General features: G+C 64.9%; 57 protein-coding genes (1 of these 57 running past the window's edge). 42 read left to right on the top strand and 15 right to left on the bottom strand.

What is annotated here, in order from left to right; genetic code table 11:
• The first annotated feature begins 113 nt into the window (after positions 1-113).
• From BLR94_RS14585 to BLR94_RS14565, 5 genes are all read left to right on the top strand, one after another.
• A complete protein-coding gene (locus BLR94_RS14585) occupies positions 114-596 on the top strand; it encodes a BRO-N domain-containing protein (protein ID WP_084306732.1) in 483 nt (160 codons plus the stop codon).
• A gap of 333 nt (positions 597-929) precedes the next feature.
• Positions 930-1,706 (top strand): AraC family transcriptional regulator, encoded by a 777-nt coding sequence (locus tag BLR94_RS14580; protein WP_084306730.1) that lies wholly within the window; start codon positions 930-932, stop codon positions 1,704-1,706.
• Between the two features lie 103 nt (positions 1,707-1,809).
• Positions 1,810-2,715 (top strand): aromatic amino acid exporter YddG, encoded by a 906-nt coding sequence (yddG, locus tag BLR94_RS14575; protein WP_084306728.1) that lies wholly within the window; start codon positions 1,810-1,812, stop codon positions 2,713-2,715.
• A 25-nt stretch (positions 2,716-2,740) separates the two neighbouring features.
• Positions 2,741-4,543, top strand: coding sequence for a B12-binding domain-containing radical SAM protein (locus BLR94_RS14570; RefSeq protein WP_084306726.1), 1,803 nt, complete (start codon positions 2,741-2,743; stop codon positions 4,541-4,543).
• Positions 4,544-5,031: 488 nt separating this feature from the next.
• Complete coding sequence (locus BLR94_RS14565; RefSeq protein ID WP_084306724.1) at positions 5,032-5,565, top strand: REP-associated tyrosine transposase; 534 nt, start codon at positions 5,032-5,034, stop codon at positions 5,563-5,565.
• A gap of 166 nt (positions 5,566-5,731) precedes the next feature.
• On the opposite strand, the gene BLR94_RS14560 is transcribed toward BLR94_RS14565, so the two are convergent.
• The 3 genes from BLR94_RS14560 to aptA all read right to left on the bottom strand — a co-directional run bounded on the left by BLR94_RS14560 (position 5,732) and on the right by aptA (position 8,962).
• Complete coding sequence (locus BLR94_RS14560) at positions 5,732-7,231, bottom strand: CoA-acylating methylmalonate-semialdehyde dehydrogenase (RefSeq protein ID WP_084306722.1); 1,500 nt, start codon at positions 7,229-7,231, stop codon at positions 5,732-5,734.
• Between the two features lie 91 nt (positions 7,232-7,322).
• Positions 7,323-7,616, bottom strand: coding sequence for a cupin domain-containing protein (locus tag BLR94_RS14555; RefSeq protein WP_084306720.1), 294 nt, complete (start codon positions 7,614-7,616; stop codon positions 7,323-7,325).
• On the bottom strand, positions 7,616-8,962 hold the full coding sequence (gene aptA, locus BLR94_RS14550; protein WP_084306718.1) for an omega-aminotransferase AptA: 1,347 nt from the start codon (positions 8,960-8,962) through the stop codon (positions 7,616-7,618). The genes BLR94_RS14555 and aptA overlap by 1 nt, the downstream gene beginning before the upstream one ends.
• Positions 8,963-9,090: 128 nt before the next feature.
• Here aptA and BLR94_RS14545 point away from each other — a divergent pair, with 128 nt between their 5' ends.
• Positions 9,091-10,011, top strand: coding sequence for a LysR family transcriptional regulator (locus tag BLR94_RS14545; RefSeq protein WP_084306717.1), 921 nt, complete (start codon positions 9,091-9,093; stop codon positions 10,009-10,011).
• 6 nt (positions 10,012-10,017) lie between these two features.
• On the opposite strand, the gene BLR94_RS14540 is transcribed toward BLR94_RS14545, so the two are convergent.
• Complete coding sequence (locus BLR94_RS14540) at positions 10,018-10,377, bottom strand: hypothetical protein (protein WP_084306715.1); 360 nt, start codon at positions 10,375-10,377, stop codon at positions 10,018-10,020.
• A gap of 208 nt (positions 10,378-10,585) precedes the next feature.
• Between BLR94_RS14540 and BLR94_RS14535 the strand changes: the two genes are divergently transcribed.
• The 10 genes from BLR94_RS14535 (at position 10,586) to BLR94_RS14490 (ending at position 18,802) form a co-directional block, all read left to right on the top strand.
• Positions 10,586-11,509: an aldo/keto reductase gene (locus BLR94_RS14535; RefSeq protein ID WP_084306713.1), complete on the top strand. Its 924-nt coding sequence runs from the start codon at positions 10,586-10,588 to the stop codon at positions 11,507-11,509.
• A 583-nt stretch (positions 11,510-12,092) separates the two neighbouring features.
• Entirely contained in the window at positions 12,093-12,881 is a 789-nt protein-coding gene (locus BLR94_RS14530; protein ID WP_084306711.1) for an outer membrane protein OmpK, read from the top strand.
• 43 nt (positions 12,882-12,924) lie between these two features.
• Positions 12,925-13,971 carry an ABC transporter substrate-binding protein gene (locus tag BLR94_RS14525; protein ID WP_084306865.1) on the top strand — a complete coding sequence of 349 codons (1,047 nt, stop codon included), beginning with the start codon at positions 12,925-12,927 and terminating at the stop codon, positions 13,969-13,971.
• A 56-nt stretch (positions 13,972-14,027) separates the two neighbouring features.
• The gene (locus tag BLR94_RS14520; RefSeq protein ID WP_084306709.1) at positions 14,028-14,807 is read left to right on the top strand and encodes an ABC transporter ATP-binding protein; all 780 of its coding nucleotides are present in this window, start codon (positions 14,028-14,030) and stop codon (positions 14,805-14,807) included.
• Between the two features lie 21 nt (positions 14,808-14,828).
• Positions 14,829-15,602 (top strand): ABC transporter permease, encoded by a 774-nt coding sequence (locus BLR94_RS14515; RefSeq protein ID WP_084306707.1) that lies wholly within the window; start codon positions 14,829-14,831, stop codon positions 15,600-15,602.
• 118 nt (positions 15,603-15,720) lie between these two features.
• Positions 15,721-15,957, top strand: coding sequence for a hypothetical protein (locus BLR94_RS27185; RefSeq protein WP_139207454.1), 237 nt, complete (start codon positions 15,721-15,723; stop codon positions 15,955-15,957).
• Between the two features lie 98 nt (positions 15,958-16,055).
• Positions 16,056-16,715 carry a TetR/AcrR family transcriptional regulator gene (locus tag BLR94_RS14505; protein ID WP_084306703.1) on the top strand — a complete coding sequence of 220 codons (660 nt, stop codon included), beginning with the start codon at positions 16,056-16,058 and terminating at the stop codon, positions 16,713-16,715.
• A complete protein-coding gene (locus BLR94_RS14500; RefSeq protein ID WP_084306701.1) occupies positions 16,715-17,302 on the top strand; it encodes an IMPACT family protein in 588 nt (195 codons plus the stop codon). The genes BLR94_RS14505 and BLR94_RS14500 overlap by 1 nt, the downstream gene beginning before the upstream one ends.
• A 59-nt stretch (positions 17,303-17,361) precedes the next feature.
• A complete protein-coding gene (locus tag BLR94_RS14495; RefSeq protein ID WP_084306699.1) occupies positions 17,362-17,856 on the top strand; it encodes a YbaK/EbsC family protein in 495 nt (164 codons plus the stop codon).
• A 13-nt stretch (positions 17,857-17,869) separates the two neighbouring features.
• Positions 17,870-18,802, top strand: coding sequence for a 2-hydroxyacid dehydrogenase (locus BLR94_RS14490; protein ID WP_084306697.1), 933 nt, complete (start codon positions 17,870-17,872; stop codon positions 18,800-18,802).
• Positions 18,803-19,119: 317 nt separating this feature from the next.
• Here the strand turns inward: BLR94_RS14490 and BLR94_RS14485 are convergent, their stop codons facing one another.
• The 3 genes from BLR94_RS14485 to mpl are packed head-to-tail and all read right to left on the bottom strand — an operon-like array spanning position 19,120 to position 21,393.
• Positions 19,120-19,413 (bottom strand): YceK/YidQ family lipoprotein, encoded by a 294-nt coding sequence (locus BLR94_RS14485; protein ID WP_084306695.1) that lies wholly within the window; start codon positions 19,411-19,413, stop codon positions 19,120-19,122.
• Positions 19,406-20,038: a flavin prenyltransferase UbiX gene (gene ubiX / locus BLR94_RS14480; protein ID WP_167359761.1), complete on the bottom strand. Its 633-nt coding sequence runs from the start codon at positions 20,036-20,038 to the stop codon at positions 19,406-19,408. The genes BLR94_RS14485 and ubiX overlap by 8 nt, the downstream gene beginning before the upstream one ends.
• A gap of 2 nt (positions 20,039-20,040) precedes the next feature.
• Positions 20,041-21,393 (bottom strand): UDP-N-acetylmuramate:L-alanyl-gamma-D-glutamyl-meso-diaminopimelate ligase, encoded by a 1,353-nt coding sequence (mpl, locus tag BLR94_RS14475; RefSeq protein WP_084306691.1) that lies wholly within the window; start codon positions 21,391-21,393, stop codon positions 20,041-20,043.
• Positions 21,394-21,644: 251 nt separating this feature from the next.
• Between mpl and BLR94_RS14470 the strand changes: the two genes are divergently transcribed.
• The 14 genes from BLR94_RS14470 (at position 21,645) to BLR94_RS14405 (ending at position 35,874) form a co-directional block, all read left to right on the top strand.
• Positions 21,645-22,514, top strand: a complete 870-nt coding sequence (locus tag BLR94_RS14470; protein ID WP_084306689.1) for a M90 family metallopeptidase — start codon at positions 21,645-21,647, stop codon at positions 22,512-22,514.
• 207 nt (positions 22,515-22,721) lie between these two features.
• Positions 22,722-23,774, top strand: a complete 1,053-nt coding sequence (locus BLR94_RS14465; protein WP_084306687.1) for an ABC transporter substrate-binding protein — start codon at positions 22,722-22,724, stop codon at positions 23,772-23,774.
• Positions 23,775-24,113: 339 nt separating this feature from the next.
• Complete coding sequence (locus tag BLR94_RS14460; protein WP_084306685.1) at positions 24,114-25,037, top strand: ABC transporter permease; 924 nt, start codon at positions 24,114-24,116, stop codon at positions 25,035-25,037.
• Positions 25,037-25,834, top strand: coding sequence for an ABC transporter permease (locus tag BLR94_RS14455; RefSeq protein WP_090423715.1), 798 nt, complete (start codon positions 25,037-25,039; stop codon positions 25,832-25,834). The genes BLR94_RS14460 and BLR94_RS14455 overlap by 1 nt, the downstream gene beginning before the upstream one ends.
• 146 nt (positions 25,835-25,980) lie before the next feature.
• Positions 25,981-27,441 carry an NAD-dependent succinate-semialdehyde dehydrogenase gene (locus tag BLR94_RS14450; RefSeq protein ID WP_084306683.1) on the top strand — a complete coding sequence of 487 codons (1,461 nt, stop codon included), beginning with the start codon at positions 25,981-25,983 and terminating at the stop codon, positions 27,439-27,441.
• 119 nt (positions 27,442-27,560) lie between these two features.
• A complete protein-coding gene (locus BLR94_RS14445) occupies positions 27,561-28,649 on the top strand; it encodes an ABC transporter ATP-binding protein (protein WP_084306681.1) in 1,089 nt (362 codons plus the stop codon).
• A gap of 167 nt (positions 28,650-28,816) precedes the next feature.
• Positions 28,817-30,106, top strand: coding sequence for a 4-aminobutyrate--2-oxoglutarate transaminase (gene gabT / locus BLR94_RS14440; protein WP_084306679.1), 1,290 nt, complete (start codon positions 28,817-28,819; stop codon positions 30,104-30,106).
• A 52-nt stretch (positions 30,107-30,158) separates the two neighbouring features.
• Positions 30,159-30,845, top strand: a complete 687-nt coding sequence (locus BLR94_RS14435; RefSeq protein ID WP_084306677.1) for an HAD family hydrolase — start codon at positions 30,159-30,161, stop codon at positions 30,843-30,845.
• A 39-nt stretch (positions 30,846-30,884) separates the two neighbouring features.
• Positions 30,885-31,376 carry an Lrp/AsnC family transcriptional regulator gene (locus tag BLR94_RS14430; RefSeq protein ID WP_084306675.1) on the top strand — a complete coding sequence of 164 codons (492 nt, stop codon included), beginning with the start codon at positions 30,885-30,887 and terminating at the stop codon, positions 31,374-31,376.
• A gap of 331 nt (positions 31,377-31,707) precedes the next feature.
• Positions 31,708-32,334, top strand: coding sequence for a helix-turn-helix domain-containing protein (locus tag BLR94_RS14425; RefSeq protein ID WP_084306673.1), 627 nt, complete (start codon positions 31,708-31,710; stop codon positions 32,332-32,334).
• A 34-nt stretch (positions 32,335-32,368) separates the two neighbouring features.
• Positions 32,369-33,115, top strand: coding sequence for an ABC transporter substrate-binding protein (locus tag BLR94_RS14420; protein ID WP_084306671.1), 747 nt, complete (start codon positions 32,369-32,371; stop codon positions 33,113-33,115).
• A gap of 74 nt (positions 33,116-33,189) precedes the next feature.
• Positions 33,190-33,840, top strand: coding sequence for an amino acid ABC transporter permease (locus BLR94_RS14415; protein ID WP_084306669.1), 651 nt, complete (start codon positions 33,190-33,192; stop codon positions 33,838-33,840).
• Positions 33,837-34,568: an amino acid ABC transporter ATP-binding protein gene (locus BLR94_RS14410; protein ID WP_084306667.1), complete on the top strand. Its 732-nt coding sequence runs from the start codon at positions 33,837-33,839 to the stop codon at positions 34,566-34,568. The genes BLR94_RS14415 and BLR94_RS14410 overlap by 4 nt, the downstream gene beginning before the upstream one ends.
• A gap of 10 nt (positions 34,569-34,578) precedes the next feature.
• Positions 34,579-35,874 (top strand): NAD(P)/FAD-dependent oxidoreductase, encoded by a 1,296-nt coding sequence (locus BLR94_RS14405; protein WP_084306665.1) that lies wholly within the window; start codon positions 34,579-34,581, stop codon positions 35,872-35,874.
• 37 nt (positions 35,875-35,911) lie between these two features.
• Here BLR94_RS14405 and BLR94_RS14400 read toward each other — a convergent pair whose 3' ends face one another.
• The 5 genes from BLR94_RS14400 to BLR94_RS14380 all read right to left on the bottom strand — a co-directional run bounded on the left by BLR94_RS14400 (position 35,912) and on the right by BLR94_RS14380 (position 39,989).
• Positions 35,912-36,628, bottom strand: a complete 717-nt coding sequence (locus BLR94_RS14400; RefSeq protein ID WP_084306663.1) for a cupin domain-containing protein — start codon at positions 36,626-36,628, stop codon at positions 35,912-35,914.
• A 111-nt stretch (positions 36,629-36,739) separates the two neighbouring features.
• Positions 36,740-38,023 (bottom strand): NAD(P)/FAD-dependent oxidoreductase, encoded by a 1,284-nt coding sequence (locus BLR94_RS14395; RefSeq protein WP_084306661.1) that lies wholly within the window; start codon positions 38,021-38,023, stop codon positions 36,740-36,742.
• A gap of 59 nt (positions 38,024-38,082) precedes the next feature.
• Positions 38,083-38,787: an HAD-IA family hydrolase gene (locus BLR94_RS14390; protein WP_084306659.1), complete on the bottom strand. Its 705-nt coding sequence runs from the start codon at positions 38,785-38,787 to the stop codon at positions 38,083-38,085.
• A gap of 49 nt (positions 38,788-38,836) precedes the next feature.
• Positions 38,837-39,052, bottom strand: a complete 216-nt coding sequence (locus BLR94_RS28185) for a GMC family oxidoreductase N-terminal domain-containing protein (RefSeq protein ID WP_279615860.1) — start codon at positions 39,050-39,052, stop codon at positions 38,837-38,839.
• Between the two features lie 19 nt (positions 39,053-39,071).
• Entirely contained in the window at positions 39,072-39,989 is a 918-nt protein-coding gene (locus tag BLR94_RS14380) for a LysR substrate-binding domain-containing protein (RefSeq protein ID WP_084306655.1), read from the bottom strand.
• Between the two features lie 108 nt (positions 39,990-40,097).
• On the opposite strand from BLR94_RS14380, the gene BLR94_RS14375 reads away from it, so the two are divergent.
• From BLR94_RS14375 to ppa, 3 genes are all read left to right on the top strand, one after another.
• Positions 40,098-41,177, top strand: a complete 1,080-nt coding sequence (locus BLR94_RS14375) for a tartrate dehydrogenase (RefSeq protein WP_084306653.1) — start codon at positions 40,098-40,100, stop codon at positions 41,175-41,177.
• A 107-nt stretch (positions 41,178-41,284) separates the two neighbouring features.
• Positions 41,285-42,211: a 2-hydroxyacid dehydrogenase gene (locus tag BLR94_RS14370; RefSeq protein ID WP_084306651.1), complete on the top strand. Its 927-nt coding sequence runs from the start codon at positions 41,285-41,287 to the stop codon at positions 42,209-42,211.
• A 221-nt stretch (positions 42,212-42,432) separates the two neighbouring features.
• Positions 42,433-42,960 (top strand): inorganic diphosphatase, encoded by a 528-nt coding sequence (gene ppa / locus BLR94_RS14365; RefSeq protein ID WP_084306649.1) that lies wholly within the window; start codon positions 42,433-42,435, stop codon positions 42,958-42,960.
• A gap of 59 nt (positions 42,961-43,019) precedes the next feature.
• Here ppa and BLR94_RS14360 read toward each other — a convergent pair whose 3' ends face one another.
• The 3 genes from BLR94_RS14360 to paaY all read right to left on the bottom strand — a co-directional run bounded on the left by BLR94_RS14360 (position 43,020) and on the right by paaY (position 46,088).
• On the bottom strand, positions 43,020-44,165 hold the full coding sequence (locus BLR94_RS14360) for an HPP family protein (RefSeq protein WP_084306647.1): 1,146 nt from the start codon (positions 44,163-44,165) through the stop codon (positions 43,020-43,022).
• A 337-nt stretch (positions 44,166-44,502) separates the two neighbouring features.
• Positions 44,503-45,426 (bottom strand): phenylacetic acid degradation operon negative regulatory protein PaaX, encoded by a 924-nt coding sequence (gene paaX / locus BLR94_RS14355; protein ID WP_084306645.1) that lies wholly within the window; start codon positions 45,424-45,426, stop codon positions 44,503-44,505.
• A gap of 65 nt (positions 45,427-45,491) precedes the next feature.
• Positions 45,492-46,088, bottom strand: a complete 597-nt coding sequence (gene paaY, locus BLR94_RS14350) for a phenylacetic acid degradation protein PaaY (RefSeq protein WP_084306643.1) — start codon at positions 46,086-46,088, stop codon at positions 45,492-45,494.
• Positions 46,089-46,459: 371 nt separating this feature from the next.
• Between paaY and paaF the strand changes: the two genes are divergently transcribed.
• From paaF to paaC, 9 genes are all read left to right on the top strand, one after another.
• Positions 46,460-47,233 carry a 2,3-dehydroadipyl-CoA hydratase PaaF gene (gene paaF / locus BLR94_RS14345; protein ID WP_084306641.1) on the top strand — a complete coding sequence of 258 codons (774 nt, stop codon included), beginning with the start codon at positions 46,460-46,462 and terminating at the stop codon, positions 47,231-47,233.
• 33 nt (positions 47,234-47,266) lie between these two features.
• Positions 47,267-48,058 (top strand): 2-(1,2-epoxy-1,2-dihydrophenyl)acetyl-CoA isomerase PaaG, encoded by a 792-nt coding sequence (paaG, locus tag BLR94_RS14340; protein ID WP_084306639.1) that lies wholly within the window; start codon positions 47,267-47,269, stop codon positions 48,056-48,058.
• Between the two features lie 4 nt (positions 48,059-48,062).
• On the top strand, positions 48,063-49,580 hold the full coding sequence (gene paaH, locus BLR94_RS14335; RefSeq protein ID WP_084306637.1) for a 3-hydroxyacyl-CoA dehydrogenase PaaH: 1,518 nt from the start codon (positions 48,063-48,065) through the stop codon (positions 49,578-49,580).
• Complete coding sequence (gene paaI / locus BLR94_RS14330; protein WP_084306635.1) at positions 49,573-50,022, top strand: hydroxyphenylacetyl-CoA thioesterase PaaI; 450 nt, start codon at positions 49,573-49,575, stop codon at positions 50,020-50,022. The genes paaH and paaI overlap by 8 nt, the downstream gene beginning before the upstream one ends.
• Positions 50,015-51,220 carry a 3-oxoadipyl-CoA thiolase gene (pcaF, locus tag BLR94_RS14325; RefSeq protein WP_084306633.1) on the top strand — a complete coding sequence of 402 codons (1,206 nt, stop codon included), beginning with the start codon at positions 50,015-50,017 and terminating at the stop codon, positions 51,218-51,220. Before paaI ends, pcaF begins: the two co-directional genes overlap by 8 nt.
• A 95-nt stretch (positions 51,221-51,315) precedes the next feature.
• Positions 51,316-52,623, top strand: coding sequence for a phenylacetate--CoA ligase PaaK (gene paaK / locus BLR94_RS14320; RefSeq protein WP_084306631.1), 1,308 nt, complete (start codon positions 51,316-51,318; stop codon positions 52,621-52,623).
• A gap of 577 nt (positions 52,624-53,200) precedes the next feature.
• The gene (gene paaA, locus BLR94_RS14315; RefSeq protein ID WP_084306629.1) at positions 53,201-54,193 is read left to right on the top strand and encodes a 1,2-phenylacetyl-CoA epoxidase subunit PaaA; all 993 of its coding nucleotides are present in this window, start codon (positions 53,201-53,203) and stop codon (positions 54,191-54,193) included.
• A 34-nt stretch (positions 54,194-54,227) separates the two neighbouring features.
• Positions 54,228-54,509 (top strand): 1,2-phenylacetyl-CoA epoxidase subunit PaaB, encoded by a 282-nt coding sequence (paaB, locus tag BLR94_RS14310; protein WP_084306628.1) that lies wholly within the window; start codon positions 54,228-54,230, stop codon positions 54,507-54,509.
• Positions 54,510-54,516: 7 nt separating this feature from the next.
• Positions 54,517-55,114, top strand: the 5' portion of a protein-coding gene (gene paaC / locus BLR94_RS14305; RefSeq protein WP_084306627.1) for a 1,2-phenylacetyl-CoA epoxidase subunit PaaC. 164 nt of this gene lie beyond the right edge of the window; the window shows 598 of its 762 coding nt (coding positions 1-598); it begins with the start codon at positions 54,517-54,519; the stop codon falls past the right edge of the window.

The following is a 55,114-nucleotide window of genomic DNA, read 5'->3' as shown; positions in this document are numbered from 1 at the left end:
GATCCTCGTGGTCTGCCGGCTTCCGAGTCCGGTCTGTCAACCCTGCGCGGTCTGCCTCCATTCGGTTGACAGCGATCGAGGCAGCTCCTGATCCCCCACTCGGAGCCTTCCCGATGCCTGACGCATTCACCCCTACAGTGTTCATACGCCACAACAAGCCGCTACGTGCCGTTCTGATCGACCGCCAACCCTGGTTCGTCGCCAGCGATGTCGGCCGCCTGCTCGGCCAGCGCCATGCCGAACGCCTGTGCCGGCGCATGGATCCCGAGCAGATCCGCTCCATCCACCTGCGCCACGCCAGCGGCGGTGAAGAGCCCGTGCAGGTCATCGACCAAGCCGGCCTGTACAAGGCCCTGTACCGCTTCATGCACCCCGAGAACCGCAACCTAAGCCGCTGGTTGGGCCAGGAAGTCATCCCGCACCTGCATGACCTGGCACAGGTGCAGAACGCGGCGCCAAGGCGCGTGCAAATGAACTGGCAAGGCGCGCACATCGGCATGCTCGACTGGCAAGGTGAACTCTGGGTGCGCCTCCAGCAGTTGCCCACCCTTGCAAATTGGCAAGAAGCGCCAGTACGGCGGCGTTGGTTCGGCTAAGTACCTGTTCAGGATATAGGCACTAGATTTCTTGTGGCAGCCAAGGTCGAGACCTACCCTCGGCATATTCCTGTGGGAGCAGAGCAGGCACTTAAAGAGGAGGCCGCAAAAAGTTGCGCGAAGTCCCTCTCAAGCGCCTGATGCTACGGCGTTTCTTTGAGTGAAATTCGAACTGAATACTGGCCGGGTCGATAGGTTCTTCGGCGGTATTGATCGACAACCGCGAATTTGAGTTCAATGATCGGTAACCTATGGCAATTACCGTAGGGGACGCACTTGCCCTGAGTGGACCGGAATCGAAAGATAAATGCCTCGACACGAGGAGAATCATGGATGAGCACTACTGACCCCCAATCGTTTTTTCTGGCGTTGCGCTCTTATTCAGGTGAGGTTGAACTTCACGAACATGACTTTCATCAGATAGTCCTTTCTCAGTCCGGCACAATGGAGATTGAGATCGACGGACGATGTGGCAAGGTCGACGCGAGCCAGGGTTTGGTGATTTCCGCTGGTTCCCGGCACACGTTTCTGGCCAACAGCCATAACAGTTTTCTGGTGTTGGATGTATTGACCGACCGTGACGAAGCACATGAAAGCACTGTTGCATCACTTGACCCACTCAACGACAAGCGCTTTTTTGCGATCAGGCCCGATATACGGCATTTACTCGATTACGCCAGTACCAACAGCTCACGGTTGATTGGCTCACTCACGATGGCCGAGTCCTGGAGCCGGTTGTTGCTGTGTTCGTTATTGCAGCCCGAGGTTGCGCGGAGCGACCCCGGCCAGTTCATTCTCGCTCGCGCGCTGGCCTATATCGAGCAGCACCTGGGCACCGCCCTGACGGCTCATGATATTGCGCGTTATGCGGGCACCAGTGAGCGGCGGTTATATGTGCTATTTGGGCAGCACCTGAACACAACGCCGTTCTCGCATATCGCGAACTTGCGTCTGAATCTGGCCATTGACCTGCTGCGCCAAACGTCTTTGTCGATCATTGATATTGCGCATCGCGCCGGGTACGCCGACCAGAGTGCGTTAACCCATGCGCTGAAGAAAGCCCGCCATCTGACGCCGGCCGTTGTGCGTAAACAAGGGCGAGACCACTAAAAAGACAGCAGTCCCGAACAATTCTTTGGCGGGCCTGATCAATACGCGCTCCCTCGACCTTTCTATTGTTCCCGCTTGAGGATCATCCGCAGACGGGGCTTGCATGAGCACTTCCAACCCATCCATCACCCTTGCCAAAGGCGCCGCCAGTGCGACGCTGATCGGGGTGATTGCCGTATTTTTGTGGGCGTGCCTGGCGCTTCTGACCACCTTGACCGCCGGGATCCCGGCCTTTCAGTTGCTGGCTTCGAGCTTCGCGGTCGCGTTCGTGGCCAGCCTGTGCATGCTGGGGCTGCATGGCGCTGCCGGATTCAGCAGTTGGCGCCAGCCCTGGTACGTGTGGGCAACGGGGTTTGCCGGGATCTTCGTCTATCACGCATTGTATTTCTTTTCCCTTAAGGCCGCGCCTGCGGCTGAAGCCAGCCTGATTGCCTACCTGTGGCCGCTGCTGATCGTGCTGCTGTCGAGCCTCGCCACCGGCGAGTCGCTGCGCAAGCGCCAACTGCTGGGCGCCTTGCTCGGCCTGGCGGGCACGGCCTTCATCATGCAACTGCGGGCCAGGAGTGACAGTGCGTCGATGCCGGTTATCGGTTACGCCGCCGCCTTTGCGTGTGCCTGGGTCTGGGCCATCTATTCAGTGTTCAACCGGCGGTTCAGCCACGTTCCGAGCAGCATCATCGGGGGTATTTGCGGGCTGGTCGCAGTGGCGGGAGGGCTCTGCCACCTGGCTTTCGAAACCACGGTTCGGCCTGAGCCCAGCCAGTGGGCGGCAATCATTGCCCTGGGGCTGGGCCCGGTAGGCCTGGCTTTTTTCGCCTGGGACCACGCGACCAAGCACGGAAACCTATCGATGCTTGGCGCCCTGTCTTACCTGGCGCCGTTGTTCTCCACGCTGTTGCTGATTGCCGTGGGGCAAAGCGATGCCAAGCCGATCCTGATGATTCCCGCTGTGTTGATCATTACCGGGGCGGTCATCGCTACTTCACGCTCACGCACGACCTCACGGTGATCTCGACGGGTAAGGAGACAGGGAAATGAACTTGATAGCGTCGCAGGGAACCATGAGGATCGAGAGCAACGGGCCGAGTTTTTCGGTCGCGCCCACGCGGCCCTTACTCAGTTATCTTGGCAAGCCATCGTTGCTGAACAGCCCAACCGGCATCCGTCGTCGCGCCAATGGCGAGGCGCCTCGTGTGTTGCTGGTTGTGCCGCCCTACACACGCCTGATCGAGCCCACGTCACACGACAGCGCATTTGCCCGCATCGGCATTGATACGTTCGAAGTGATGAAGCGTGCCGGTACGCCTATCGGCCTGTTGCGCATCGCCACGGTGGCCCGGCGTGCCGGTTATGACGTGCAGATTGTCGATTCGCCCTTTGCCGGCTGGTCCCAGGAGCACAGACTGGTCAAGGTCGACCAAGGGCATCTGATCCGCTACGGCCTGACCGATACGCAGATACGCGAGATCATCGAAACCGCACAGCCCGATATTGTCGGGATCCAGTGCAACTACACCGTGCAATGGGGCAATGCCCGGGCGTTGGCCGAACTGGTGAAAACCCTCGACCCCAACTTGGTGCTGGTCACCGGCGGCGCTCACTCCAGTGGTGACTGGAAGAACGCACTGCTGGATTCGGCCTTCGACTTCGCGCTGATCAATGAAGCTGACCGCGCCTTTACCCTGCTGCTGGATGCCTTGACTCACGAAGGTACAGACATCAATGCCGTACCTGGAGTGGCGTACCGCGACAGCCGGGCAAAACTGATCCGGCCCACCCAGAAGTCCAGCTACCTGAGCATCATCCCCAAGCGGCAGGACCTCGAGGAGAGGCTGGGAGTCATGCCCTTGCCGGACTTCAGCCTTCTGGACATGAACCATTACCTGCAGCCTTATCACTCCTCAGGTGCGCGAGTACGCAAGCACGGCGCCTGGGCGCAGATATTCTCCACGATTGGCTGCAACGTGAACTGTAACTTCTGCTACATCCCGAAAATCAACGGCCCTTGGCGTGCACTTGGCCTGGACTGGTTTGACTTGCACCTGGCCGATCTGGTGAAACAGGGCGTCACCGAAGTCCTGATCGAGGACGATCACCTGATGCACGACCCGTTGTATGCGATGGAGGTTGGCAAACTCCTGAAAAAACATGACTTGCCCTGGGCCGAAGAGGGCGGGTTGAGCCTTTTTAACCTGATCCTGCTGCATTTGGGCGAACGCTTCATAGACCAGATGGATGAGAAGGAGCGCAAGAACCCGCAATATCGCAATGTGATCGAGGCGGTAAAAGGCGGACTTACGGCAAGGGAGTTCATTCGGTCGATTGCCGAAAATGGCTGTTACAACATCTACCTCGCGGTGGAAAGCGCGAACGAAGACAGCCTGGTCAATTCCAACAAATCCCGACTTAACGCGATCCAGCACTCAACGTTCGAGCTCATAGAAATGTTTACCGAGCACGGCATTCAGGTCACCGGCGGGTTCATGCTGGGGTTCGTCAATCCCCCCGGCGGTCCTGGGCAAAAGCCTTTTGTAGAGAGCCTGGAGCTGATCGAGCGCACTATCGATTACGCGGTCAACCTCATGGGCGCAGGAATGGCGTATGCCAACCCGTTTATCGTCACGCCGATTCCCGGGACGTCGATGTGGGAATACCAGCAGCAGTACGTGGTGCGCCACTACGACAACGGTTGGTCCCACGAAAAAGCCACGATGGCTACCGACCAATGGAATGCCGAGGACATCGAGAAAGCACGCATGGAGTTGCTGGTTCGGGCCAACGGGGCTGATCGTGTCAGAGAGATGGTACGTCGCGGCACTTGGCCAGTGGACGCTTGATTGGCTCGTATGAAGCAGCAATGGTGGGCAATGCAAAGCTTGTCCACCATTGGTCTCCACCAATACATCAGGCATGCACTACCCACCCCTTCAGCAGGCCGAACGGAATCGTTGCGTAGAGGGCCGGGCGGGCAGCCTTGAGCGGCATGGATGCCGCGAGAGGCTAGGCACCCTCGGAGCGATGATGGAGTGAGGGAAGTCGAACGCAGCGAGAGGGGGAACGCCTAGTTGCGGATGCAGGGGCATAGCGTTTTTGCTTACTTTTTTGCGGGGCCGGCCATCCGGCGCTTGAAAAAAGTGAGTCGCCGTAAGGGCAAAACCAAATAATCAGGCTACGAAAAAGCGGCCCCGGAGTGCAACTCAGCGGCTCGTGCAATACGTAGCCTGCGGTTGAGCGAAGCGATACCCAGGAGGCCGATTCCCGGGTATCGCTTCGCTCGATCCGGGCTACAGTTGAACGGTGTTTTTTCTGCAAGGGACTGCAGGCAATGGTGCTGTATCGCCGCGACAAAACGCCGGGCGCCACTTGGTTCTTCACACTCAACCTGGCAGATCGCCGCCGCGACTTGCTGACTGCACCTATCGATTTGCTGCGTGCCAGCTTCCGCCATGTGATGAGGCTTCATCCGTGGCGCATCGACGCTATCGTCATCCTTCCCGATCACCTCCACGCCCTGTGTACCCTGCCACCTGGCGATGCGGATTTCGCCTTACGCTGGCGGCTTATCAAGAGTGGTTTTTCCAGAGCCCTGCCGATAGGAGAACGGATATCCGCCAGCCGGCAGCGTAAGGGCGAGCGAGGCATCTGGCAGCAGCGTTTCTGGGAGCATCGGATTCGTGACGACGAGGACGTTGCCCGGCATGTCGATTACATCCACCACAACCCGCGCAAGCATGGGCATGTGGAGCGTGTAATGGATTGGCCATGGTCGTCGTTTCATCGTTATGTGGCGGCGGGGTTGCTGCCGGAGGATTGGGCAGGAGGTGGGAGCGATGAGGTGTTTACGGGGGAGAGATTGTAGGGAGCCATGAAAATCATTCCCGGGTGTCGCTACGCTCGACGCCGGGCTACGGGGTCGCGCGTAGCCTGCGGTTGAGCACAGCGATACCCAGGAATTGCCGACGCAATTATCGCCACTAATGAAAAGGCCGATCTCCCGACCGGCCTTTCATCTACCTCATCCCACCTCAGCTATTGCTGGGAAACGCGAACTGCGCCGCCTCGTGGCTCTTGCGCTGCGGCCAGCGCTGGGTGATGGATTTGCGCCGGGTGTAGAAGCGCACGCCGTCGGGGCCGTAGGCGTGGAGGTCGCCGAACAGGGAGCGTTTCCAGCCACCGAAGCTGTGGTAGGCCACCGGCACGGGCAGGGGCACGTTGACGCCGACCATGCCGACTTCGATCTCGTCGCAGAACAGCCGCGCCGCTTCGCCGTCTCGGGTAAAGATGCAGGTGCCGTTGCCGTACTCGTGATCGTTGATCAGTTGCATGGCCGCCTCCAGGCTGTCGACGCGGACGATGCACAGCACCGGGCCGAAAATCTCGTCGGTGTAGATGGTCATGTCCGCCGTCACCCGGTCGAACAGGGTGCCGCCGAGGAAGAAGCCGTTTTCATTGCCGGACACGCTCAGGCCACGGCCATCCACCACCAGCTCGGCACCCGCCTGCACGCCCGCGTCGATGTAGCCGGTGACCTTTTCCTTCGCCGCAGCGGTGACCAGCGGGCCCATGTCGAGGCCGCACTGGGTGCCGGCGCCGATCTTCAGGGCCTTGATCTGCGGAACGATCTTGTCGACCAGCGCATCGGCGATCTGCTCGCCCACGCACACGGCCACGGAAATGGCCATGCAACGCTCGCCGCAGGAACCGTAGGCGGCACCCATCAGTGCGCTGACGGCGTTGTCCAGGTCGGCATCGGGCATCAGCACCGCGTGGTTCTTGGCGCCACCCAGGGCCTGCACGCGTTTGCCGCGCTTGCTGCCTTCGGCGTAGATGTATTCGGCGATGGGCGTGGAGCCGACGAAGCTCAGGGCCTTGACCTCGGGCGCCTGGATCAACGCATCCACCGCGGTCTTGTCGCCGTGCACGACGTTGAGCACGCCCTTGGGCAGACCGGCTTCCTGCAGCAACTGGGCGATGTACAGGGTGGAGCTGGGGTCGCGCTCGGAGGGTTTGAGGATGAAGCAGTTGCCGCAGACGATGGCCAGCGGATACATCCACAGCGGCACCATGGCCGGGAAGTTGAACGGGGTGATGCCAGCGACCACGCCCACCGGCTGGAAGTCGCTCCAGGCGTCGATGTTGGGGCCGACGTTGCGGGTGTACTCACCCTTGAGGATTTCCGGCGCGGAGCAGGCGTACTCGACGTTCTCGATACCGCGCTTGAGTTCGCCGGCAGCGTCTTCGACGGTCTTGCCGTGCTCTTCGCTGATCAGTTTGGCGATGGCGTCCTCGTGCTGCTCGAGCAATTGCTTGAAACGGAACATGACCTGGGCGCGCTTGGCCGGCGGCGTGTTGCGCCAGGCCGGGAACGCCTGCTTGGCGGAGTCGATGGCCTGCTGCACGGTGGAAACATCGGCCAGGGCGACGCGGCGTACCGCTTCACCGGTGGCCGGATTGAACACGTCGGCGCTGCGGCCGCCCTGGCCGTCCGTGAGTTCGCCGTGGATCAGGTGCTGGATGGTGGTCATGAAAATTCCTCGCTATGCATGTCTGTGCAGGAGCGCCGTGACGCCTGGCTTCGCCGGCGATGCCTGCCGGCCAGCTCCTGTCTGAATGGTTTCATTGCGCTTTGATTTCGGTTTCGACGAAGACCACTTCATGGTCGCTGGCATTGATCACGTTGTGTTCCACCCCCGCCTTGCGGAAGTAGCTCTGCCCGGCCACCAGCGGGGCGTGCCTGTCGCCCTCCGGGGTTTCCAGCAGCAGCGTGCCGTTGGTCATGGGCACCACCACGTAATCGTAACCATGCCGGTGGCGACCGGTTTCGGTACCCGGCGCGAACCGCCACTCGGTGACGATCACTTCGTCGTTATCCACCTGCACGGTGGCTACCGCCTGCTGCCGGACAGCCATCAGTCGATCCTTTGCAGCACATCGCCCACGGCGCTGAACACCCGGTCGAGGTCTTCGATCCGGGCGTTGAACATCGGCCCGAACTGCAGGCCGTCGCCGCCAAAGCGCACGTAGAAGCCTGCCTTCCACAGTGCCACACCGGCCTCGAAGGGACGGATCGACGGGTCGCCATCACGGGGCGCCAGCTGGATCGCCCCAGCCAGGCCGCAGTTGCGGATGTCGACGACGTGCCTGGCGCCCTTGAGGCCGTGGATGGCGTTCTCGAACTTCGGTGCCAGCTCGGCAGCCTGCTGCACCAGGTTCTCGCGCTTGAGCAGCTCCAGCGAAGCCAGGCCAGCGGCGCAGGCTACCGGGTGGGCTGAGTAGGTGTAGCCGTGGGTGAATTCGATCATGTGCTCGGGCGTCGGCTGGCCCATGAAGGTCTGGTAGATCTCGCGGGTGGCGATCACCGCGCCCATGGGCACGGCGCCGTTGGTGATCTGCTTGGCGACGTTGACGATATCCGGGGTAACGCCGAAGTACTCGGCGCCGGTCCATTTGCCCATGCGCCCGAAGGCGGTGATCACTTCGTCGAAGATCAGCAGGATGTTGTGCTGGGTGCAGATCTCGCGCAGGCGCTGCAGATAACCGGCAGGCGGCACGATGACGCCGGCCGAGCCGGACATCGGCTCGACGATCACCGCGGCGATGTTGGAGGCGTCATGCAGCTCGATCAGCTTGAGCAGCTCGTTGGCCAGCTCGACACCACCGGTCTCGGCCGCCCCCCTGGTGAAGGCCATGCCCGACTGCAGGGTGTGCGGCAGGTGGTCGACATCCATCAACTGGCCGTACATCTTGCGGTTGCCGCCGATACCGCCAAGCGCGGTGCCGGCGATGTTGACGCCGTGGTAACCACGGGCGCGGCCGATCATGCGCGTCTTGCTGGCCTGGCCCTTCAGGCGCCAGTAGGCCTTGGCCATCTTCACGGCGGTATCGGCGCACTCGGAGCCCGAGCCAGTGAAGAACACATGGTTGAGGTCGCCCGGCATCAGGTCGGCGACTTCCTCGGCCAGCTTGAACGACAGCGGATGGGCGTACTGGAAGCCCGGCGAGTAATCGAGGGTGCCGAGCTGCTTGGCCACGGCCTCCTGAATCTCCTTGCGGCAATGGCCGGCGCCGCAGGTCCACAGGCCGGACAGGCTGTCGTAGACCTTGCGACCGGAATCGTCGGTCAGCCAGGCGCCTTCGGCGCCGACGATGATCCGCGGGTCGCGCTGGAAGCTGCGGTTGGCGGAAAACGGCATCCAGTGGGCATCCAGCCTCTGGCTGGCCCGGAGGGGCGGCATAGCGGTCTGCGGCATGTTCATGGAGTCAGCCTCGTCATGGCGTTTTCGTGAATAGAGATAGAAGCGTATCGGTTGTCAGCGAAGGTGCCACAGGCATAGAGTCACTCAAACCCGACTCTTCTTATCCTCGGTTCACTGGTGACTAAACAATGAGCGTTCGACGCCCGGAGCCCCTGGCCCAGGTCAGCGATTTCGATATCCGCCTGCTCAAGCTGTTTCGCAGCGTGGCCGAGTGCGGCGGGTTCTCCGCTGCGGAAAGCGTGCTGGGCATCGGCCGCTCGGCGATCAGCCAGCAGATGAGCGACCTGGAGCAGCGCCTCGGCCTGCGCCTGTGCCAGCGTGGGCGTGCCGGCTTCGCGCTGACCGAGGAAGGCCGCGAGGTGTACCGCTCCACCGAGCAGCTGCTGGCGGCGCTGGAAAGCTTTCGCACCGAGGTCAACGGCCTGCACCAGCACTTGCGCGGCGAGCTGAACATCGGCCTGACCGACAACCTGGTGACGGTACCGCACATGCGCATCACCGCCGCCCTCGCCCGCCTCAAGGATCGCGGCCCGGACGTGCGCGTGCATATCCGCATGACGCCGCCCAGCGAGGTCGAACAGGGCGTGCTCGACGGTCGCCTGCACGTGGGCGTGGTGCCCATGGTCGGCGGCCTGTCCGGCCTCGATTACCAGCCGCTGTACGACGAGCGCTCGCTGCTCTACTGCGCGGTCGGCCACCCGCTGTTCTACGTCGATGACCGGGAGCTGCCGGACGAGCGCCTCAACGCCCAGGATGCCATCGCGCCGACCTTCCGCCTGCCGCCCGACGTCCAGAACCACTACCTGGCCCTGAACTGCACGGCCAGCGCCTCGGATCGCGAAGGCATGGCTTTTCTGATCCTCACCGGACGCTATATCGGCTACCTGCCGGACCACTACGCTGCCGCCTGGATCAAGGAGGGCCGCCTGCGTGTGCTGAAGGCGGACACACGCTTCTATGACCTCACCCTGGCCTCGGTGACACGCAAGGGCCGCCGCCCGCACCTGGTGCTGGAGAGTTTTCTCGACGAGCTGGCGGCGAGTGCCTGAGGCGGTCTACTTCACTCGCTCGATGCGTCCGCCGCAGCGGGTGAAACAACTGTCGTAGACCTCGGTACAGGCCTGGTAATCCGGCCCGTCGGGCGCCGTCGGCTGTGGGCAGAGCGTCTTGAGGTTGGGGTCTTCGGTGGTGTGCAGGCAATTCTGGTAACTCTGGTTCTGGATGTCGTACAGGCCTTTGAATTCGCGGTACGACGCGTCACGGCTATCCCGGCACTGACGCTGCTGGTCGTCACAGCGCTGCACACAGGCCAGGCCCTCAGCGGTATGCGGCGGGATATGCTGGTAGCGGATACAGCCGCCCAGAGAGATCGTGGCCAGCGCCAGTGCGGCGAGAGACAGGTGATATGCAGACATGCTTGCAGGTCCTTCGGCAAGGGTTCGGCGGTCACCTTGCAGGCGCCGCGAACCGGGATGGGTGAGCCGCACCAGACGGTGGCAGGCCCTATTTGAGAAACCCTGTAACATTTGGTTCCCCGCCTTGCCTCAGAGGTCCCTCGCATCCGCAGCGGGCGACTAGTCTGTGCTGAGCACCTTTCAGCCATTCCAGCCTACGGAGCACACCATGCCCAGCCGTCGCCATTTCCTGCAGGGAAGCGCTGCCCTGATGACCCTCGCCGCCGGCAGCCAGATGCTGCCTGGCCTGGCCTTAGCCGCCAACCCGGCGCCCCTGCTGCAACGCAAGATCGCCTCGAGTGGCGAGGCGCTGCCGGTGATCGGCCTCGGCACTTCGCAAACCTTCAACGTCAGCCTCGACAACGCCAGCCTGAAACCGCTGGACGAGGTGGTACGTGCCTTTATCAACGGCGGCGCCACATTGATCGACACGGCGCCCAGCTACGGCGCTGCCGAGACGGTGACCGGCGAACTGCTCAAGCGCACCCGGACCCAGGGCAAGGCCTTTCTCGCCTCGAAACTGTCGAGCACCGGTCGCGAGCGTGGCCTGGCGCAGTTCGAGGCGAGCCTCAAGGCATTGCAGACCGACAAAATGGACCTGCTGCAGGTGCACAACCTGCAGGACACCACCACGCAATTGGCGTTGGCCCGTGAGCTGCGCGAGCAGGGCAAGGTGCGTTACATCGGCATCACCCATTACATCGAATCGGCCCACGACGACCTGCTCGGGGTACTGGCCAAGGAGAAGGTCGATTTCGTCCAGCTCAACTATTCGGTGGGTGAGCGCAACGCCGAGAAACGCCTGCTGCCCTACTGCGCCGAGCATGGCATCGCCACGCTGATCAACCGCCCGTTCCAGCGCGCGCAGCTGCTCGGCCGGGTCAAGGGCAAACCGCTGCCGGAGTGGGCCCACGAGATCGATGCGACGTCCTGGGCGCAGTTGCTGCTCAAGTTCATCCTCGCCAACCCAGCGGTTACCGCAGTGATTCCGGCCACCTCCAACCCGCGCTACGTGGTCGACAACCTCAAGGCCGGCCAGGGCCGCCTGCCCGATGCGCAACTGCGCGAGCGGATCGTCCAGGCCTTCAGCTGACCAAGCATTCTTCGCCGGCCTGCTGGCCGGCAGCGCGCGGCGTCGTCGCCCGGCCGGGCGCCTGCGCCGACGACGATCATCCGAGGATCACGCTGAAAGCGGCGGTTGGCGGAAAACGGCATCCAGTGCGCATGCAACGTGAGCGGGCCAGCCAAGGACGGCGCGCGCTTGACGTCTGGGATGGATTGCGGGCATCGATGCACCGTCGTGCGGCTTTGCGGTGGACGAGAAAGCGTCAGCCACGCGCCCCGGATGCACGGCGCCACCAATAGGCACAACGCCGGATAGCAGGACTAGAGCGGGCTTCCTCCAGCGCACCCATTCAGTGCATCGGGCTCCCGTTCGAAGCACGAAATTCGCTTTGCCGTGCAACCACCGCCTCGCACTCGCCCCCCTCGCGCTGCCAGACCATCGCGTCAACGGTCGTATGCAATTGAGCAGACGGCATTTTCGCCATCGGTGGCGAGTCCGTGAGACGTTTATTTTCAAAAATCTGATCAACTGGACAGAAAATTGCACCTGGGCCGACACCTGTCCGAACGGACAGGAAAAAAATCAGAAAAGCACGCCCAAAGGAGCCTCCATGAATCGTAAAGTCCAGTGCCTGGTACTGACCGGCGCAGCCCTGCTGGCCAGCCAGGCGCATGCCGACAGCCCGCTGCTGTGGCAGAACAACAGCCTGTCCTACCTTTATGGCAAGAACTTCAAGGTCGAGGAGCCGATCCAGCAGACCGTCACGTTCGAACATGCCAGCGGCTGGAGCTGGGGTGACATGTTCCTGTTCGTCGACAACAAGTGGTTCAACGGCGAGAGCGGCAATGCCGGGCATACCTACTATGGCGAGTTCAGCCCGCGCCTGTCGTTGGGCAAGATCAGCGGCAGCGACCTGACCTTCGGCCCGGTCAAGGACGTGCTGATCGGCGCCACCTACGAGCGCGGCGAGAACCGCAATCGCAATTACCTGCTGGGGCCGGCGGTGGACCTGAACGTGCCCGGTTTCGACCGTCTGGGCATCAATCTGTATTACCGCAAGCCCGACGGCATCACCGGCAAGCCGTCCGGTCAGTGGCAGATCACTCCCACCTGGGCCATCACCATTCCCGTCGGCAAATCGGACATCCTCATCGATGGCTACATCGATTGGGTGGTCAACGATGCCGGCTCCAAGGCCAGAGGCGATTACCTGGCCAGGAACCTGCACATCAATCCGCAGATCAAGTACGACCTGGGCAAGGCGCTGGACTGGGGTAAGCAGCAAGTCTACGTCGGTATCGAGTACGACTACTGGAGCAACAGGTTCGGCATCGAGGACAGCTCGGCCTTCACCACCAACCAGAACACCGCCAGCGCCATGCTCAAGGTGCATTTCTAAGCCAAGGAAAATGCGCCGTTCCCGCGGCGCCGGAGAAGCCTCGATGACACGACTCACACCTCCACGGCGCCTGCTCGCCGCAACCGGCAGATGCCTTGGCACCCTGGCTCTGGCCGGGCTGATGGCCAGCGCCCAGGCCGCCGCCCTGACGCCCGTCAAATTCACCCTCGACTGGCGCTTCGAAGGCCCGTCAGCCCCCTTCCTGCTGGCCGCTCAGAAAGGCTACTTTGCCAGAGAGGGCCTGGACGTGAGCATCGATGCCGGCAATGGCTCGGCCGGTGCGGTCACCCGGGTCGCCACCGGCGCCTACGACATCGGCTTCGCCGATTTCAACGCCCTGATCGAATACAGCGCGGGCAACCCGCAGACGCCGCTCAAGGCCGTCTACATGGTCTACAACAACACCCCGGCGGCGGTGTTCGCGCTGAAGTCCTCGGGTATCGCCAGCCCCGCCGACCTCAAGGGCAAGACCCTCGCCGCCCCGGTGTTCGACGCCGGGCGCAAGGCCTGGCCGGCGTTCGCCCGGCACAACGGCCTGGCCACGGACGACGTGACCTGGCAGAGCGTCGACCCGGCGATCCGCGAGACCCTGCTGGCCCGCGGCCAGGTGGACGCCATCACCGGTTTCTACTTCACCAGCGTGCTCAACCTGCAGGCCCGCGGGGTCAAGCCGGAGGACATCGTCAGCCTGCCGTATCCGCAGTACGGCGTGGAGCTGTATGGCAACGCCATCATCGCCAGCGACAAGCTGCTGCAGGACAACCCCGAACTGGTCAACGGTTTCCTGCGCGCCTTCAACAAGGCCTTGCAGGAAACCCTGGCCGATCCCGACAGCGCCGTGGCCTACGTGGTCAAGCAGGATCCCCTGGCCAAGGAGGCTATTGAACTGCGCCGCCTGAAGCTGGCCCTGGAGGCCAACGTGGTCACCGACGAAGTGCGCGAGATCGGCCTCGGCGCGGTGAAAGCCGAGCGCCTGCAGCGCGCCATCGAGGAAGCCGTCAGCGCCTATGGCCTGCAAAGCGCCCCCGCGGCGGACAGCCTGTTCGACGCCACCCATCTGCCCGCCGCGGCGGATCGCCAACTGCCCTGAAAGCCTTCCGGCGTCGCCTGCCGCGCCGGGGATGCAGCACAGCCAGAGAGTGTTCCATGGAATTCGTCAAATTTGAAAACGTCAGCCTGGCCTACAACGAAGGCGGGCCGCTGGCCATCGAGCAGATCGACATCACGGTGCGCGAGAACGAGTTCGTCGCCGTGGTCGGCCCGTCCGGCTGTGGCAAGTCGACCCTGATGAAGCTGGTGTCCGGCCTGCGCGAACCCAGCGCCGGCTATGTCTACCTGGGCGGTCGCCAGGTCGGCGGTCCGCAGAAATGCATCGGCATGGCCTTCCAGGCCTCCAACCTGTTGCCCTGGCGCACCACCCTGCAGAACGTCATGTTGCCGCTGGAGATCGTCGAGCCGTACCGCTCCAACCTGCGCCGCGAACGCCAGAGCTACGAGCAGCAGGCCCGCGATCTGCTGGCGCGGGTCGGCCTGGCCGGCTACGAGGACAAGTTTCCCTGGGAGCTGTCCGGCGGCATGCAGCAGCGCGCCTCGATCTGCCGCGCGCTGATCCACAAGCCGCGCCTGCTGATGCTCGACGAACCCTTCGGCGCCCTCGACGCCTTCACCCGCGAGGAACTCTGGTGCCTGCTGCAGGAGCTGTGGCGCAGCGAGCCGTTCACCGTGATCCTGGTGACCCACGATCTGCGCGAAGCGGTGTTCCTCGCCGACACCGTGTACGTGATGAGCAAGCGTCCCGGGCGCATCCTGCTGCGCAAGCCCATCGAACTGGCGCGACCGCGCACCCTGGAAGCCACCTACAGCGAAGCCTTCGCCGCCGACGTGCACCTGCTGCGCGAGCAGATCGGACGCATCCGCGAGTCCTGAACCTCCACGAGATCCACTGCCATGCTCACTGAAAAACAACTGATCCGTCTGGCGCCCTGGCTGGTTGTCCTGTTCCTGCTGATCGTCTGGGAAGCCATCTGCACCGGCTTCAAGGTGCCCGAGTACCTGTTCCCCGCGCCAAGCGCGGTGTGGCAGGCCGGCCTGGCGCGCTGGGAACCGATTCTCATGCACGCCACCCAGACGCTGTTCACCACCCTGGCCGGCTTCGCCATCGCCGTGGCGGTCGGCCTGCTGCTGGGCATCGCCGTGGGCCTGTCGCCGCTGGTCTACCGCGCGCTGTATCCCCTGCTGGTGGGTTTCAACAGCATCCCCAAGGTGGCCTTCGTACCGGTGCTGGTGGTGTGGTTCGGCATCGGCACGGTGCCGGCGATCCTCACCGCCTTCCTGATTTCCTTCTTCCCGATCCTGGTCAACGTCGCCACCGGCCTGGCCACCCTGGAGCCGGAACTGGAAGACGTGCTGCGCTCGCTCGGCGCCTCGCGCCTGGACATTCTGCGCAAGGTCGGCCTGCCACGGGCCATGCCCTATTTCTTCGCCTCGCTGAAGGTGGCCATCACCCTGGCCTTCGTCGGCTCGGTGATCTCCGAAACGGTGGCGTCCAACCTCGGCATCGGCTACCTGATGATGGCCGCCAGCTCGTCCATGGACATGGCCCTGGTGTTCGCCGGCCTGATCGTCATCGGCGCCATGGGCGTGGCGATGTACGAGCTGTTCGCCTTCTTCGAGAAGCGCCTGACGGGCTGGGCGCACCGCGGCGAGAGCAGTGCCCTGTGAGGCGCTGAGCAGGTAACAACTGACCTGGCGGCGATGGCGATGCAAGGGGGGTCTGGCAGCTAATCTGTCAGGCTGGCCTGCCACCGTCTTTCCACCCCTGCGGATGCAAGGAGGACACATGCCCAGCCGTCGCCATTTTCTCCAGGGCGGTGCCCCTTGCAGCCAGTGTGCGCTGGCTGCCGTCCACGGCCTTCGCCGTCTCGCCACCGCCAACCCGCTCGATCTGGTCGACAACCTCAAGGCCGGCCAGGGCCGGCTGCCAGATGCGGCCATGCGCAGGCGGATCGTCCAGGCCTGTTGCCGAGTACGCCGGCCTCCGGCTTCGACACGAGAGCAGGTTGCAGCGCCGAGCTGAGAAGTGGCGGCACTTTTTCTGCATCCGTGCTTGTCACTGCGTCGGCGGTGGGTTATCTGTTCATCCGCCCGCTCCATGATCAACCCGGAATCGCTTCGATGACCCTTTACGTTCCTGCCCATCGCGCCACTCCCGACAAGCCGGCCAGCCGTATCCGGCAGAAGAACGAAGAGGCGATCATCAGCGCCGCGGAAGAGCAGTTCGCTCGCCACGGATTCAAAGGCACCAGCATGAACACCATCGCCCAGGCGGTGAATCTGCCCAAGGCCAACCTGCATTACTACTTCAACAACAAGCTGGGCTTGTACCTGGCGGTATTGAGCAACATCCTCGAACTGTGGGACAGCACATTCAACAACCTGAGCGCAGAGGACGATCCGGCAGAAGCCCTGGAACGCTACATCCGCGCCAAGATGGAATACTCACGCCGCTACCCGAAAGCTTCGCGCATCTTCGCCATGGAAGTGATCAGTGGTGGCGAGTACCTGTCGCAGTATTTCAACCAGGATTACCTGGCCTGGTTCCGCGGTCGCGCCGCGGTGTTCGAGAGCTGGATCGCCGCCGGCAAGATCGACCCGGTGGATCCGCTGCACCTGATCTTCCTGCTCTGGGGCAGCACCCAGCATTATGCCGACTTCGGTTCGCAGATCTGTCGTGTCCGTGGCCGCTCGCGCCTGACCAAACAGGATTACCAGGCCGCCGCCGACAACCTGGTGCGCATCATCCTCAAGGGCTGTGGTCTGAAACCGAGCGTCTGATGCCCTTTCTGTTACTCGCGCCTTGCGACTACCGCGAGGAAATCCGCAAGAGCCGCTTTCTCGCCCAGGCCCGCGCCATCGCCGATACAGGGGACGCTCAGGCGTTCATCGAGCAAGCCAGCGACCCGGGCGCGTCCCACAACTGCTGGGCCTGGAAGATCGGCCAGCAGTATCGTTTCAGCGACGACGGCGAACCCGGTGGCACGGCAGGCAGGCCGATCCTCGCGGCCATCGAAGCCCAGGGCTTCGATGGCGTGGCCGTGGTGGTGACGCGCTGGTATGGCGGCATCCAGCTCGGTACCGGCGGCCTGGCCCGTGCCTATGGCGGCAGCGCCAACAAGTGCCTGCAGCACGCCGAGCGCCAGGAGCAGGTTGCACGCCTCTCCTGTACCTGCCACTGCGGATTCGCCGAGCTGGCGTTGCTCAAATCGCGCCTGGGGGAGTTCGCCGCCGTGCTGGAGCAGGAAATCTTCGACGCCCATGGCGCCGAGCTGCAACTGGCCGTGCCGCCGGCACAGATCGAAGCCCTGCAGCGCCTGCTCGCCGACATCAGCCGCGGGCGCAGCCGCCTGCGATTACCTGGCTGAGGCTTGACCTCGCCGCGCATGACGCGACATGGTTGTGGCTTTGCACCGGGAGCCGCCCCATGAGCCTGCACTCCGTTCGCGCCTTCTTCGCCGAGAAGGCGCCCGACCTGCACGTCATCGAACTCGACACCAGCACCGCTACCGTGGCCCTGGCCGCCGAGGCCCACGGCGTACAGCCCGGGCAGATCGCCAAGACCCTGGCCTTGCGCATGGGCGGGCGCAACCTGCTGATCGTCGCCCGTGGCGATGCGCGCATCGATAACCGCAAGATCAAGGAAACCTTCGGCGGCAAGGCCAAGCTGCTCGATGCCGACACCGTACTCGCCCTGACCAGCCACCCGGTCGGCGGCGTCTGCCCGTTCGGCCTCGCCACGCCACTGCCGGTGTACTGCGATGTGTCACTGCGCGCGTTCGACGAAGTGGTGCCGGCTGCGGGATCTATCCACAGCGCGGTGCGAATCGCCCCGGCGCGTATGGCCGAGCTGGTCGAAGCCGAGTGGGTGGATGTATGCCAGTCGCTGCCCGTTGAAAACCGCGAAGTCGCCGCCCCCTGACCCTGGAGCCACCATGAAACCGCACCTGCTGATTCTCAACCCGCTCAGCGAGGCCAGCCTGGCGCGTATCGCCGAGCGCTTCGAGGTAACCCATGCGCCGAACGCCGCCGCGCGGACAGCGGCCATCGCCGAGCACGCCGACAGCGTGCAGGCGGTACTGACCATCGGCACCATCGGCCTGACCGGCGAGGAAATCGCCCGCCTGCCGAAGCTGGGCTTCGTCGGCACCCTCGGCGTGGGCTATGAAAAGGTCGACCTGGAGGCAGCCCGTGCCCGTGGCATCGCCCTGAGCAACGGGGCTGGCAGCAATGCCGACTGCGTCGCCGATCACGCCATGGCTCTGCTGCTGGCCGCCATTCGCGATGTGCGTCGGCTGGACGTCGCCTGCCGCGCCGGCATCTGGCGCGATGCGCTGCCGATGACCGATGGCGTGTGCGGCAAGCGCCTGGGCATTCTCGGCCTCGGCGCCATCGGCGAAAAACTCGCCCGCCGCGCCGCGGCCTTCGACATGCCGGTGGCCTATCACAACCGCTCGGCCAAGCCGGGCAGCCCGCACCGCTACTTCGCCAGCGCCCTGGAACTGGCGCGCTGGAGCGACTGCCTGGTGGTGGCCATTCCTGGCGGCGCCTCGACCTTCCATCTGGTCGACGCCGAGGTGCTCGACGCCCTGGGGCCGCAGGGTTATCTGGTCAACGTGGCGCGCGGCAGCGTGGTGGACACCGCCGCGCTGGGCCGTGCACTGCGCGAAAAACGCATCCGTGCCGCGGCGCTGGATGTCTACGAGAGCGAGCCGCTGCCGCCCAGTGAACTGCTCGACCTCGACAACCTGACCATCACCCCGCACATGGGCGGCAACTCGCCCCAGGCGCTGGAGCAGTCGCTAACGCAGTTCCTCGGCAATATCGACCGGCATTTCCGTGGCGAGCCGCTGCTGACGCCGATCTAAGCCTGAAGCGAGCGCGGTCTCACACCAATTCGTAGGGTGGATCGGGGCGCGTCGCTGACGCTTCACCCATCCACCGTTTCTATGACCGCAATGGTGGACAAAAAGAGCGTTGACTGCGCGTCCCGGTCCACCCTACGGGGCGACAGGCCGTCTCCGCCTGTAGAGATTAGTGGGAGCGGGCGGGGACGACCAGTCCATGCCCGCGAAAAGTCACGGGCATGGCCCATTCCCACAGGTAATACACTTCCGACCGTAGGATGGGTCGGGCCGCGTAGGTGCAACCCATCAAGAAACCACCCTCGCCCGGTCAAAACAGCCTACCCACCACCGCGGACCTGCAAACCAATGCCCAGAGCCTTGGCCAGCGACAGCGGCAACAGCAGGGTATCGAGCAAGGCACTGGCCGGCAGGTCCACCGCGGCATAGCCAGGCGCTTCGGCACCGAAACGCTCGACCGGGCAGCAACCGCCTTGCAGCGCATACCAGTCCAGCCGAGTACCGGCGTAAACCACTGGCGCACCGGGCTTGGCGGCGTCCAGGGTACGCGCGGTGGCACAGCCGCCCAGGTGCAGGCAGGCCAGCAGGACCGCGCAGAGCGCGTGCTTACTCATCGCCACTGTTGAGGTGATGCTCGCCCCAGCGCGGCAGCATGTCCTGGGGGATATTCAGGCAGTTGAGGATGCGCGCGACGACGAAGTCGATCAGGTCGTCCAAGGTCTGCGGCTGGTGATAGAAGCCTGGCGAGGCCGGCAGGATGGTCACGCCCAGGTTGGAAAGCTTGAGCATGTGTTCCAGGTGAATGCTCGAGTACGGCGCCTCGCGGGGTACCAGGATCAGCTGGCGGCGCTCCTTGAGGGCCACGTCGGCGGCACGCTCGATCAGGTTGTTGCAGGCACCGGTGGCGATCGCCGACAAGGTGCCGGTGCTGCACGGCACCACCACCATGGCCGAGGGCGCGCCGGAGCCGGAGGCCACCGGGGCCATCCAGTCTTCCTTGCCGTAGACACGAATCTGCCCGTCGGTGGCACCGGTGTATTCGGTGAGAAACGCCTGCATGGCCTGGGGCTTGGCCGGCAGGCTGACGTCCGTCTCGGTGGCCATCACCAATTGCGCGGCCTTGGAGATCAGGAAATGCACTTCCCGGTCTTCACGCACCAGGCAGTCGAGCAGCCGCAACCCATACTGCGCACCGGAGGCGCCGGTCATGGCGAGAGTGATGCGCTCCGGTCCGGCCACGCTCATGCCTCCAGCGCCGCGGCCAGCTTGACGTGCAAGCCGCCGAAGCCACCGTTGCTCATGATCACCACCTGGGTGCCGGGACGCACCAGCGCCTTGACCCCAGCGATGATCGCCTCCAGCGAATCGCAGACCTGAGTCGGATTGGCAGCGCCAGCCACGGTAGCCGCCAGATCCCAGCCCAGGTTCGGCGGCGCGTACCAGAACACCGCATCGGCCTGCTCGGCGGACTCGGCCAGGCCATCGCGATGGGCGCCGAGTTTCATGGAATTGGAACGCGGCTCGATGATCGCGATGACCTGCTCGTCGCCAACCCGCTTGCGCAGGCCGTCGAGGGTGGTGGCGATGGCTGTCGGGTGGTGGGCGAAGTCGTCGTAGAGGGTCACGCCCTTCACTTCGGCGACCTTTTCCATGCGCCGCTTGGCATTGATGAAACGTCCCAGCGCCTCGATGCCCAGCGCCGGCACCACGCCGACATGCCGCGCGGCAGCCAGCACGGCCAAGGCATTGGCGACGTTGTGCTGGCCGGTGAGCCCCCACGCCACCACGCCCTCGACCTTGCCATCGACACTCACCTCGAACCGCGAGCCGTCGGCAGCCAGCAGGCGCGCCTGCCACTGGCCGCCGTCGCCAGTGGTCTGCACGGGCGTCCAGCAGCCCATGCCGATCACCCGCGCCAGCGCGGTTTCGCTGGCCGGGTGGATGACCAGGCCTTCGCCGGGAATGATCCGTACCAGGTGGTGGAACTGCCGCTCGATGGCCGCCAGATCCGGGAAGATGTCCGCGTGGTCGAACTCCAGGTTGTTGAGGATCGCGGTGCGCGGGCGATAGTGGACGAACTTGCTGCGCTTGTCGAAGAACGCGCTGTCGTACTCGTCGGCCTCGACCACGAAGAACGGCGTATCGCCCAGGCGTGCGGAAATGCCGAAGTTCTGCGGCACGCCACCGATCAGGAAACCCGGCGCCATGCCCGCATGCTCGAGCACCCAGGCGAGCATGCTCGAACTGCTGGTCTTGCCGTGGGTGCCAGCCACCGCCAGTACCCAGCGGCCCTGCAGCACATGGTCGGCCAGCCACTGCGGCCCCGACACGTAGGGCAGCCCCTGGTTGAGCACGTATTCCACCGCCGGGTTGCCCCGGCTCATGGCATTGCCCACCACCACCAGGTCGGGGGCCGGCTGCAGGTGGGCCGGATCGTAGCCCTGCAGCAGCTCGATGCCCTGGGCCTCGAGCTGGGTGCTCATGGGCGGGTAGACGTTGGCGTCGGAGCCGGTGACGCGATGGCCCAGCGCCTTGGCCAGCACCGCCAGCGAACCCATGAACGTACCGCAGATGCCGAGAATGTGGATATGCATGAAAACCTCGAAAACAGGCGCGCCGCAGGCCGGGCGAACCGAGTGAAAACATGGCCGCAGATTAGCACAGCGGCGCCCCGCATCCTGCCTGCCAGGCGTCCCCAGGCGCGCAAGACTCAGTCGCGTGGCGCTGCCAGGTGCATCTGCCAGGCAAACAGGCATCCCATTGCCCTCAGCGCGTAACGCCTGCGCGCTTGCGGTAAGCGAATGGTCTGCTTAAGGTGACGCCACCCTGCCATCGAGCTTTTGTCATGTGGTCGTTCAGTGCCTGGCGCCGTCGCCGCCTCCTCTCTCGCCATCCGCTCAGCGACAGCAGCTGGGCCGTTGTGCGCCAGCGCCTGCCGATTCTCGACGGCCTCAGCGAAGAAGAGCAGCAGCGCCTGCGCGAACGCGCCGTGCTGTTTCTGCACGGCAAGCACCTGACCACGCTGCCCGGCCTCGAACTGGATCACCACGACCGCCTGACCCTGGCGACGCTGGCCGAACTGCCGCTGCTCGGCCTGGCCGAGCTGAACTGGTACCAGGGCTTCCACGAGGTGGTCCTCTACCCGGACGACTTCGTCAGCCCGCAACGGCACCGCGACTCCGGCGGCATCGAGCATGAATGGAGCGGTGAACACAGTGGCGAAGCCTGGCAACAGGGCCCGGTGATTCTCGCCTGGCCCGGCGTGCAGGCCAGCGGCGACTGGGAAGGCTACAACCTGGTGATCCACGAACTGGCGCACAAGCTGGACATGCTCGGCGGCGACGCCAACGGCCTGCCGCCGCTGCACGGCAATATGGATGTCCAGCAATGGGCCAGCGCCATGCAGCACGCCTTCGACAGCCTGAACGCCGAGCTGGACGCCGATGAGCAGGCGCAGACCGCTATCGACCCCTACGCGGCGGAGAACCCCGCCGAATTCTTCGCGGTGACCAGCGAATACTTCTTCAACGCCCCCGACCTGCTCGACGAAGCCTTTCCGGCGGTGTACGCCCAGTTGCGCCTGTTCTATCGCCAGGATCCGCTGGCGCGTCTGCGCCAGCTGCAGGCCGAGCACCCGGACTACCGGGGCGCCGAGCCGCCCCGCGCGGACGACGGCCCTGCCGCGCCCGCCGAGGACACCAGTACCGCTCATTGATTGCGCGCCGTGCGCTACCAGCGCTGGCGCCGCTCATGGCAACGCAGGACATGCTGCGGCCTCCCGTCATTTCGCAATAAAACCCCTGTGCAGCCGTCGATTTGTGCGCGTTTCGGCCTGGGCCTTCGCCGTACATTAGGGCGACCTGCTCGCGCCGAGCGATTCGCCCCTCGTCGCCCCAACCTGCCGACTACCTGGAGAGCCACCATGACCACCCCACGTAGCAACGCGTTCACTCGAGCGGGTCTTGCCCTGCTGGTCAGCGCCAGCGCCCAGGCCTTCGCCGAAGACATTACCTTCGTCTCCCAGGGCGGCGCCTACCAGGAGGCGCAATCCAGGGCGATTCTCGAGCCCGCGGCCAAGAAACTCGGCCTGACCCTCAAGCAGGACAGCTCACCCAAGGCCTACCCGATCATCAAGACCCAGGTGCAAAGCGGCAAGGTCAGCTGGGACGTGGTCGACCTGCCGACCGGCGACTGCATTCGCGGCCAGCAGGAGGGTCTGTTCGAGAAACTCGACCTGGCGCTGATCCCCAACGCCGCCAAACTGCCGGCCGAACTCAAGGACGCTTACAGCGTCGGCTACATCAGTTACTCCACCGTGCTGGCCTACCGCACCGACGCCTTCGACGCGGACACGGCGCCAAAGACCTGGGCGGATTTCTGGGATACCGAGAAATTCCCCGGCCAGCGTTCGCTGCGCAACCTACCGCGCCCGACCCTGGAAATCGCCCTGATGGCCGACGGTGTGGCGCCCGACATGCTCTACCCGCTGGACGTCGACCGGGCGTTCAGGAAGCTCGAGGCGATCAAGCCGCACATCGCCACCTGGTGGACCTCCGGCGGCCAGTCTGCGCAGTTGATCAGCGACGGCGAAGTGGACATGATCCAGGCCTGGAACGGCCGTATCACGGCGGTACAGGCCGATGGCGCGCCCGTGGCCTTCGACTATGCCCAGGGCGTGCTGGAAACCAATTCGCTCTGCGTGCTGAAGGGCTCGGCGCACAAGGACGCGGCGATGAAATTCGTCAATGAAGCCATCGATGCCAAGCTGCAGGCCGCCCTGCCCCTGATCATCGACTACGGCCCGCTCAACCCGGAGGCCTTCGACACCGGGATCATTCCGAGCGAGCGTGCCGGCAAGCTGCCGTCATCCCCCGCCAACCTCTCCCGCCAGGCGGTGCTGTCCGCGCAATGGTGGGCGTCGCCGGCCGGCGTCGAAGCCGAAGAACGCTGGCTGTCCTTCGTACAGAAGAAATAGCCGCCCTCGTCCATGGGCCAGCGACGCCCTGCACTGCGATGCCGTCGCCAGGTCGATACGCCCCGAGCGCAGGACATGCCGCGCAGCGCCTGCAATTCGCAACAAAGCGCTGGCCGGGGCACCGTCAACGACCGCTTCCTGCGTGACGATCCCGATACAGTGAATGCCGGCGGCGCGCCAGGGCTACCGGCCCCTCGACGAGGTTCGGCCAGGCAGCATCCGGACCGCGGGCGCCGCCACGCGCTGCGCAGGCAGCGGCCCCATGGCCCGAGCCTGGCAGGGTCAACCATCCACTCATGCTGGCGTAGCGTCAGCCCGCAGCCGTGACGAGGGTTCGACATGAGCAATGCCTATCTCGCCAAAGCCTTGCAGGAGGGCGGCCGGCCAGTGCCGCCAGCCAGCAACGCCCAGGCGCTGCATCGCGAAGAACGCAAGGAGCACGCCTCGATGCTGTTGCTGCTGTTGCCGGCACTGATCATGGTGGTGGTGCTGCTGATCCTGCCGCTGTGTTGGCTGGCCTTGCAGTCCGTGTACAGCGAGGGCGGCTTTTCGCTGGCCAACTACCTGCGCATCTTCGAAGAAACCATCTACTGGGACACCTTCGCCCTGACCTTCAGGATCAGCGTGCTGGTCACCCTGCTGTCGATCCTGATGGGTTTTCCGATCGCCTACGCAGCCTCACGCCTGCAGGGTTTCTGGGCCAACCTGATTCTGCTCTGCGTCATCCTGCCGTTCTGGACCAGCGTGCTGGTGCGCTCCTACGCCTGGCTGGTGCTGCTGCAGCGGCGTGGGGTGGTCAACCAGACGCTGATCGATCTGGGCATCATCGACCAGCCCCTGAACCTGATGCACAACACCACGGGCACCGTGATCGGCACCCTGCACGTGATGCTGCCGTTCATGGTGCTACCGCTCTACGCGGTGATGAAGAAGATTCCGCAAGACCTGCTGCAGGCCTCCGACAGCCTGGGGGCCAGGCCGTTCTACACCTTCCGCCGGGTGTTCCTGCCACTGGTGGCACCGGGCGTGATGGCCGGCTCGATCCTGGTGTTCGTGATCTGCCTGGGCTTTTTCATCACCCCGGAACTGCTCGGCGGCGGGCGCACCATCCTGGTGTCGATGCTGGTACAGCGCAACGTCGAGCTGTATCACGCCTGGGGCGCGGCGAGTGCCGTCGGCCTGGTGCTGCTGCTGGTGGTGTTCCTGATCTTCTGGGGCATCAACCGCTTCATTGCGATCGAACGCATCCTCGGAGCACGCTGATGAAACTGCTGGCCACCCTGCGCCACCTGCGCCTCTCCCAACTGCTGTTCGGCCTGCTGGTGACCGTCATCCTGCTTTACCTGATCATCCCCGTGCTGATCGTGGTGCCGATGTCGTTCTCCGAGGCGCGCTTCCTGCAGTTCCCTCCCAAGGAATGGTCACTGCGCTGGTACAGCGCGTTCTTCCAGAGCGCCGAATGGATGTCCGCGGCACGGGTCAGCCTGATCACGGCGGTACTGACCACCGCCATCAGCCTGCCGATCGGCATGGCGGCGGCCTATGCGATCAACAACTCGAGCCTCAAGGTGATCCGCGCCGTGCAGATCATCCTGCTGTTGCCGATGATGGTGCCGATCATCCTGATCGCTGCCGGCGTGTTCTTCGTCTACGCCCGGGTCAGTCTGGTCAGCACCCTCAGCGGGCTGGTGCTGGCGCACATCATGCTGGCCCTGCCCTACGTGATCATCGCCCTGCTCGCCGGCCTGCGTAACTTCGACATGTCCCAGGAAATGGTCGCCCGCAGCCTGGGCATGAACCGCTTGCGCGCCTTCATGGCGGTGACCCTGCCGCAGATCAAGCCGAGCCTGGTATCGGCGACCCTGTTCGCCTTCATCACCTCGCTGGATGAAACCGTGGTGGCGCTGTTCATCTCCGGCGGCGACAACCAGACCCTCACCAAGCGCATGTTCACCGCCCTGCGCGACGAAATCGACCCGACCATCGCGGCCATCAGTTCGCTGCTGATTCTGGCCTCGTTGCTGCTGGTGGTCATCGCCGGGCGCAACAAGCCGTCGTGATCCCCGCTGGCCCGACGGCGGCAGAGGCTGCTGCCAGGGCCGCCAGTTCGGCAGCAAACGCCCTGCCCGGGCGGTATATCGGCATCGGCCAGCGGCCGTGCGTTCTTACAATCGAAGCATCGTTCAGCCCCCACGGACATCCGATCATGTTGAGACAGCAATTGCGTGACCCTTCCCTCCTCGTCGAGCGCGCCTACGTCAATGGCCAGTGGATCGAGGCCGATGACGGCGGCACCCTGGCGGTCGGCAACCCGGCGGACGGCAGCGTCATCGCCCAGGTTCCGGCGCTGCAGGCAGCGGAAACCAAACGCGCCATCGCCGCCGCCGAGGCGCGTTTCGGCAGCTGGCGGGAGGTGCCGGCGGCAGAGCGCGCCGCGTTCCTGGAAGCCTGGTACCGGCTGATCATCGACAACCAGGAAGACCTGGCCCTGATCATGACCGCCGAACAGGGCAAGCCCCTGGCCGAGTCCCGTGGCGAAATCGCCTACGGCGCCAGCTTCGTCAAATGGTTCGCCGAAGAGGCCCGGCGCATCTACGGCGACACCATTCCCTCGCCCAGCGCCGACCGCCGCATCCTGGTGCTCAAGCAAGCCATCGGCGTGGTGGCGGCCATCACCCCCTGGAACTTCCCGAACGCGATGATCACCCGCAAGTGCGCGCCGGCACTCGCCGCGGGCTGCCCCGTACTGGTCAAGCCCTCGGAGATGACGCCGCTGTCGGCCCTGGCCCTGGCGGTGCTGGCTGAACGCGCCGGCATTCCCGCCGGGGTTTTCAACGTGCTCACCGGGATGCCCGCCGGCATCGGCGGCGAGATGACCGGCAACCCGGCGGTACGCAAGTTGTCGTTCACTGGCTCCACGCGCATCGGCCAGTTGCTGATGAGCCAGTGCGCCTCCAGCATCAAGCGCCTGAGCCTGGAGCTGGGTGGCAACGCCCCGTTCATCGTATTCGACGATGCCGACCTCGACCTGGCGATCGCCGGGGTGATGCAGAGCAAGTTCCGCAACGCCGGGCAGACCTGCGTTTGCGCCAATCGCATCCTGGTGCAGGACGGCATCTACGAGCGTTTCGCCGAGCGGCTGAGCGCCGCGGTGACCGAGCTGCGGGTCGGCGATGGCCGCCAGGCCGGCACCACCATCGGCCCGCTGATCAACGCGGCGGCGGTCGCCAAGGTCAGCGCGCATATCACCGATGCGCTGGACAAGGGGGCACGCGTGGTGACCGGCGGCCTGCCGCAGGGTGACGATCTGTACGTGCGACCGACCGTGCTGCGCGACGCCAGCGCCAGCATGCTGCTGGCCAACGAGGAAACCTTCGGCCCGGTCGCCCCGCTGTTTCGCTTCAAGGATGAAGCCGAGGCCCTGGCACTGGCCAATGCGACGCCCTATGGCCTGGGCGCCTACTACTTCACCCAGGACATGCGCCGCGCCTGGCGGGTCGGCGAGCGCCTGGAGTTCGGCATGGTCGGTCTGAATACCGGGGTGATCTCCATGGAGGTGGCGCCATTCGGCGGCATGAAGCAGTCCGGCACGGGCCGCGAAGGCTCCAAGTACGGCCTGGACGAATTTCTCGAGATCAAGGCCTGGCACATCGGCGGCCTGGGCTAGGCGCGCGCAGCAGATCCTGTTCTCCCGGTCGTGCAAAACGGCACGAACCGGTTCTGCGCCTGTGTTCCCATCAACCGCTCGGACACTCGGTAATCCCGTCCAGTACAGGAGCATGCGCCATGAAGTTCACCCAGGGTTTCGAATCGGTCAGCGTCAACCAGGTCTGCAAGAACTACGGCAGCCTCAGCGCCTTGAAGGACGTGAACCTCGACGTCGAAGCGGGAGAGTTCATGTCGTTGCTCGGCCCCTCCGGCTCGGGCAAGACCACCCTGCTGAGCATCCTCGGCGGTTTCATCCGGGTCAGCTCCGGCAACATTCTGTTCGGCGAGCGTGACGTCACCCTGATGCCGCCGCACAAGCGCGAGATCGGCGTGGTATTCCAGAACTACGCCCTGTTCCCGCACATGACCGTCGGCGAGAACGTCGCCTTTCCCCTGCGTGCCCGTGGCGAAAGCGCCAGCAAGAGCCGCGCGCGGGTGCAGCAGGCGCTGACCACCGTGGAACTCGGCGGCTACGAGGAGCGCGACATCGCCGCGCTCTCCGGTGGCCAGCGCCAGCGGGTGGCGCTGGCGCGTGCCATCGTCTTCGAGCCCAAGCTGATTCTCATGGACGAACCGCTGTCGGCACTCGACAAGCAGCTGCGCGAAACCATGCAGATCGAGCTGCGCGCCCTGCACAAGCGCCTGGGCGCCACCATGATCTACGTGACCCATGACCAGCGTGAAGCCCTGACCATGAGCGACCGCATCGCCATCATGCGCGGCGGCCAGCTGGTGCAGGTCGATACGCCGCGGCGCCTGCACGATCATCCCGCCGATGACTTCGTCGCCAGTTTCATCGGTGAAAGCACCCTGGTGCCGCTGCAGCGCGGCGCCGACAACAGCCTGACCCTGGGCGGCACGGCCCTCAGCACCACCCGCCCGATCCCGTCTTCGGGCGAGCTGCTGCTGGCCCTGCAGGCGGAAAAGCTGCTGCTCGACAACGACAGCGCCGGCCCCGAGTGGAACCGCCTGCGCGGCCGGGTTTCCGACATCGTCTTCCAGGGTGAAAGCCTCAAGGTGTTCGTCGACCTGGAGGGCGGGCCGACGGTCAGCCTGCGCCAGGCCAGCCACCACGAGGGCAACCTGAGCCTGCCGCCGATCGGCTCGCCACTGCTGATGCGCCTGCATCCCGAAGACACCATCGTGGTGCCCCGCACCAGCCGCTGAATGTCCGCCTGCCGCTCGCCCCTGGGCGGCCTCCAGCCGAATGTGTCGCGCGCGGCAGCCAAAACAGCCGATCACTGCGTTGCCCGGGCGAAGTTCAGCGCTTGTGGCTCCGGGCCCCCCCTATGCTGGTCACAGCCCCGCCGGCGACGGCGCTCATGGAGATCAAGATGAATTCTGCATCGACCGAGAACCAGCGCCTGCTGGCCCTGCGCGACCAGCACGTGCCCCGTGGCATCGCCACCGCCCACCCGCTGGTCGCGGCACGCGCCCGCGGCGCCGAGCTGTGGGACGTGGACGGCAAGCGCTACCTGGATTTCGTCGGCGGTATCGGCGTGCTCAACGTCGGCCACAATCATCCACGGGTGGTCGACGCGGTGCGCCGCCAGGTCGGCGAGCTGTCCCATGCAAGCTTCCAAGTGGTCGCCTACGAGGCCTACCTGCAGGTCGCAGCCCGTCTGAATGCGATGATCGGCGGCGACGCGCACTACAAGAGCGTGCTGTTCACCACGGGCGCCGAAGCAGTGGAAAACGCCATCAAGATAGCCCGCGGCTATACCAACCGCAGCGCGGTGATTTCCTTCCGGGGCGGCTTCCACGGCCGCACCCTGCTGGGGGTCACCCTGACCGGCATGAGCCAGCCCTACAAGCAGAACTTCGGCCCCTTCCCGGCGGAGATCTACCACGCGACCTACCCCAACGAATTTCGCGGCATCGGCAGCGACCAGGCCCTGGCCGAACTGGACGAACTGTTCGCCACCGACGTCGCGGCGGATCGCGTGGCCGCGATCATCATCGAACCGGTACAGGGCGACGGTGGCTTCCTCGCGGCGCCCAAGGGGTTTCTCCAGGCCCTGCGGGCGCGCTGCAGCGAACACGGCATCGTGTTGATCCTCGATGAAATCCAGGCCGGCTTCGGGCGCACGGGACGCATGTTCGGCTTCCAGCACGCCGACATCCAGCCGGACCTGGTCACCGTGGCCAAGAGCCTGGCCGGCGGCATGCCCCTGTCGGGGGTGGTCGGCCGTGCCGAGATCATGGACGCGCCCAGCCCCGGCGGCCTGGGCGGTACCTATGGTGGCAATGGCGTGGCCTGCGCGGCGGCCCTGGCGGTTCTCGAGCTGTTCGAGCAGGAGGACCTGCTGGCTCAGGGCGAGGCACGGGCCAAGCAACTGCGTGAAGGACTGCTGGCCTTGCAACGGCGCTACCCGCGCATTGGTGACGTGCGTGGCCTGGGCTTCATGCAGGCGATCGAAATGGTCAGCGACGACGCCAGGCAGAGCCCGGACGCGGCACTCGCCCAGGCGGTCATCGACCAGGCCCGGCATGCCGGGCTGCTGGTGATCAAATGCGGCGTGCAACGCAACGTGGTGCGTTTCCTCGCGCCCCTGGTGACCACGCCTGAACAGTTGGCCGAGGCCCTGCGGATGCTCGACCAGGCCCTCGCGGCCGCTTGCTGAGGCCGGAGGCTGTCCCATGCCGGCAGTGTGATGCGCGACTCAGGAGTGAGCCATGAAAGTTACCCAGTACAAGGCGCTGGGCTTTTCCCTCGGCACCGTGGTTGATCGCGAACGGGGCATCCTCGATGGCCTGCGGTCCCTCGCGGTGCACAGCACGCGCGCCACCAGCGACGAGCAGTTGCTGCAGGCCTACCGGCAGCTGGCCAGCGAGCTGTCGCACGGCGACGAAGCGCTCAGCAGCGCCTCGCTGCATGCCCGGCTGTACCAGCGCATGGCGCAACAATTGCTAGTCATTCCCGACTGGGAGGCGCATGTGGCGTTCAGTAACTCCACTGCCCAATGGCCGATTTTCGAAGACGCCCCCGGCGCGTTGCAGTACCTGAGCAAGTTCTATCGGCTGCTGCTGGTCGCGCCTCCCCATGGCAGCGACGTGCAGGCTCTGCTGCGGCGCCTGCCGGTGGCCTTCGACGCGGTCGTCGAACCGAACGGCGAAGACTGGCACCGCAGCCTGGAAGGCGAACTGCAACGGCTGCAGTTGGTGCGCCCGGAGCTGCTGCCGGTGCGCAGCACGGAAGCAGACGACCCCTGGGCGCAACGGGTGGACTTCCCCGTCTGCACCTTGCGCCGGGACAACCGGTCACCCTGGAACCGCTCACCGCAAGCCCTGGATGGCAAGCGCTGCGAATACGCCAGCCTTGCCGACCTGGCGCACGCCCACCAGTTGGCACTGCACGCATGACGACACGGATGCGAGATCGAACACTGCGAGGATTGAATGATGGACGCGGCAACCAAGCTCGACCGAATCGATATCAACATCCTGGTTCAACTGCAGAAAGACGGCCGCATGACCAACGTCAGCCTCGCCGAGGCGGTGGGCCTGTCGCCCAGCCCCTGCCTGCAACGCGTCAAACGCCTGGAGGCCGCCGGCTACATCAGCGGCTACGAGGCCCATGTCAACCTGGCCAAGTTCGCCAACTCGGTCACCGTCTTCACCGAGGTGACGCTCGGCGACCACAAGCGCGCCGACTTCGTCAAATTCGAGTCGAGCATCCGCCACATCGATGAAGTGCTCGAATGCCACCTGATCAGCGGCGGCTACGACTACCTGGTGCGTTTTCTGTGCAGCAGCATCCAGCACTACCAGGAGTTGATGGAGTCGATCCTCGACAGGAACATCGGCATCGACAAGTACTTCAGCTACATCGTCATCAAATCGCCGGTGGTCAAGAGCACGGTGCCGCTGCGCAGCCTGGTGCGCGCCGTCTGAGGCCACCGCAGGCGCAGGGTGGAGCGGTGCGCGTAGGCGACGCTTGGCGACACGCCCCGATCCACCCGACGGCCGCCTGCGCCACCAGCCGCTCCGGGAGCCGACCCGCCATGGGCGCTTCGCGCTGATCGTCAGTGTGTGGAATCACCACGCTACCGCCCCTTCCCCACCGCGCCGCACAGAAACACCGCAAAGTCGGGCAGGCATGCTCCAGCGCCGTGCACGCGCTCGCCTGCTGGATCACAGGCCCCTTACAGCGCCTGGGGAGACGACATGGCGCGAGACTTGCTTTGTGAAAATTACACATTATTGAAAATTTCACAGAGCAGCCATGGCACCCGACAGCGACGATTCGCCCCAAGACCACTCAGCGCAGCGAATCAATACCTTTATCGATATCTGGCTCGGCGAGCAGCTTCGCCACCGCCGCAAGCAGTTGGGCAAGCCACTGAAGGCGGTCGCCGAGGCGGTGGGCATATCGGTCAGCCTGCTCAGCCAGGCGGAACGCGGCCTGCGTTCGCTGTCCCTGCGCACGCTCAGCACGCTGTCCCGGGAGCTGGCGCTGCCCATGGAGCAGCTCATCCGCAACACCCAGGCAGCCGGCAACGAGGCCGGCGGCACGGTGGTGCGCGCCGGCCAGCATCCGCTGATCGACGTGCAGACACGCCGTATCCACAAGGAGAACCTGACGCCGCCGGGCTCGGCCGGCGGCGTCGAGCTGTACCGGGTGGTGATCGAGCCGGAGGGCTCCACTGGCGAAGGGCTGTTCACCACGCAACGCAGCGAGCAGGTCGGCTACATCATCGAGGGCCAGTTGGAGCTGGTGATCGAGGATCGCCTGCTGCGCCTGCACACCGGCGACAGCTTCTGCTACGACGGCGCCACCCCGCGCCGCTGGCGCAACCCCGGCACGCGTTCGACGACGGTCATCTGGACCATCGCCCGCAAGACTTCCTGAACCGCTACCCGCCCTTCACCAGAGGTAATGCACCATGAAAAATCGCTTGATGATTGCCACCCTGTTCTCGGCGCTGACACTGGCGAGCGGCGTCGGCCACGCCGACAGCGTGAAAGTGGCGGCGACGCCGACCGGTAGCCCGTTCACCTTCCTCGACACCAGGAGCAACAGCATCGAAGGGGTAATGGTCGACATCGTCAAGGCCGTCGGCAAGGAGGCCGGCTTCGAGGTGCAGATCGAACCCATGCAGTTTTCCGCCCTGATCGGCTCGCTGACCGCCAGGCGCGTCGAGCTGATCTCGGCCGCCATGTTCATCACCGATGAACGCCGCAAAGTGGTCGACTTCTCGACCCCCGTCTACAGCTATGGCGAAGGCGTGGTGGTGCCCAGCGAGGACACCACCGCATACACCGAAATGGCCCAGCTCAAGGGCAAGCGCGTTGGCGTCCAGGTCGGCACGGCCTTCGTCGCCGCACTGCAGGACAGTGGCCTGTTCAGTGACGTGAAGCTCTACGACACCACGGCCGACCTGCTGCGTGACGCGAATGCCGGCCGCATCGACGTGGCCGTGCTGGACGCCCCCATCGCCGCCTATGCCATCGCCCAGAAGCACTTCCCCAACCTGCGCCTGGTAACCAGCTACAAACCGACCCTGGTCAACGATATCGGCATCGCCGCACGCAAGGACAACCCCGAGCTGCTGGGCAGAATAAACCGCGCCCTGGAAAAGCTGCAGGCCGACGGCACCATCGCCGGCATCGTCAGCAAATGGGGCCTGTAAGACGGCACCGGCCACTTTTCCGCGTACTCCACGGCAGCGGCATGCCGCCGCCGTGACGACTCGAGAGGCTTTTCATGTCCGAATTCCTGCAACGCTGCGCCGAGTACCTGCCGATTCTGCTGCAGGGAGCCTGGCTGACCATTCAGGTAACCGTCGGCTCGCTGCTGCTGTCTACCCTGCTCGGCCTGGTCTGGGCCACCATGCGGGTCTCGGGGATCACCGCGCTGGTCTGGATCAGCAGTTCGATCATCAACCTGCTGCGCGGCATTCCGATCATCGTGCTGCTGTTCTACATCTACTTCGTGATGCCTGACTTCGGCCTGTCGCTGAGTGCCCTGCAGGCCGGCATCATTGGCCTGGGCATCGCCTACTCGGCTTACCAGGCGGAAAACTTTCGCGCCGGTATCGAGGCCATCGACAAGGGCCAGCTGGAAGCGGCCGAAGCGATGGGCATGAGCTGGTGGCTGATGATGCGCCGGGTGGTGCTGCCCCAGGCATTTCGCATCGTGCTGCCGCCTTATGGCAACACCATGATCATGATGCTCAAGGACTCCTCCCAGGCTTCCACCATCACCGTTGCCGAACTCGCCCTGCAGGGCAAGCTGATCGCCACATCCACCTTCCAGAACGCCACGGTGTTCACCCTGGTCGCGCTGCTCTACCTGATCATGTGCGTGCCACTGATCCTGCTGGTGCGCCACTTCGAGAAACGGGGGCAGCAATGATCGAGATCAGCGGGCTGAAAAAGGCCTACGGCAACCTGGAGGTCATCAAGGGCGTGGACGCCACCGTCGCCAAGGGTGAGGTGGTATGCATCATCGGCCCATCCGGCTCGGGCAAGTCCACCATTCTGCGCTGCATCAATGGTCTGGAAAGCTATCAGGGCGGGCGCATCACCATCGATGGCCAGCGGGTGGAACGCGGCTCGGCGAGCATCAAGGCGATCCGCAGCGAAGTGGCGATGGTGTTCCAGCGCTTCAACCTGTTCCCGCACCGAACCGTGCTGGAGAACGTCATCGAAGGGCCGGTCTACGTGAAGGGCGAAAACCGCGCGCAGGCCATCGCCCATGCCAGGGAACTGCTGGCCAGCGTTGGCCTCGCGGAAAAGGCCGACGCCCATCCGAACCAGCTGTCCGGCGGCCAGCAGCAGCGCGTGGCGATTGCCCGGGCGCTGGCCATGCGGCCAAAGGCGATCCTCTTCGACGAGCCGACCTCGGCCCTCGACCCGGAGCTGGTCGGCGACGTGCTCGGTGTCATGCGCCAGTTGGCCGAGTCAGGCATGACCATGGTGGTGGTCACCCACGAGATGCAGTTCGCCCGTGAGGTCGCCGATCGCATCCTGTTCATCGACGGCGGGCGTGTCGTCGAGCAGGGCATCGCCCAAGACCTGCTGAACGCTCCCCAGCACCCGCGTACGCAGGATTTCCTGCGCCGTGTCTTGAATCCGCTGTGAGGCGCAGAGCATGAACGGAGAGTATTTCCCGCTGCGCCATAGCTTGTGGGCGGCAACCGCCATCGCCGCGCCGCGAACCGATACGCTGCAAGCCTCCCTGAAAGCCGATGTGATCATCGTCGGCGCCGGCTATTGCGGGCTGAGCACCGCCCTGCACCTGGCCGAGCAAGGTGTCGACGTGGTGGTACTGGAGGCGCAGGAGATAGGCTTCGGCGGTTCAGGACGCAATGGCGGCCAGGTCATTCCAGGCCTGAAGTACGATCCCGGCGAACTGCTGGCGCGCTTTGGTGCAAAGGATGGCCAACGCCTGGTCGACTTCGCCGGCGGCACCGCGGATGCCGTGTTCGAGCTGATCGACAAACATGCGCTGGACGTACCCCGGGTGCGCCTGGGCTGGATCCAGGGCGCGCACAATGCGCAGGCCATGCAACTGGCCGAGCGCCGCGCCCGGGACTGGTCCGCCCAGGGCGTGGCCACCGAGCTGCTCGACCGAAACCAGGCCGAACGCCTGCTGGGTACCGGTAAGTACCTGGGCGGCTGGGTCGACCCTCGCGGCGGCGGCATCCAACCGCTGAGCTACGCCCGCGAGCTGGCCCGGGTGGCGATGGCCGCCGGCGCACGCCTGTTCACCGAGTCACGGGTCACCACCCTGAAGCGCACCGGCAGCCAATGGACGGCCACCGTGGCAGGGGGCGGTCACGTCAGCGCAGAACGGGTGCTGCTCTGTACCAACGGCTACACCGACGATCTATGGCCGACCCTGCGCAAGACCATCATCGACGCCAACTCCTTCCAGGTGGCGACTGCGCCCCTGCCGGAGGCCATACGGCGCACGGTATTGCCGCACGGCCATGTCAGCTCCGACGCACGCAATTTGCTGCTCTACTACCGCATCGATCACACCGGCCGTTTGCTGATGGGCGGCCGCGGTACCTTCCAGGAGCCGGATCCGGCGCGACGGGATCACTGGTCGCATCTCGAGGCAGCGGTGGGCAAGCTGTTCCCGCAGGTCGCCGGCATTCCCTTCGAGTATCGCTGGTGCGGCCACGTCGCCGTCACCCGGGACTACCTGCCGCACCTGCACGAACCGGCGCCCGGCCTGCTCATCGATATCGGCTGCCAGGGCCGCGGCGTCGGCCTGCAGACGCGCATGGGGCAGGCGCTGGCCCGCTATCTGCTCAGCGATGACCGCCAGGGGCTGCCGGTGCAGCCCTCGGGCATCAAGGCCTTTCCGCTGTATGGCATGCGCCGGCTGTATATCGCCGCCGTGATCGCCTGGTACCGCATCAGCGACGGCGGCGTGTGAAGCAAAAGCACCCGCCGCCATGGCGGCGGGCGCCTGCTCAAGCGAGGATGCAGAACAGCTTCTTCACCGCCACGTCGTTGCGCCAGGCGTTGCTGGCACCGGCGGGTATGAGGATGGCTTCGCCAGCCTTCACCTCGTAGCGCTTCCCGCCCGGCGTGGCGAAAGCCACGCTGCCTTCGTAGAAGTACATCAGTTCGCTGTAGCCCGGTTCGACCTGCCGGCGCGCATAGGCTGTGCAGCTCCATATGCCGATGCGCAGGCAACCGCCACTGGCGAACTGGGTGTGGCTGCGAGCGACCGGCTCGGGCGTCAGCAGCACCTCGGCCGACGGCGGGCGGCACGGCTGCAGGCCGGCATGCGCATCGATCTTCAACGCCCGGGCCGGCATATCGCCCAGGCTGGCAGGGCCATTGAACGCCACGAAGATGCGCCGCAGTTCGCCGTGGTGCCACCAGCGCAGATTCGCCCCGCGGGGAACGACCAGGGTTTCACCGGCCGACACCGTCAGCGCATAGCCATCACCCTCGATATGCAGGGTGCCGGCCTCGATGATGCTCAGCTCGACCCAGGGGTAATCACTGAAGCTGCGGTCGCTGTCCATGGCCCTTGCCACGCCGGTGACATAGCCCTGCCGCGGTTCCTGGAAGTGGACATGGCGTCCCTCGGCCAACGGGTCGTCGATCAACCGGCTCGCGGTCTCGTCAGGCAGGCGGCGCGCGGCGGCGGGCTGGGCGAAATGCACAATGGGAATCATGGGCTCACTTCATTCGGCAGGAGGAGCCGGCCCGGCAAGGCCGACCCGGAATAGATCGACCTAGGGTCTGTTGACGTTTCACCCACGGCCGCGCTGAAACCTCAACAGACCCTAACGGCCAATCACATCGAGAAACTGCTGCCAGCCCGCGGCCAGGCGAACGCCGGGCGCGCGGAAGGCATGCAAGGGAATCGGCCTGAAGCCCTGGCCGGCAAGCAGGCCCAGCTCGAGCTGTTCGCCAGCGCTCATCGCCGCCAGTTGCCTGCCCATCCAGGTCGACATCGCCACCCCGCCACCGTTGTAGCCAATGGCATAGAAGCTGCGCTCGTCGAGCTGGCCGGCATGCGGCAGGTAGTCCAGGGTCATGGCCACCAAGCCCGACCAGCGATGGTCGATGGCGTAGTCGCGCAGGACCGGAAAGACCCCTGCCAGGCTGCGCTGCAGGTCATCGAAGGCGCTGCGCGAGTCGTTTTTGCCGAATGCCCCGCGCCCGCCAAAAATCAGCCGGTCGCCCACCACCCGGAACCAGCGAAGCATGCGCTTGGTATCGCCACAGACCTGGCCGCCCGGCATCAGGCTGGCCAGCACGGTGGCCGGCAGCGGTTGGGTGGCGATGATCGCACTGCGAAACGGGATCAGCCGGCGGTGCAACGTAACGGTTGCCCGGGTCTGGTCCGAGTAGCCATTGGTGGCGTAGATCACCTGCCGGGCACTGATTCGCCCCTGGGGCGTGTGCACGATGACTCGCCCGCCCTCATGCACGACGCGCTCGGCGGGCGTATTGATGAACAGCTTCACGCCCCTGTCGAGCAGATGCTGCGCCATGCCACGCGCATAGTTGAGTGGATGAATGCCGCCCGCCTTCGGGGTCAGCAGGCCGCCGGCAAACACCGTCGAGCCGGTCAGCTCGCGCACCTGCCCGGCGCCGATCATCAACGAGGATTCATCGCCGGTCTCGCGCCTGATCCAGTTGGCGGTCGCCTCCAGGCCCGCCAGCGCATGTACGTTGTGCGCGGCCGCGATGTGCCCGCTCAACTTGAACTGGGCGTGGCTCAGGCCGAGTGTTTCCACCGTCTCCGCCACGCTGTCCACCGCCGCATGACCGGTCCGGTACAGGTGCAGGGCCGTGTCACGCCCGAAGCGCCCCATCAGGGTGGAAAAGCCGACGCGAAACTTCGGCGACACCACGCCGCCATTGCGGCCACTGGCGCCCCAGGCCAGGGTATTGGCCTCGACGATCAGCGGCTCGCGGCCACTCAGGACGATGTGCCTGGCCGCCGAGAGGCCGGTATAGCCGGCCCCGATGATCACCACATCGCACTGCCGGTCGCCCTGCAGCGATTGCAGTGCGGGTGCAGGTTGGGCGGTGGCCGCCCATAAGCTCTGAACAGTCATGCCAGCCTCTTGGCCACATTGGAGACGACGCCCACGGCCCGGCCGAGGCGCCGGGGGAATCAACCCAGCTCGTTTTCCACGGCATCGGCCAGTTGTGCCAGCGAGGTGAAATGGTAATGCGGCTGGGTATGCACCGACTCCAGGGTGCCGCCGCTGCCCTTCTGGGCGTGACGGCGCTCGATCCAGCAGACCTGGTAACCCAGGCGCACGGCCACGCCAATGTCGTGGTACTGGCTCTGCGCAGTGTGCAGGATGTCCTCGAAGAGAATGCCTTGCGTCGCCAGGGCGCCACGCACATAGCCGAAGTACTGCGGGTCGGGCTTCTCGAAACGCGAGTCGTCGATGGTGAATTCGAAATCGAACGGCTGATCGAGGGTCTTGGCCATGTGGTCCAGCGCCCAGCGCCGGGCATTGGTCATCGCCACCAGCTTGTAGTGCTTGCGCAGGCGCTTGAGCGCTTGCACCGAATCCGGGAACGCTGGCCAGTTCTTCACCGAGGCGGCCAGGCCTTTCGCATAATCGTCGTTGTCCGGCAGCCCCAGCGCCTCGGCCATCAGGTGGTAACAACGCTCCAGGTCATCGGGGAACCAGCCGGAATCGTCCTTGGCGCGTGCCTCGCGGTAGGCCTTGAGAATGTCGTCGTCGCTGAGGGCCTCTCCGGCATCGCCCGCCACGCCCCGCACATGGGCCAGGATGCCGGCTTCGAAATCGATCAGGGTGCCGACGACGTCGAACGTCAGGGCTTTGAATGGCGAGAAAGACATGGGGCGCTCCGCTGGATGGGCATGGAAGTGGAACCGTCTGGTGATTTCATTATCGGCGGCCCCTCTCACGCAATATTCCGTTTTGCCAGCCCCGCGAGGCATAACCTACCGTTTTTTTACCCGTGGCCGCCCGGCTCTGCTCAACGGCCGATACGGCAATCGACGGCTGCGCCATCAGGTTGGCGCCGACGCCGGGACGATCCGCCAGTACGTCGATGCCCTGCACCAGCAGCTCGGCACCCGGGCCGATGCCGCTGCGCAACAACGCCGCAACAACGGCCCCGTCACGGCCGTTCCAGCGCCGCGAATGGCAAGCGCGTGGCCAGTTGCCGAGCCAGGTAGTGGGCGAACTGGGAAATCCGTGGCGGGACATGTCGACGGTGCCGATACACCGCGTAGATGTCCGCCCGAGGCGCCTGGTACGCCTCGAGCAACGGTTGCAGCAGGCCGCTCTCCAGGTGCTGCTGGACATCCCAGCGCGAACGCAGGATAAGCCCGTGGCCCTCCAGGGCCAGGCTCACCGCGACGTCGCCGTCGTTGCTCGACAAGGTGCCGCTGACCTTGTGGGTGTATTCCTGCCCGTCGCGGCGAAACCGCCAGATGGCATAGTCGCTGCCGAACTGACGAAGGATGATGCAGTTGTGCTGCGCCAGGTCGCTCACCCTGGCCGGCGCGGGCATGCGCTCGAGGTAGGCCGGCGAGGCACAGAGAATCCGCGGATTCTCCAACAGGCGCAGGCCGATCAGGCGCGAATCCGGTGGATCGCCCATGTACACCCCGAGGTCGAACTGGTCGTCGAGCAGAGATAACGGCTGGCTGCTCAGCTCCAGAGAGATCTCCAGCGCCGGATGCAGGTACGCGAAACGCGACACCAACGGTGCCAGGTGACGCCGGCCGAAGCCCAGGGTGGCGTTGATGCGCAGGCGTCCCTGCAGGGTCTGCTGCTGGCTGTTCAGCGCGCTTTCCAGCTCTTCCAGCTGCCGCAGGATGGGGCGCCCGCCCTCCAGGTACAGGGAGCCCTCCGGCGTCAGCGACAAGCGTCGCGTGGTGCGCTGCAGCAACTGCACGCCCAGGCGCGCCTCCAGCTGGCTGAGGCGCTTGCTCACCGCCGGCAGCGACAGGCCCAGGTGACGCGCGACCTCGGTGAGGCTGCTGCAGGTCGCCACCCATTGGAAGAAGCTCAGATCGTCGATAGCGCTCACGGATAGTTTCCTTTTTTTCAACAATCGTTTTCGCCGGAAGCCAATTATTAAATCAGGATCACTGCTTACACTGGGCATCGTTGTTCATCAACCACCGGAGTCGAGTCCATGAGCAGAACCCACTACAAGATTGCCGTGATCCCCGGCGACGGTATCGGCAAGGAAGTCATGCCCGAGGGGGTGCGGGTGCTGGATGCCGTCGCGGCCAGACACGACCTGCACCTGCAGTGGGACTGGTTCGACTTCGCCAGCGCCGACTACTACCTGGCCCACGGCACGATGATGCCGGACCACTGGTTCGAGCTGCTCAAGGGCTATGACGCCATCTACTTCGGTGCCGTCGGCTGGCCGGATATCGTGCCCGACCATGTCTCGCTGTGGGGCTCGCTGCTGCAGCTGCGCCGCGAGTTCGACCAGTACGTCAACCTGCGCCCCTGCCGCCTGATGCCCGGCGTGAAAGCGCCACTGGCCGACCGCGAGCCCGGCGACATCGATTTCTGGGTGGTGCGCGAGAACACCGAGGGCGAGTACTCCAGCGTCGGCGGCAGGATGTTCCCTGGCACCGAACGCGAGATCGTCCTGCAGGAAACCGTGATGACCCGCGTCGGGGTCGACCGCATCCTCAAGTTCGCCTACGACCTGGCCCAGAGCCGGCCCAAGCGGCACCTGACCTCAGCCACCAAGTCCAACGGCATCGCCATCACCATGCCGTACTGGGACGAGCGCGTCGCCGAGATGGGCAGCAAGTACCCCGAGGTCAGGGTCGACAAGTACCATATCGATATCCTCACCGCGAACTTCGTCCTGCACCCCGACTGGTTCGACGTGGTGGTGGCCAGCAACCTGTTCGGCGACATCCTTTCCGATCTCGGCCCGGCCTGCACCGGCACCATCGGCATCGCGCCGTCGGCCAACATCAACCCGGAGCGCACCTTCCCCAGCCTGTTCGAACCGGTACACGGCTCGGCACCGGACATCGCCGGCAAGGGCATCGCCAATCCGATCGGCCAGATCTGGTGCGGCGCGATGATGCTCGACCACCTCGGCCACCCACAGGCGGGCGCCGCCGTGCTGGCAGCCATCGAAAAGGTGCTGGCCCAGGGGCCCGAGCGCGCGCCCCTGACCCGCGACATCGGCGGTACCGGTACCACCGAAGCCCTGGGCAAAGCCATCGCCGCCGCCTGCTGAACGGCCGGAACAGCAGGCGATCTTCTGTTTCAGGGGCGCGATTCGGAAGATTGTTGTGGCGTTTTCAGGCATCGTGAACGCTCCTTCATCGGCCTGCGAGGATGCCCATGGCCCTGCTGTTCAAAACGGATGACGAACGCGGCCAGGCCTGGCTGTCGCTCTTCGCACGGCATGCCCCCGAGATCGACGTGCGCCTTTGGCCCGCGATCGGCGATCCCGCCGAGATCCGCTACTTCGCCGCCTGGCAACCGCCCGAAGACCTGGCCACGCGCTTTCCCAACCTGGACGTGGTGTTCGCCACCTCGGCCGGGGTCGACCAGTTCGACCTGAACCAGCTACCCGAAGCCGTAGACGTGGTGCGCATGCTCGACCCGGGCATCGCCAAGGCCATCACCGAATATGCGTGCTTCGCGGTGCTGGCGTTGCACCGGCAGATCCCCCTGTACCTCGGCCAGCAGCAGCGACGGCACTGGCAGGATCACAACCTGGTCGCCGCAGCACAACGGCGTATCGGCGTGATGGGCCTGGGTAACCTGGGCCGCGCCGCCCTCGACGGCCTGCGCCCGTTCGGCTTCCCCCTGAGCGGCTGGTCGCGCTCGCGCAAAGGCATCGACGGCGTGCGTTGCTATGCAGGCCTGCAGGAGCTGGACGACTTTCTCCAGCAGTGCGACATCCTGATCTGCCTGCTGCCACTGACCCGCGACACCCAGGGCATTCTCAACGCACGAACGTTTGCCGCCCTGCCACGGGGCGCGCACCTGATCAACCTCGGGCGTGGCGGGCACTTGGTGGAAGACGACCTGATCGCCGCCCTCGACAGCGGCCAGCTGCAACACGCCATCATCGACGTGCTCGAGCACGAGCCGCCAGAGGCCGCTCACCGGTTCTGGCAGCGCGCCGACATCTGGCTGACCCCGCATATCGGCGCGATGACCGCGCCCGACAGCGCCTTCGCGGTCCTGCTCGACAACCTGCGCCGGCACCAGCGCGGCGAACCGATGCGCGGCCTGATCGACCGCGACGCCCAGTATTGAGCGCTGCGCCGCCGCCCCGGGCCTGGCAACGGCCCGCCTTTGCAGATGGCAACAGGTGTTCTTCGACACGGCTTCGGGCACGTTCGGCCTTCGCGCGGGTCGAAGCGGACACGCCACCGGTGGCGCGCCAGGGTCCCGCCGCGAACCCCTGGAGTAATGGCAACGACGCGGGAATCCACCTATAATCCGGCCACTTTTTTGGCCCACATCAGGGAGTCACCATGAGCTACAGCAAGGTTCCGGCCGGTAAAGACCTGCCCAATGACATCTACGTCGCGATCGAAATCCCGGCCAACCACGCGCCGATCAAATACGAGATCGACCACGACACCGACTGCCTGTTCGTCGACCGCTTCATGGCCACCCCGATGTTCTACCCGGCCAACTACGGGTTCATCCCGCACACCCTGGCCGACGACGGCGACCCCCTCGACGTGCTGGTCGTGACCCCCTACCCGGTAGCACCAGGCTCGGTGATCCGCGCCCGTCCGGTCGGCGTCCTGCACATGACCGACGAAGCCGGTGGCGACGCCAAGCTGATCGCCGTACCGCACGACAAGCTGACGACCCTCTACAAGGACGTCCAGGAATACACCGACCTGCCCCCGCTGCTGATCGAGCAGATCAAGCACTTCTTCGAGAACTACAAGGATCTCGAGAAAGGCAAATGGGTCAAGGTCGAAGGCTGGGGCAACGCAGAAGCGGCCCGCGCCGAGATCACCAAGGCAGCTGCGGCTTACCAAAAATAAGCCCGACCTGCCTGTCGAAAGCCGGCCACAAGCCGGCTTTTTTATGCCCGGTCACCTGGCTATGACGCGCCGGATACTGAACAGGCCCTGAGCAGATCCCGATGCAGCGCCGCCACCAGATCGGTCTGGGTGATCATGCCAACCAGGACACCGTTGTCGAGAACCGGCAAACCATGCAGGCCTTCGTCGGACAGCAACGCGACCAGTTCGATGACATGGGTATCGACATCCACCGATCGCACGGGCGAGGTCATCAACTCACCCAGTACCTGCGCGTTTTTCAGACCGATGATCGCGCGCAGGTCGAAGCGGCTGGAGCGCAGGGTGCCGAGCAGGTCCACCAGGCTGACGATACCCACCAATCGCTTGTCGCCGTCGAGGATCGGCAAGGCCTTGAGCCGGTGCTGGGTGAGCAGGTACAGCCCCTTGGCGGCGCGGGTTTCGGGGCGGGCATGGACCAGGTCGCGGGACATCACCTGGCCGGCACTGATGCCGCCCATGCTGCGGCGCAGGGCATGCGCCTCGGTGCGACGCACGATCAGCTCGAGGTCTTCGCGGGAGACATCGACGAAGCCATCCAGCTCGTCCAGCGCCTGGTCGAGGTCCGCCGCCTGGATACCGACACGCTCGCTGGGCAGCGGATCGCCGGTCGCGTGCCGGGCAGCGGCCGGACGGGCCCGTGGATAGGGCACGCGGGTGAGGTTGTTGTACAGCAGCGCCCAGGCCAGCAGGCCGGTACCAGCGGTCAGCGCCACCAGCGCCGGCTGCCAGAACGGCCCGCCCGACGCGGGCGTGGCGAACACTATGCAGAAGGCCATTGCACCGCCTGGCGGGTGCAGGCAACGCAGCAGGCCCATCAGCAACAGGCTCAGGCCCAGCGCCAGCGCCGCCCCAGCCAGGCTGTGGTCGATGAAGTGAGCCACCGTCAGCGCGACCACGCAGGCACACAGGTAACTGCCGAGGATCGACCAGGGCTGCGCCAGCGCACCCGACGACACCGCGAACAGCAACACCGCCGACGCAGCCAATGGCCCGGAAAAATGCACCGTCGCAGACAGGCCGAACAGATGGCTGCACACCCAGGTGCTGAACAGGAACCCCGTCGCAGCACCAAGCGCGGCACGGCTCCATTCTCGGGGTCGGGTATGCAGGGAGTCAGGCAGTAAGGCAGACAGCCACTGGGGAAAATGCGCTGAGGGTTTCATCGGGTATCGTCGAAAAGATCGGGCCTTTCAAAGGAAAGGCCCGCTGATTACCGCCGCAAGCGGCTAGTAGCAGGAGTATCCGTCCCTGGATGCTGGACCCTTTTGCTTGCAACCTGATCCGCTTCAGCAGAGAAACTGATTCGGACACGCAAGCGAGTGTGGCGGACGAAACAGCCGCCATCAAACGAATAATAATGAAGGATGGATAAGGTTTTTTTGATATTAAAAAGCAGCGGCATGCGGCATCCATGGCAATCACCGCGAAAACCACGGCGAGCGGCCTGGCGGTTGCACGCCTTCCCTGTCGCAGCGCATCACCGTGCCGCCCTGGCAGGCTCTAGCGCAGCCCTCCGAAACGCTGGTAGAAACTCTCGGCGACGTTCGGCAACGGCCCGTCAGCGGTTTCCAGGGCCTGGTTCAGCCACTCCTCGGCCTTGGCGTAAACCAGCCGGTAGATATTGCGGCACAGCTGGCGCGCCGCCCGGCCTTCCCAGTCGCCGGGCAGTAGCTCGTCCGGCAACTGCGGGTCGCGCAGCAGCAAGCGGCGGTACTCATGCACGAGCAAGGTGCGCGCCAGGAAGCAGTCCTGCGCACGCAGGCCGTCCTGCTCGCGCAGCGCCTGCCACAGTGGCCGGAACAGTTGGATGAATTCGCTGTAGTGCTGGCCGAGTTCGTCGATGTTCCAGCTTTCGCGCACTTGCATGCGCAGCGCCTTGGAAGCCAGCACATCCTGTGCCCGGGTCTCGAATACGATGCTGTCTTCCAGGGCGTCGAGATCCTGCAGGGTCGCGGTCACGTCGTTGCGCTCGCTGCGCGGGTTGGCCAGCACCGTCGGCGAGATCGCGCCGAAGCCCAGCCACTCCAGCTCCTCGCGAACCTGTTTGCGTTTCTCGGTTGCCAACTGCGATAGCACCACCAGGCACCAGGCGCCGTCCCAGGCCGGTACGGTCGCGCTGTAGACCCGCTTGAAAGCCTTCTCGAAACGCCGCCGGCCCGTGCCGGTCAGGCTGTAATAGCTGCGCCGGCCGACCTTCTCCGCGCTCAACCAGCCCTCCTTGGTCAAGCGGAAGATCGAAGTGCGGATCAGCCGTTCGTTGATGCCGATGGGCTCCAGCAACTGGATCAGGCTGCCCAGCCAGACCGTGCCGCCGTGGGGTTCGATGGCATCGCCGTAGAGGGTGATGATCAACGAGCTGGCGCGGATCGGCGTGCGTTCCTGAAAGCGGGTGATGAGCTGGTTGAGCGGCGCGATGGGCGTCATGGGCTTACCGGAGGGTGAAGATGATGCCGAATATAACCGCCCGCCCGGTATTGTCGCGACCCCGGTCAACGCGCGGCCTCCTTGGGTCGCAAGCCACTGTCGTTGATTCGTGGCCGCTGCGGCTCGACTTCGCGCAGCGGCTCGCAGGCCACCAACCCCTCTGCACAGCGCCTGGCGAGCATCTGGTACTCGCGGGTGCCGGCCTGCTTCCATGACACCTCTTCATCGCTGAGTCGACGTTTTACCGCCGCGGGCGAGCCAAGCACCAGCGATTGCTCCTCGCATTCGAAGCGCGCCTTGACGAAGGTGGTGGCGGCGATGAACGAGCGTGCGCCGATGCGTGCGTAGTCCATCACCACGGCATTCATTCCGACCAACACGTCTTCGCCGATCTGGCAGCCATGCAACACCGCACCATGGCCGATGTGGCCATTGCGTGCGACCACCGTATCGCTGTCGGGGAAACCGTGCATCACACAGGTGTCCTGGATGTTGGCGCCCTCTTCCAGAACGATACGGCCGAAGTCACCGCGCAGGCTGGCCAGCGGGCCGACGTAGCAACCGGGGCCGATGATCACATCGCCGATCAGCACCGCACTGGGATGCACATAGGCCGTGGGATGTACCACCGGGGTGACGCCATCGAGGCTGTAGCAAGTCATCGTGTGGTTCTCTTCATTATCGCTGCGGTAGTCAGCACGCCTGGCTTTATACAAACCAAAGCGATGCAGTATCCAGTATTTTTTGTATCACATCTTGACGTACCGGCGAAGGAAAAATTCCCTATCGGCTTTGACAGGCCACGGCTTAGGCGACAAACCACCCTGCCTATCGGCGTTCTGCCCATACGGGGCGCCTGGCCAGGCGACCTTTCACTGCCGCAAGGGCAACATATACAACACACTATTTTATTTTGTACATGTTGTTTTGTATCGCTTAATGCTTATACTCGGCGAAAGCGACGCGCCCAGACGAGCGCGACCTACAACAATCAGCGGCGTAAACGCCGCGCGTGCAGCCAGAGGAACGTCAGATGCCTCGTACCCTTGCCGCCAGTGCCCCTGCAGCCGGCGTGCGCCTGATCACCCTGCAGCGCCCGGAGGCGTTGAACGCGCTCAATACCGAGTTGCTGGGCGAGCTGGCCGTCGAACTGGAGAGCGCCGAGCGCGATCCTGAAACCCGTGCCGTGGTCATCACCGGCAGCCGCAAGGCATTCGCCGCCGGCGCCGATATCAAGGAGATGGCCGAGCGCGATCTGGTCGGCATCCTCAACGATCCCCGCGTCGCCCACTGGCAACGCATCAGCAGCTTCTGCAAACCACTGATCGCTGCCGTGGACGGCTTCTGCCTCGGCGCCGGCTGCGAGCTGGCGATGCATGCCGACATCATCGTCGCCGGCGAGGACGCCCGTTTCGGCCAGCCGGAAATCAACCTGGGCATCATGCCCGGCGCCGGCGGCACCCAGCGTCTGCTACGTGCCGTGGGTAAGTCCCTGGCCATGCAAATGGTGCTGACCGGTCAGCAGATCGATGCGCGCCATGCCCAGCGTGCCGGCCTGGTCAGCGAAGTGACCCAACCGGAGTTCACTGTCGAGCGCGCCCTGCAGATCGCCCGCAGCATCGCCGAGAAGGCGCCATTGGCCGTGCGCCTGGCCAAGGAGGCGCTGCTCAAGGCACAGGACACCGACCTGGCCAGCGGCCTGCGTTTCGAGCGTCACGCCTTCACCGTGCTGGCCGGCACCGCCGACCGCAACGAAGGTATCCGGGCCTTTCAGGAAAGGCGCCGCGCCGACTTCACCGGCCAGTAACGATTCCTCACGATAAGAAAGAGAGCGCAAGCCATGGACTTCCAGCACATCCTGTTTTCCATCGAGGACGGCGTCGCCCTGCTCAGCCTCAACCGCCCGGAGCAACTGAACAGCTTCAACGCCGCCATGCACGGCGAGGTGCGCGAAGCACTCAAGCAGGTCCGCCAGAGCGCCGATGCGCGCGTGCTGCTGCTGACCGGCGAAGGCCGTGGCTTCTGCGCCGGCCAGGACCTGTCGGACCGCAACGTCGCACCGGGCGCGCAAATGCCCGACCTCGGCGAGTCCATCGAGACGTTCTACAACCCGATGATCCGCAGCCTGCGCGATCTGCCGCTGCCGGTGATCTGTGCGGTCAACGGCGTCGCCGCCGGCGCCGGCGCGAATATTCCGCTGGCCTGCGACCTGGTGCTCGCTGCCCGCTCCGCCAGCTTTATCCAGGCGTTCTGCAAGATCGGCCTGATTCCCGACTCCGGCGGTACCTGGAGCCTGCCGCGCCTGATCGGCCCGGCTCGCGCCAAGGCCCTGGCCCTGCTCGGCGAACGCCTGAGCGCAGAACAGGCCGAACAATGGGGGCTGATCTACCGCGTGGTCGACGATGCCGCGCTGCGCGACGAAGCCCTCACGCTGGCCCGCCATCTTGCCACCCAGCCGACCTACGGCCTGGCCCTGATCAAGCGCGCCTTCAATGCCAGCGCCCACAACAGCTTCGACGAGCAACTGGAGCTGGAGCGCGACCTGCAACGCCTGGCCGGGCGTAGCGAGGATTACCGTGAAGGCGTGGCCGCGTTCATGGCCAAGCGCACCCCTGCATTCAAAGGACGCTGAGCCCATGAGCGCCTTGCACACAGACAAGATCGTCGCGGTGATCGGCGCCGGTGCCATGGGCGCCGGTATCGCCCAGGTCGCCGCCCAGGCTGGCCATCCGGTCAAGCTCTACGACACACGCCCGGAAGCGGCGGCACAGGCCATCGCCGGCATCGACAAGCAGCTCGGCAAACGGGTCGACAACGGCAAGCTCAGCGCCGAGGCCCGCCGCGCCACCGTCGCGCGCCTGCAACCGGCCGACCGCCTTGAAGCCCTGGCCGATGCGGCGCTGGTGATCGAAGCCATCGTCGAAAGGCTCGACGTGAAACGTGATCTGCTGACTCAGTTGGAAGCCATCTGCGCCACCGATTGCATCCTCGCCAGCAACACCTCGTCGCTGTCGATCACCAGCCTGGCCGCCGGCCTGCAATATCCCCAGCGCGTACTCGGCCTGCACTTCTTCAACCCGGCGCCGCTGATGGCGCTGGTGGAGATCGTATCGGGCCTGGCCAGTGACACCCGGCTCGCCGACTGCCTGTACGCCACCGCCCTGGCCTGGGGCAAGAAACCGGTGCACACCCGCTCCACACCCGGGTTCATCGTCAACCGTGTGGCGCGCCCCTTCTATGCCGAAAGCCTGCGCCTGTTGCAGGAAGGTGCCGCCGACTGCGCCACCCTCGACGCCCTGATGCGCGAGGCCGGCGGCTTTCGCATGGGCGCCTTCGAACTCACCGACCTGATCGGTCATGACGTCAACTACGCGGTGACCTGCTCGGTGTTCGACGCCTACTACGGCGACTTCCGTTTCCAGCCGTCGCTGATCCAGAAAGAACTGCTCGATGCCGGCCGCCTGGGGCGCAAGAGCGGCCAGGGTTTCTACCGCTATGCCGAGGGCGCCGAACGTCCGCAACCACAGGACACCCGCAGCAGCGTAGGTGTCAGCCACTGCGTGGTCGAAGGCGACCTGGGCATCGCCAAGCCGCTGATCGAGCGCCTGCAAGCCAACGGCGTGCAGGTCATCTGGCGCGATGGCGCCGGCCTGTTGCGCGTCGGCGACGCCACCCTGGCCTTGAGCGATGGTCGCCTGGCCAGCCAGCGCGCCCTCGACGATGGCCTGAGCAACCTGGTCCTGTTCGACCTGGCCCTCGACTTCGGCCGCGCAGAGCGCATCGCCATCAGCGCCGCCCACGGTACCAGCGAGCAGGCGCTGCAGGAGGCCGTGGCGCTGCTGCAACGCGCCGGCCTCAAGGTCAACCGATTGACCGACACGCCCGGCCTGGCCGTGCTGCGCACCGTCGCCATGCTCGCCAACGAGGCTGCCGACGCCCTGCTGCATGGTGTAGCCAATGCCCACGACATCGACCTGGCCATGTGCGCCGGGGTCAATTACCCGCGCGGGCCGCTGGCCTGGGCCGACGCCATCGGCCTGGAGCAGGTGCTGAACACCCTGGACAACCTGCAGGCGGTCTACGGTGAAAGCCGCTATCGCCCGTCGCTGCTGCTGCGCCGCCGCGCTGCCGAAAGGAGAAACCTGCATGACTGACGATGCCGCCCAGCGCCTGGCCGAAGCCTGCGCCAGCACCCTGTACGAACGCGACACCGCCAGCCGCGCCCTGGGCATGCAATTGCTCGCGGTCGCTCCCGGTCGCGCCAGCCTGTCGATGAGCGTGCGCGCCGACATGCTGCAAGGCGTCGGTACCTGCCACGGTGGCTACCTGTTCGCCCTGGCCGACTCGGCATTCGCTTTCGCTTGCAACACCTATGACCGTATCACCGTGGCCATTGGCTGCAGCATCGACTACGTGGCGCCCGGCCGTGAAGGCGACCTGCTCACCGCCACCGCCATCGAGCAGAGCCGCAGCGGCCGCACCGGCAACTACGACGTGCGCATCGAAAACCAGCAGGGCCAGTTGATCGCCCTGTTCCACGGCAAGTCCTACCAGGTGCGCGGCACCTTGCTCGACCAGGAGACCCCCAATGAATGACGCCCTGATCATCGACGCCATCCGTACGCCCATCGGACGCTACGCCGGCGTCCTGTCCGGCGTGCGTGCCGACGACCTCGGCGCGGTACCGATCCGCGCCCTGCTGCAGCGCCATCCCAAGCTGGACTGGAGCGCCATCGACGATGTGATCTACGGCTGCGCCAACCAGGCCGGCGAAGACAACCGCAACGTCGCGCGTATGGCCGGCCTGCTCGCCGGCCTGCCGATCAGCGTGCCCGGCACCACCCTCAACCGACTGTGCGGCTCCGGTCTGGATGCCATCGGCACGGCTGCCCGAGCGATTCGTGCCGGCGAGGCCGGGCTGATGATCGCCGGTGGTGTCGAGTCCATGTCCCGCGCGCCCTTCGTCATGGGCAAATCCGAACAGGTCTTCGGCCGCAGTGCGGAGATCTTCGATACCACCATCGGCTGGCGCTTCGTCAACCAACTGATGCAGAAACAATTCGGCATCGACTCCATGCCGGAGACCGCCGAGAACGTCGCCGAGCAGTTCGACATTTCCCGCGCCGACCAGGATGCCTTCGCCCTGCGCAGCCAGCAGAAGACCGCCGCCGCCCAGGCCAGCGGTCGCCTGGCCGAGGAAATCGTGGCGGTGGAAATTCCCCAACGCAAAGGCCCGGACAAACGGGTCGAGCAGGACGAACACCCACGCGCCGACACCACCCTCGAACAGCTGGCCAAGCTCGCCACGCCATTCCGCGAAGGCGGCAGCGTCACCGCCGGCAATGCCTCGGGGATCAACGACGGTGCCTGCGCCCTGCTCCTGGCCAGCCCGCAGGCGGCCGCACGCTTCGGCCTCAAGGCGCGCGCCCGAGTGTTGGCGATGGCCACCGCTGGCGTCGAACCACGGATCATGGGCATTGGCCCGGTACCGGCCACGCGCAAGGTCCTGGAAATGGCCAACCTGTCGCTGGCCGACATGGACGTGATCGAACTCAATGAAGCCTTCGCCGCCCAGGGCCTGGCCGTGCTGCGCGAGCTTGGCCTGGCCGACGATGACGCTCGGGTCAACCCCAACGGCGGCGCCATCGCCCTCGGCCATCCGCTGGGCATGAGTGGCGCGCGCCTGGTCACCACCGCCCTGCACGAGCTGGAACTGCGTCAGGGCCGCTATGCGCTGTGCACCATGTGCATCGGCGTCGGCCAGGGCATTGCCCTGATCATCGAAAGAGCCTGATACGTAGAACGCGATGCAAAGCACGAGGCGAGGCGTATGCTCCGCCTCAGCACTCAGAGGCACGACCTCAACAAGAACAATTCGAGTGAACGACCATGACCGCAAAAACCGCCTTGCTTGACCCGATGGAAACCGCCAGCGTCGACGAACTGCGCCAGCATCAGCTCGATCGCCTGCGCTGGAGCCTGAAACACGCCTATGACAACGTGCCGCTGTACCGTCAGCGCTTCGACGAATCGGGCGTCCACCCCGACGACCTCCAGCGCCTGGAAGACCTGGGCAAGTTCCCCTTCACCGGCAAGAACGACCTGCGCGACAACTACCCCTACGGCATGTTCGCCGTGCCACAGAGCGAAGTCGTGCGCCTGCATGCCTCCAGCGGTACCACCGGCAAGCCGACGGTAGTCGGCTATACGCAGAACGACATCGACACCTGGGCCAACGTGGTCGCCCGTTCGATCCGCGCAGCCGGTGGCCGGCGCGGCGACAAGGTCCACGTGTCCTACGGCTACGGTCTGTTCACCGGTGGCCTCGGCGCCCACTACGGCGCCGAGCGCCTGGGCTGCACGGTGATCCCCATGTCCGGCGGCCAGACCGAGAAACAGGTGCAACTGATCCGCGACTTCCAGCCGGACATCATCATGGTCACGCCGTCCTACATGCTCAACCTGGCCGACGAAATCGAGCGCCAGGGCATCGACCCGCACTCGCTGAAGCTGCGCCTGGGCATCTTTGGCGCCGAGCCCTGGACCCAGGAGCTGCGCAGCGCCATCGAGGAACGCATGGGCATCACCGCCCTGGACATCTACGGCCTGTCGGAAATCATGGGCCCTGGCGTGGCCATGGAATGCGCGGAAACCAAGGATGGCCCGACCGTCTGGGAAGACCACTTCTACCCCGAGATCATCGACCCGCTGACCGGCGAGGTGCTGCCGGACGGCGAGATGGGCGAGCTGGTGTTCACCTCGCTGTCCAAGGAAGCGCTGCCGATGATCCGCTACCGCACCCGCGACCTCACCCGCCTGCTGCCAGGCACCGCGCGGCCGATGCGCCGCATCGACAAGATCACCGGGCGCAGCGACGACATGCTGATCATCCGCGGGGTCAACGTGTTCCCGACGCAGATCGAGGAGCAGATCCTCAAGATCAAGCAGCTCGCCGAAGTCTACGAACTGCACCTGCACCGCAACGGCAACCTGGACAGCATCGACGTGCACGTCGAGCTCAAGCACGGCCTGGAAAACCTCGAAGCGCCGCAGCAGAAGCAGGTCGCGGACGAGCTGGGCAAACAGATCAAGACCCACATCGGCATCAGCTCGCGGGTACTGATCCAACCGTTCCACGCCCTGAAACGCTCCGAGGGCAAGGCGTGTCACGTGTTCGACAATCGTCCGCGCGCCTGATCGTTTAGCGCTGCAACGAAGCCCCGCCTGTCAGGCCGTGTGAAAACGTAGCGAGCGAAGGTCAGGCAAGGCAAAAACCGGCGAAAAAGCGCAGTTTACGAGTTGTAAATGAGCATTTTGAGCCGGTTTTTACGCCGCATGACCGAGTGCAGTAGTTTTCACACAACCTGCTGTGCGGGGCTTTTTCATGGCTGAGGATTTATCTGGGCGCCCTCCCTCGTGTGCCCCTATCCCTCTCCCCAAGCAGGCAGCAGCAGCCCTCACCGCCACCTCACAGCGGTATCCCTTTACGAAAAAATTAAACATCAGCAACCGGATTAAAATAAAAAAACCGTATCGCTTTACTTTTTACCAGAAAAGCCCTCCCTCCAACCGAATACCTCCGCCGCAACACCATATACCTCAACAAACCAGCCGAAGCTGCCACGGTTCTGGATGCTGCTCTCAACAGCGGCCCAAAGCGATACAAAAAACAAACACAACACACTATTTTTAGTTTGATATTTATTCCTGTATCGCTTAAAACTACACCCATGGCCCAAGCCCACCCCAACAACCGAAAAGCCGGAGGCACAGCATGTACGCACAACTCGTCGAGACCGGCGTCAAGCGCATCAAGGCGCTGGATGAAATGGCCCCAGAGGAACGCGCCTTCCAGGAAAAGATCGATGCCGAGATCAAGATCGAAGCGAAGAACTGGATGCCGGACGCCTACCGGCAGACCCTGATTCGACAGATTTCCCAGCACGCCCACTCGGAGATCGTCGGCATGCTGCCCGAGGGCAATTGGGTGACGCGCGCGCCCAGCCTCAAACGCAAGCTGCAACTGATGGCCAAGATCCAGGACGAGGCCGGTCACGGCCTGTATCTCTACAGCGCCATGGAGACCCTCGGCGCCGACCGTGACGAAGAGATCGCCAAGCTGCACAGCGGCAAGGCCAAGTATTCGAGCATCTTCAATTACCCGACCCTGAGCTGGGCCGACATGGGGGCCGTGGGCTGGCTGGTCGATGGCGCCGCCATCGTCAACCAGGTGGTGCTGCAGCGCACGTCCTACGGTCCCTACTCGCGCGCCATGGTGCGCATCTGCAAGGAAGAAAGCTTCCACCAGCGCCAGGGCTACGAAATCCTCCTGACCATGATGCGCCACGGCACCCAGGCGCAGAAGGACATGGTCCAGGACGCGATCAACCGCCTGTGGTGGCCATCGCTGATGATGTTCGGCCCGAGCGACGCCGACTCGCCGAACAGCGCCCAGTCCATGGCCTGGAAGATCAAGCGCCAGAGCAACGACGAACTGCGCCAGCGCTTCGTCGACCAGACCGTGCCGCAGCTCGAGCTGCTCGGCTGCAGCGCCCCCGACCCGAACCTGAAGTGGAACGAGGCGCGCGGCCACTATGACTTCGGCGATATCCAGTGGGCCGAATTCTATCAAGTGCTCAAGGGCAACGGTCCGTGCAACGTGGAACGGGTCGCCACACGCCGCAAGGCCATCGAAGACGGTGCCTGGGTCCGTGAGGCCGCCGTGGCCTACGCGAAAAAACAACAAGCCAAGCGCAACGCCGCTTGAGCGAAAAAGCCTGCCTGATCCGGAGATCAAGAACATGTCCGAGTGGACCCTTTACGAAGTGTTCGTGCGCAGCAAGCACGGCCTCAATCACAAACACGTCGGCAGCGTGCATGCCGCCGATTCCGCCATGGCCATCGAGAACGCCCGTGAGCTGTACACCCGCCGCAGCGAAGGCGTGAGCCTGTGGGTGGTGCCGTCGGCGCTGATCGTCGCCTCCTCGCCGGACGAGAAAGACCCGCTGTTCGTCCCCTCCGACGACAAGGTCTACCGCCATGCCAGCTTCTACGAGTTGCCCGACGAAGTCGGACACATGTGAGGTCGCCATGCACAAGCAAGAAGACCTCATCCAATACCTGCTGCTGCTCGGCGACAGCGCCCTGATCCAGGGCCAGCGTCTGTGCGAGTGGTGCGGCAAGGCACCGGCCCTCGAAGAGGAACTGGCGCTGATGAACGTCGGCCTCGACCTGGTCGGCCAGGCACGCAACTGGCTGGAATACGCCGCCGAACTGCTGGCCGACGGGCGCAGCGCCGATGACCTGGCCTTTCGCCGTGACGAGCGCGCTTTTCGCAACCTGTTGCTGGTCGAGCAGCCCAACGGCGACTTCGCCGTGACCATGACCAAGCAGTTCCTCTACGATGCCTGGCACTTCCAGGTACTCGAAGGACTGTGCGATTCCAGCGACGAACGTATCGCCGGGATCGCCGCCAAGGCCCTCAAGGAAGTCACCTATCACCTGCGCCGCTCCAGCGAGTGGCTGCAACGCCTGGGCGGCGGCACCGAGGAAAGCCGTCGACGCATGCTCGATGCGGTTCCCGCGCTGTGGCGCTTCACCGTCGAACTGGCCGCTGGCAGCGAGGGCGAAAAGGCTCTGGCCGCCGCGGGCATCGCCGCCGATCCGGCGCAGGTCGCCGGCGCCTGGT

It is taken from the genome of Phytopseudomonas flavescens (assembly GCF_900100535.1).
In the GTDB taxonomy this organism is placed as follows: Bacteria; Pseudomonadota; Gammaproteobacteria; order Pseudomonadales; family Pseudomonadaceae; genus Aquipseudomonas; species Aquipseudomonas flavescens.
The sequence above is the reverse complement of the archived record's forward strand: the minus strand, read 5'-3'. Positions and strand labels throughout refer to the sequence as shown.

What these genes read in the sequence shown, in the direction of transcription:
- BLR94_RS14585 (WP_084306732.1), top strand. Translation starts at nt 114, where the DNA reads ATGCCTGACGCATTCACCCCTACAGTGTTCATACGCCACAACAAGCCG.
- BLR94_RS14580 (WP_084306730.1), top strand. Translation starts at nt 930, where the DNA reads ATGAGCACTACTGACCCCCAATCGTTTTTTCTGGCGTTGCGCTCTTAT.
- yddG (WP_084306728.1), top strand. Translation starts at nt 1,810, where the DNA reads ATGAGCACTTCCAACCCATCCATCACCCTTGCCAAAGGCGCCGCCAGT.
- BLR94_RS14570 (WP_084306726.1), top strand. Translation starts at nt 2,741, where the DNA reads ATGAACTTGATAGCGTCGCAGGGAACCATGAGGATCGAGAGCAACGGG.
- BLR94_RS14565 (WP_084306724.1), top strand. Translation starts at nt 5,032, where the DNA reads ATGGTGCTGTATCGCCGCGACAAAACGCCGGGCGCCACTTGGTTCTTC.
- BLR94_RS14560 (WP_084306722.1), bottom strand. Translation starts at nt 7,231, where the DNA reads ATGACCACCATCCAGCACCTGATCCACGGCGAACTCACGGACGGCCAG.
- BLR94_RS14555 (WP_084306720.1), bottom strand. Translation starts at nt 7,616, where the DNA reads ATGGCTGTCCGGCAGCAGGCGGTAGCCACCGTGCAGGTGGATAACGAC.
- aptA (WP_084306718.1), bottom strand. Translation starts at nt 8,962, where the DNA reads ATGAACATGCCGCAGACCGCTATGCCGCCCCTCCGGGCCAGCCAGAGG.
- BLR94_RS14545 (WP_084306717.1), top strand. Translation starts at nt 9,091, where the DNA reads ATGAGCGTTCGACGCCCGGAGCCCCTGGCCCAGGTCAGCGATTTCGAT.
- BLR94_RS14540 (WP_084306715.1), bottom strand. Translation starts at nt 10,377, where the DNA reads ATGTCTGCATATCACCTGTCTCTCGCCGCACTGGCGCTGGCCACGATC.
- BLR94_RS14535 (WP_084306713.1), top strand. Translation starts at nt 10,586, where the DNA reads ATGCCCAGCCGTCGCCATTTCCTGCAGGGAAGCGCTGCCCTGATGACC.
- BLR94_RS14530 (WP_084306711.1), top strand. Translation starts at nt 12,093, where the DNA reads ATGAATCGTAAAGTCCAGTGCCTGGTACTGACCGGCGCAGCCCTGCTG.
- BLR94_RS14525 (WP_084306865.1), top strand. Translation starts at nt 12,925, where the DNA reads ATGACACGACTCACACCTCCACGGCGCCTGCTCGCCGCAACCGGCAGA.
- BLR94_RS14520 (WP_084306709.1), top strand. Translation starts at nt 14,028, where the DNA reads ATGGAATTCGTCAAATTTGAAAACGTCAGCCTGGCCTACAACGAAGGC.
- BLR94_RS14515 (WP_084306707.1), top strand. Translation starts at nt 14,829, where the DNA reads ATGCTCACTGAAAAACAACTGATCCGTCTGGCGCCCTGGCTGGTTGTC.
- BLR94_RS27185 (WP_139207454.1), top strand. Translation starts at nt 15,721, where the DNA reads ATGCCCAGCCGTCGCCATTTTCTCCAGGGCGGTGCCCCTTGCAGCCAG.
- BLR94_RS14505 (WP_084306703.1), top strand. Translation starts at nt 16,056, where the DNA reads ATGACCCTTTACGTTCCTGCCCATCGCGCCACTCCCGACAAGCCGGCC.
- BLR94_RS14500 (WP_084306701.1), top strand. Translation starts at nt 16,715, where the DNA reads ATGCCCTTTCTGTTACTCGCGCCTTGCGACTACCGCGAGGAAATCCGC.
- BLR94_RS14495 (WP_084306699.1), top strand. Translation starts at nt 17,362, where the DNA reads ATGAGCCTGCACTCCGTTCGCGCCTTCTTCGCCGAGAAGGCGCCCGAC.
- BLR94_RS14490 (WP_084306697.1), top strand. Translation starts at nt 17,870, where the DNA reads ATGAAACCGCACCTGCTGATTCTCAACCCGCTCAGCGAGGCCAGCCTG.
- BLR94_RS14485 (WP_084306695.1), bottom strand. Translation starts at nt 19,413, where the DNA reads ATGAGTAAGCACGCGCTCTGCGCGGTCCTGCTGGCCTGCCTGCACCTG.
- mpl (WP_084306691.1), bottom strand. Translation starts at nt 21,393, where the DNA reads ATGCATATCCACATTCTCGGCATCTGCGGTACGTTCATGGGTTCGCTG.
- BLR94_RS14470 (WP_084306689.1), top strand. Translation starts at nt 21,645, where the DNA reads ATGTGGTCGTTCAGTGCCTGGCGCCGTCGCCGCCTCCTCTCTCGCCAT.
- BLR94_RS14465 (WP_084306687.1), top strand. Translation starts at nt 22,722, where the DNA reads ATGACCACCCCACGTAGCAACGCGTTCACTCGAGCGGGTCTTGCCCTG.
- BLR94_RS14460 (WP_084306685.1), top strand. Translation starts at nt 24,114, where the DNA reads ATGAGCAATGCCTATCTCGCCAAAGCCTTGCAGGAGGGCGGCCGGCCA.
- BLR94_RS14455 (WP_090423715.1), top strand. Translation starts at nt 25,037, where the DNA reads ATGAAACTGCTGGCCACCCTGCGCCACCTGCGCCTCTCCCAACTGCTG.
- BLR94_RS14450 (WP_084306683.1), top strand. Translation starts at nt 25,981, where the DNA reads ATGTTGAGACAGCAATTGCGTGACCCTTCCCTCCTCGTCGAGCGCGCC.
- BLR94_RS14445 (WP_084306681.1), top strand. Translation starts at nt 27,561, where the DNA reads ATGAAGTTCACCCAGGGTTTCGAATCGGTCAGCGTCAACCAGGTCTGC.
- gabT (WP_084306679.1), top strand. Translation starts at nt 28,817, where the DNA reads ATGAATTCTGCATCGACCGAGAACCAGCGCCTGCTGGCCCTGCGCGAC.
- BLR94_RS14435 (WP_084306677.1), top strand. Translation starts at nt 30,159, where the DNA reads ATGAAAGTTACCCAGTACAAGGCGCTGGGCTTTTCCCTCGGCACCGTG.
- BLR94_RS14430 (WP_084306675.1), top strand. Translation starts at nt 30,885, where the DNA reads ATGGACGCGGCAACCAAGCTCGACCGAATCGATATCAACATCCTGGTT.
- BLR94_RS14425 (WP_084306673.1), top strand. Translation starts at nt 31,708, where the DNA reads ATGGCACCCGACAGCGACGATTCGCCCCAAGACCACTCAGCGCAGCGA.
- BLR94_RS14420 (WP_084306671.1), top strand. Translation starts at nt 32,369, where the DNA reads ATGAAAAATCGCTTGATGATTGCCACCCTGTTCTCGGCGCTGACACTG.
- BLR94_RS14415 (WP_084306669.1), top strand. Translation starts at nt 33,190, where the DNA reads ATGTCCGAATTCCTGCAACGCTGCGCCGAGTACCTGCCGATTCTGCTG.
- BLR94_RS14410 (WP_084306667.1), top strand. Translation starts at nt 33,837, where the DNA reads ATGATCGAGATCAGCGGGCTGAAAAAGGCCTACGGCAACCTGGAGGTC.
- BLR94_RS14405 (WP_084306665.1), top strand. Translation starts at nt 34,579, where the DNA reads ATGAACGGAGAGTATTTCCCGCTGCGCCATAGCTTGTGGGCGGCAACC.
- BLR94_RS14400 (WP_084306663.1), bottom strand. Translation starts at nt 36,628, where the DNA reads ATGATTCCCATTGTGCATTTCGCCCAGCCCGCCGCCGCGCGCCGCCTG.
- BLR94_RS14395 (WP_084306661.1), bottom strand. Translation starts at nt 38,023, where the DNA reads ATGACTGTTCAGAGCTTATGGGCGGCCACCGCCCAACCTGCACCCGCA.
- BLR94_RS14390 (WP_084306659.1), bottom strand. Translation starts at nt 38,787, where the DNA reads ATGTCTTTCTCGCCATTCAAAGCCCTGACGTTCGACGTCGTCGGCACC.
- BLR94_RS14375 (WP_084306653.1), top strand. Translation starts at nt 40,098, where the DNA reads ATGAGCAGAACCCACTACAAGATTGCCGTGATCCCCGGCGACGGTATC.
- BLR94_RS14370 (WP_084306651.1), top strand. Translation starts at nt 41,285, where the DNA reads ATGGCCCTGCTGTTCAAAACGGATGACGAACGCGGCCAGGCCTGGCTG.
- ppa (WP_084306649.1), top strand. Translation starts at nt 42,433, where the DNA reads ATGAGCTACAGCAAGGTTCCGGCCGGTAAAGACCTGCCCAATGACATC.
- BLR94_RS14360 (WP_084306647.1), bottom strand. Translation starts at nt 44,165, where the DNA reads ATGAAACCCTCAGCGCATTTTCCCCAGTGGCTGTCTGCCTTACTGCCT.
- paaX (WP_084306645.1), bottom strand. Translation starts at nt 45,426, where the DNA reads ATGACGCCCATCGCGCCGCTCAACCAGCTCATCACCCGCTTTCAGGAA.
- paaY (WP_084306643.1), bottom strand. Translation starts at nt 46,088, where the DNA reads ATGACTTGCTACAGCCTCGATGGCGTCACCCCGGTGGTACATCCCACG.
- paaF (WP_084306641.1), top strand. Translation starts at nt 46,460, where the DNA reads ATGCCTCGTACCCTTGCCGCCAGTGCCCCTGCAGCCGGCGTGCGCCTG.
- paaG (WP_084306639.1), top strand. Translation starts at nt 47,267, where the DNA reads ATGGACTTCCAGCACATCCTGTTTTCCATCGAGGACGGCGTCGCCCTG.
- paaH (WP_084306637.1), top strand. Translation starts at nt 48,063, where the DNA reads ATGAGCGCCTTGCACACAGACAAGATCGTCGCGGTGATCGGCGCCGGT.
- paaI (WP_084306635.1), top strand. Translation starts at nt 49,573, where the DNA reads ATGACTGACGATGCCGCCCAGCGCCTGGCCGAAGCCTGCGCCAGCACC.
- pcaF (WP_084306633.1), top strand. Translation starts at nt 50,015, where the DNA reads ATGAATGACGCCCTGATCATCGACGCCATCCGTACGCCCATCGGACGC.
- paaK (WP_084306631.1), top strand. Translation starts at nt 51,316, where the DNA reads ATGACCGCAAAAACCGCCTTGCTTGACCCGATGGAAACCGCCAGCGTC.
- paaA (WP_084306629.1), top strand. Translation starts at nt 53,201, where the DNA reads ATGTACGCACAACTCGTCGAGACCGGCGTCAAGCGCATCAAGGCGCTG.
- paaB (WP_084306628.1), top strand. Translation starts at nt 54,228, where the DNA reads ATGTCCGAGTGGACCCTTTACGAAGTGTTCGTGCGCAGCAAGCACGGC.